The 56,416-nt window shown below is 68.5% G+C and carries 52 protein-coding genes and 1 tRNA gene (2 of these 53 running past the window's edge); 36 read left to right on the top strand and 17 right to left on the bottom strand.

Annotation, left to right across the window (positions count from 1 at the left end):
- A protein-coding gene (locus ASF30_RS01645; RefSeq protein WP_235480229.1) for a low temperature requirement protein A crosses the window boundary here: on the top strand, positions 1-458 show its 3' portion. Its footprint begins 823 nt before the window's first position; only the last 458 of its 1,281 coding nucleotides appear in the window; its start codon lies off the left edge, out of view; its stop codon occupies positions 456-458.
- A gap of 34 nt (positions 459-492) precedes the next feature.
- Entirely contained in the window at positions 493-1,173 is a 681-nt protein-coding gene (locus ASF30_RS01640) for an SDR family NAD(P)-dependent oxidoreductase (RefSeq protein WP_055900587.1), read from the top strand.
- Between the two features lie 23 nt (positions 1,174-1,196).
- Here the strand turns inward: ASF30_RS01640 and ASF30_RS01635 are convergent, their stop codons facing one another.
- The 8 genes from ASF30_RS01635 to ASF30_RS01600 form a co-directional block, all read right to left on the bottom strand.
- On the bottom strand, positions 1,197-1,808 hold the full coding sequence (locus ASF30_RS01635) for a dienelactone hydrolase family protein (protein WP_055900585.1): 612 nt from the start codon (positions 1,806-1,808) through the stop codon (positions 1,197-1,199).
- A gap of 148 nt (positions 1,809-1,956) precedes the next feature.
- On the bottom strand, positions 1,957-2,835 hold the full coding sequence (locus tag ASF30_RS01630; protein ID WP_055900582.1) for an aldo/keto reductase: 879 nt from the start codon (positions 2,833-2,835) through the stop codon (positions 1,957-1,959).
- Between the two features lie 14 nt (positions 2,836-2,849).
- Positions 2,850-3,215 carry a DUF2255 family protein gene (locus ASF30_RS01625; protein ID WP_055900579.1) on the bottom strand — a complete coding sequence of 122 codons (366 nt, stop codon included), beginning with the start codon at positions 3,213-3,215 and terminating at the stop codon, positions 2,850-2,852.
- Complete coding sequence (locus ASF30_RS01620; RefSeq protein WP_055900576.1) at positions 3,212-3,610, bottom strand: (R)-mandelonitrile lyase; 399 nt, start codon at positions 3,608-3,610, stop codon at positions 3,212-3,214. The genes ASF30_RS01625 and ASF30_RS01620 overlap by 4 nt, the downstream gene beginning before the upstream one ends.
- 31 nt (positions 3,611-3,641) lie before the next feature.
- Entirely contained in the window at positions 3,642-4,547 is a 906-nt protein-coding gene (locus tag ASF30_RS01615; protein WP_055900573.1) for a helix-turn-helix transcriptional regulator, read from the bottom strand.
- Positions 4,548-4,666: 119 nt separating this feature from the next.
- Positions 4,667-5,713 carry a glutaminase A gene (gene glsA / locus ASF30_RS01610; protein ID WP_082467376.1) on the bottom strand — a complete coding sequence of 349 codons (1,047 nt, stop codon included), beginning with the start codon at positions 5,711-5,713 and terminating at the stop codon, positions 4,667-4,669.
- Between the two features lie 5 nt (positions 5,714-5,718).
- Positions 5,719-7,239, bottom strand: coding sequence for a leucyl aminopeptidase (locus tag ASF30_RS01605; RefSeq protein ID WP_055900570.1), 1,521 nt, complete (start codon positions 7,237-7,239; stop codon positions 5,719-5,721).
- Positions 7,236-8,954 carry an MFS transporter gene (locus ASF30_RS01600; protein WP_082467375.1) on the bottom strand — a complete coding sequence of 573 codons (1,719 nt, stop codon included), beginning with the start codon at positions 8,952-8,954 and terminating at the stop codon, positions 7,236-7,238. The genes ASF30_RS01605 and ASF30_RS01600 overlap by 4 nt, the downstream gene beginning before the upstream one ends.
- A 36-nt stretch (positions 8,955-8,990) precedes the next feature.
- Between ASF30_RS01600 and ASF30_RS01595 the strand changes: the two genes are divergently transcribed.
- Entirely contained in the window at positions 8,991-10,658 is a 1,668-nt protein-coding gene (locus ASF30_RS01595) for an SLC13 family permease (protein WP_082467374.1), read from the top strand.
- Positions 10,659-10,734: 76 nt separating this feature from the next.
- Here ASF30_RS01595 and ASF30_RS01590 read toward each other — a convergent pair whose 3' ends face one another.
- The gene (locus ASF30_RS01590) at positions 10,735-13,206 is read right to left on the bottom strand and encodes an ATP-dependent DNA ligase (RefSeq protein WP_055900563.1); all 2,472 of its coding nucleotides are present in this window, start codon (positions 13,204-13,206) and stop codon (positions 10,735-10,737) included.
- 76 nt (positions 13,207-13,282) lie between these two features.
- On the opposite strand from ASF30_RS01590, the gene ku reads away from it, so the two are divergent.
- Both ku and ASF30_RS01580 read left to right on the top strand, forming a co-directional pair.
- Positions 13,283-14,233, top strand: a complete 951-nt coding sequence (gene ku / locus ASF30_RS01585; protein WP_055900561.1) for a non-homologous end joining protein Ku — start codon at positions 13,283-13,285, stop codon at positions 14,231-14,233.
- A 22-nt stretch (positions 14,234-14,255) separates the two neighbouring features.
- Complete coding sequence (locus tag ASF30_RS01580) at positions 14,256-15,221, top strand: DNA topoisomerase IB (RefSeq protein WP_055900559.1); 966 nt, start codon at positions 14,256-14,258, stop codon at positions 15,219-15,221.
- A gap of 58 nt (positions 15,222-15,279) precedes the next feature.
- Here the strand turns inward: ASF30_RS01580 and ASF30_RS01575 are convergent, their stop codons facing one another.
- Positions 15,280-15,606 carry a hypothetical protein gene (locus tag ASF30_RS01575; protein WP_055900556.1) on the bottom strand — a complete coding sequence of 109 codons (327 nt, stop codon included), beginning with the start codon at positions 15,604-15,606 and terminating at the stop codon, positions 15,280-15,282.
- Between the two features lie 361 nt (positions 15,607-15,967).
- The gene (locus ASF30_RS01570) at positions 15,968-16,606 is read right to left on the bottom strand and encodes an MBL fold metallo-hydrolase (RefSeq protein ID WP_055900553.1); all 639 of its coding nucleotides are present in this window, start codon (positions 16,604-16,606) and stop codon (positions 15,968-15,970) included.
- Positions 16,607-16,694: 88 nt separating this feature from the next.
- Here ASF30_RS01570 and ASF30_RS01565 point away from each other — a divergent pair, with 88 nt between their 5' ends.
- The 3 genes from ASF30_RS01565 to ASF30_RS01555 all read left to right on the top strand — a co-directional run bounded on the left by ASF30_RS01565 (position 16,695) and on the right by ASF30_RS01555 (position 18,983).
- Positions 16,695-17,603, top strand: a complete 909-nt coding sequence (locus ASF30_RS01565) for a diacylglycerol/lipid kinase family protein (protein WP_055900550.1) — start codon at positions 16,695-16,697, stop codon at positions 17,601-17,603.
- Between the two features lie 62 nt (positions 17,604-17,665).
- Positions 17,666-17,741: transfer RNA gene (locus ASF30_RS01560), tRNA-Glu, on the top strand.
- A gap of 417 nt (positions 17,742-18,158) precedes the next feature.
- Positions 18,159-18,983 (top strand): hypothetical protein, encoded by an 825-nt coding sequence (locus ASF30_RS01555; protein ID WP_157496856.1) that lies wholly within the window; start codon positions 18,159-18,161, stop codon positions 18,981-18,983.
- A 4-nt stretch (positions 18,984-18,987) separates the two neighbouring features.
- On the opposite strand, the gene ASF30_RS01550 is transcribed toward ASF30_RS01555, so the two are convergent.
- Positions 18,988-19,704, bottom strand: a complete 717-nt coding sequence (locus tag ASF30_RS01550; protein WP_082467464.1) for a TIGR00645 family protein — start codon at positions 19,702-19,704, stop codon at positions 18,988-18,990.
- A gap of 266 nt (positions 19,705-19,970) precedes the next feature.
- Between ASF30_RS01550 and ASF30_RS01545 the strand changes: the two genes are divergently transcribed.
- From ASF30_RS01545 to ASF30_RS01515, 7 genes are all read left to right on the top strand, one after another.
- The gene (locus ASF30_RS01545) at positions 19,971-20,993 is read left to right on the top strand and encodes a TerC/Alx family metal homeostasis membrane protein (RefSeq protein ID WP_055900542.1); all 1,023 of its coding nucleotides are present in this window, start codon (positions 19,971-19,973) and stop codon (positions 20,991-20,993) included.
- A gap of 143 nt (positions 20,994-21,136) precedes the next feature.
- Entirely contained in the window at positions 21,137-22,585 is a 1,449-nt protein-coding gene (gene leuC, locus ASF30_RS01540; RefSeq protein WP_055900539.1) for a 3-isopropylmalate dehydratase large subunit, read from the top strand.
- Positions 22,585-23,187, top strand: a complete 603-nt coding sequence (leuD, locus tag ASF30_RS01535; RefSeq protein ID WP_055900536.1) for a 3-isopropylmalate dehydratase small subunit — start codon at positions 22,585-22,587, stop codon at positions 23,185-23,187. Before leuC ends, leuD begins: the two co-directional genes overlap by 1 nt.
- A gap of 17 nt (positions 23,188-23,204) precedes the next feature.
- On the top strand, positions 23,205-24,575 hold the full coding sequence (gene murA / locus ASF30_RS01530; RefSeq protein WP_082467373.1) for a UDP-N-acetylglucosamine 1-carboxyvinyltransferase: 1,371 nt from the start codon (positions 23,205-23,207) through the stop codon (positions 24,573-24,575).
- Between the two features lie 7 nt (positions 24,576-24,582).
- Positions 24,583-25,350, top strand: coding sequence for a lysophospholipid acyltransferase family protein (locus ASF30_RS01525; RefSeq protein ID WP_055900529.1), 768 nt, complete (start codon positions 24,583-24,585; stop codon positions 25,348-25,350).
- Positions 25,343-26,476 (top strand): NAD(P)H-dependent glycerol-3-phosphate dehydrogenase, encoded by a 1,134-nt coding sequence (locus tag ASF30_RS01520; RefSeq protein ID WP_055900526.1) that lies wholly within the window; start codon positions 25,343-25,345, stop codon positions 26,474-26,476. The genes ASF30_RS01525 and ASF30_RS01520 overlap by 8 nt, the downstream gene beginning before the upstream one ends.
- Positions 26,373-27,476 (top strand): D-alanine--D-alanine ligase family protein, encoded by a 1,104-nt coding sequence (locus ASF30_RS01515; RefSeq protein WP_055900523.1) that lies wholly within the window; start codon positions 26,373-26,375, stop codon positions 27,474-27,476. The genes ASF30_RS01520 and ASF30_RS01515 overlap by 104 nt, the downstream gene beginning before the upstream one ends.
- Positions 27,477-27,538: 62 nt before the next feature.
- Here ASF30_RS01515 and ASF30_RS01510 read toward each other — a convergent pair whose 3' ends face one another.
- Positions 27,539-28,048, bottom strand: coding sequence for a DUF3515 domain-containing protein (locus ASF30_RS01510; RefSeq protein ID WP_055900520.1), 510 nt, complete (start codon positions 28,046-28,048; stop codon positions 27,539-27,541).
- Positions 28,049-28,072: 24 nt separating this feature from the next.
- Between ASF30_RS01510 and thiL the strand changes: the two genes are divergently transcribed.
- Positions 28,073-29,062 (top strand): thiamine-phosphate kinase, encoded by a 990-nt coding sequence (gene thiL / locus ASF30_RS01505; RefSeq protein WP_055900517.1) that lies wholly within the window; start codon positions 28,073-28,075, stop codon positions 29,060-29,062.
- A 64-nt stretch (positions 29,063-29,126) separates the two neighbouring features.
- On the opposite strand, the gene rsmD is transcribed toward thiL, so the two are convergent.
- Entirely contained in the window at positions 29,127-29,717 is a 591-nt protein-coding gene (rsmD, locus tag ASF30_RS01500) for a 16S rRNA (guanine(966)-N(2))-methyltransferase RsmD (protein WP_055900514.1), read from the bottom strand.
- A 49-nt stretch (positions 29,718-29,766) separates the two neighbouring features.
- On the opposite strand from rsmD, the gene ASF30_RS01495 reads away from it, so the two are divergent.
- The 11 genes from ASF30_RS01495 to ASF30_RS01445 all read left to right on the top strand — a co-directional run bounded on the left by ASF30_RS01495 (position 29,767) and on the right by ASF30_RS01445 (position 41,447).
- The gene (locus ASF30_RS01495) at positions 29,767-30,525 is read left to right on the top strand and encodes a tetratricopeptide repeat protein (RefSeq protein ID WP_055900512.1); all 759 of its coding nucleotides are present in this window, start codon (positions 29,767-29,769) and stop codon (positions 30,523-30,525) included.
- Positions 30,522-32,729, top strand: a complete 2,208-nt coding sequence (locus ASF30_RS01490) for an ATP-dependent DNA helicase RecG (RefSeq protein WP_055900510.1) — start codon at positions 30,522-30,524, stop codon at positions 32,727-32,729. Before ASF30_RS01495 ends, ASF30_RS01490 begins: the two co-directional genes overlap by 4 nt.
- A gap of 88 nt (positions 32,730-32,817) precedes the next feature.
- Positions 32,818-33,306, top strand: coding sequence for a pantetheine-phosphate adenylyltransferase (gene coaD, locus ASF30_RS01485; protein WP_055900507.1), 489 nt, complete (start codon positions 32,818-32,820; stop codon positions 33,304-33,306).
- Positions 33,303-34,343 (top strand): AAA family ATPase, encoded by a 1,041-nt coding sequence (locus tag ASF30_RS01480; protein ID WP_055900504.1) that lies wholly within the window; start codon positions 33,303-33,305, stop codon positions 34,341-34,343. The genes coaD and ASF30_RS01480 overlap by 4 nt, the downstream gene beginning before the upstream one ends.
- Before the next feature lie 8 nt (positions 34,344-34,351).
- The gene (locus ASF30_RS01475; RefSeq protein ID WP_055900502.1) at positions 34,352-35,695 is read left to right on the top strand and encodes a DUF58 domain-containing protein; all 1,344 of its coding nucleotides are present in this window, start codon (positions 34,352-34,354) and stop codon (positions 35,693-35,695) included.
- On the top strand, positions 35,682-38,012 hold the full coding sequence (locus tag ASF30_RS01470; RefSeq protein WP_055900499.1) for a transglutaminase family protein: 2,331 nt from the start codon (positions 35,682-35,684) through the stop codon (positions 38,010-38,012). The genes ASF30_RS01475 and ASF30_RS01470 overlap by 14 nt, the downstream gene beginning before the upstream one ends.
- An 11-nt stretch (positions 38,013-38,023) precedes the next feature.
- A complete protein-coding gene (locus ASF30_RS01465) occupies positions 38,024-38,593 on the top strand; it encodes a YceD family protein (protein WP_442914943.1) in 570 nt (189 codons plus the stop codon).
- 3 nt (positions 38,594-38,596) lie between these two features.
- On the top strand, positions 38,597-38,800 hold the full coding sequence (rpmF, locus tag ASF30_RS01460; RefSeq protein ID WP_055900496.1) for a 50S ribosomal protein L32: 204 nt from the start codon (positions 38,597-38,599) through the stop codon (positions 38,798-38,800).
- 104 nt (positions 38,801-38,904) lie between these two features.
- Positions 38,905-39,591: a ribonuclease III gene (gene rnc / locus ASF30_RS01455; RefSeq protein WP_442914946.1), complete on the top strand. Its 687-nt coding sequence runs from the start codon at positions 38,905-38,907 to the stop codon at positions 39,589-39,591.
- A 7-nt stretch (positions 39,592-39,598) separates the two neighbouring features.
- Positions 39,599-40,558: a bifunctional DNA-formamidopyrimidine glycosylase/DNA-(apurinic or apyrimidinic site) lyase gene (mutM, locus tag ASF30_RS01450; protein ID WP_055900490.1), complete on the top strand. Its 960-nt coding sequence runs from the start codon at positions 39,599-39,601 to the stop codon at positions 40,556-40,558.
- Between the two features lie 10 nt (positions 40,559-40,568).
- Positions 40,569-41,447, top strand: a complete 879-nt coding sequence (locus ASF30_RS01445) for a hypothetical protein (RefSeq protein WP_157496854.1) — start codon at positions 40,569-40,571, stop codon at positions 41,445-41,447.
- A gap of 65 nt (positions 41,448-41,512) precedes the next feature.
- Here ASF30_RS01445 and ASF30_RS01440 read toward each other — a convergent pair whose 3' ends face one another.
- Positions 41,513-42,589, bottom strand: coding sequence for a GNAT family N-acetyltransferase (locus ASF30_RS01440; RefSeq protein ID WP_055900485.1), 1,077 nt, complete (start codon positions 42,587-42,589; stop codon positions 41,513-41,515).
- A 118-nt stretch (positions 42,590-42,707) separates the two neighbouring features.
- Here ASF30_RS01440 and smc point away from each other — a divergent pair, with 118 nt between their 5' ends.
- On the top strand, positions 42,708-46,223 hold the full coding sequence (gene smc / locus ASF30_RS01435) for a chromosome segregation protein SMC (protein WP_055900480.1): 3,516 nt from the start codon (positions 42,708-42,710) through the stop codon (positions 46,221-46,223).
- Between the two features lie 41 nt (positions 46,224-46,264).
- Here the strand turns inward: smc and ASF30_RS22465 are convergent, their stop codons facing one another.
- Positions 46,265-47,632 (bottom strand): FAD-binding oxidoreductase, encoded by a 1,368-nt coding sequence (locus ASF30_RS22465; RefSeq protein WP_055900477.1) that lies wholly within the window; start codon positions 47,630-47,632, stop codon positions 46,265-46,267.
- 102 nt (positions 47,633-47,734) lie between these two features.
- Here ASF30_RS22465 and ftsY point away from each other — a divergent pair, with 102 nt between their 5' ends.
- From ftsY to ppk2, 6 genes are all read left to right on the top strand, one after another.
- Positions 47,735-48,610, top strand: a complete 876-nt coding sequence (gene ftsY, locus ASF30_RS22460) for a signal recognition particle-docking protein FtsY (protein ID WP_055900473.1) — start codon at positions 47,735-47,737, stop codon at positions 48,608-48,610.
- A 56-nt stretch (positions 48,611-48,666) separates the two neighbouring features.
- The gene (locus ASF30_RS01420; RefSeq protein WP_055900470.1) at positions 48,667-49,167 is read left to right on the top strand and encodes a DUF2004 domain-containing protein; all 501 of its coding nucleotides are present in this window, start codon (positions 48,667-48,669) and stop codon (positions 49,165-49,167) included.
- A 39-nt stretch (positions 49,168-49,206) separates the two neighbouring features.
- Positions 49,207-50,778 (top strand): signal recognition particle protein, encoded by a 1,572-nt coding sequence (ffh, locus tag ASF30_RS01415; protein ID WP_055900467.1) that lies wholly within the window; start codon positions 49,207-49,209, stop codon positions 50,776-50,778.
- A gap of 65 nt (positions 50,779-50,843) precedes the next feature.
- The gene (locus ASF30_RS01410) at positions 50,844-51,635 is read left to right on the top strand and encodes an LLM class F420-dependent oxidoreductase (RefSeq protein ID WP_055900465.1); all 792 of its coding nucleotides are present in this window, start codon (positions 50,844-50,846) and stop codon (positions 51,633-51,635) included.
- Between the two features lie 107 nt (positions 51,636-51,742).
- Positions 51,743-53,191 (top strand): GH1 family beta-glucosidase, encoded by a 1,449-nt coding sequence (locus ASF30_RS01405; protein ID WP_055900462.1) that lies wholly within the window; start codon positions 51,743-51,745, stop codon positions 53,189-53,191.
- A gap of 25 nt (positions 53,192-53,216) precedes the next feature.
- The gene (gene ppk2, locus ASF30_RS01400) at positions 53,217-54,098 is read left to right on the top strand and encodes a polyphosphate kinase 2 (RefSeq protein ID WP_082467370.1); all 882 of its coding nucleotides are present in this window, start codon (positions 53,217-53,219) and stop codon (positions 54,096-54,098) included.
- A 6-nt stretch (positions 54,099-54,104) separates the two neighbouring features.
- Here ppk2 and ASF30_RS01395 read toward each other — a convergent pair whose 3' ends face one another.
- Positions 54,105-55,247, bottom strand: a complete 1,143-nt coding sequence (locus ASF30_RS01395; RefSeq protein WP_055900459.1) for a glutamate--cysteine ligase — start codon at positions 55,245-55,247, stop codon at positions 54,105-54,107.
- A gap of 131 nt (positions 55,248-55,378) precedes the next feature.
- Between ASF30_RS01395 and ASF30_RS01390 the strand changes: the two genes are divergently transcribed.
- Both ASF30_RS01390 and ASF30_RS01385 read left to right on the top strand, forming a co-directional pair.
- The gene (locus ASF30_RS01390; protein WP_055900456.1) at positions 55,379-56,296 is read left to right on the top strand and encodes a DMT family transporter; all 918 of its coding nucleotides are present in this window, start codon (positions 55,379-55,381) and stop codon (positions 56,294-56,296) included.
- Positions 56,293-56,416, top strand: partial view of an ArsR/SmtB family transcription factor gene (locus tag ASF30_RS01385; RefSeq protein ID WP_055900453.1) — the start only. It continues 575 nt past the right edge of the window; only the first 124 of its 699 coding nucleotides appear in the window; it begins with the start codon at positions 56,293-56,295; its stop codon lies beyond the right edge, outside the window. The genes ASF30_RS01390 and ASF30_RS01385 overlap by 4 nt, the downstream gene beginning before the upstream one ends.

The raw sequence follows: 56,416 nt of genomic DNA, 5'->3' as shown, positions 1-56,416 counted from the left end.
TCACGGTCGGACTGTGGTGGACCTACTTCATCCTCCCGTCGGCCCCCGTGCTCGCCCGCCACCGGGAGCGGAAATGGGCGTGGGGGTACGGCCATATCGCCATCTTCGGGTCGCTCGCTGCGGTGGGTGCCGGCCTGCACGTCGCCGCCTACGCCGCAGAGGACGAGACGACCATCGGCACCGTCGGTGTGGTGCTGTCGGTGGCGATCCCCGTGCTCACGTTCTGCGTGGCCTACTTCGTGCTGTGGTCGATCTTGTTCCGCGCCGTCGACTCGTTCCACGTCATGCTGGCGAGCGGGATGGTGCTGTTCCTCGCCGTCGGTGTCGGGCTGGCCGCCGCCGGCGTGCCCCTCGGGTGGTGCCTCCTCGTCGTGATGCTCTCGCCATTCGTCGTCGCGGTCGGCTACGAGACGGCGGGCTACCGCCATGTCGAGGCCGACATCCGCCGTGAGAGCTGACAATGCGAGCGGATGCGGGCAATACGGTTGAACCATGGATCTGCAGCTCGAAGGACGCGTGGTACTCGTCGTCGGTGGGACCGGCCTGATCGGGAGCGCCGTCGTCGAACGGCTCGAGGCCGAAGGTGCCGTGGTCGTCTCGGCGTCGCGTGGCGGCGAGGGCGGGCTCGTGCTCGATGCACGGGATGACGCATCCGTCGCGGCAGGGATGGCGAAGGTGCTCGAGATGCACGGGCGAATCGACGGCGTCGTCGTGACGGCTGCCCCCAGCGCTCAGACTCTCGACCCCGCCCGCAGCGCCGACCCCGCGCAGGTGCTCGAAGGAGTGGACGCCAAGGCGCTCACGTTCCTGCGGGTGGCGAATGCGGTGCTTCCCGTGATGACGGATGCTGGCTCCGGCCGCATCGTCGGAGTCAGTGGGCAGAACGCCCATCTCACCGGCAGCATCACCGGTTCCATCAGGAACGCGGCCCTCATCATCGCGGCGAAGAACCTCGCGGACTCCGTGGCCGGCACGGGCGTCACGGTGAACGTCGTCAATCCGGGCCCGGTGACCACGGAGCCGGCATCCGTCGTCGCCCCTGGCAAGCCCGGCGAATCGAGCCCGGTCGACGTGGCCAGCCTCATCGCCTTCCTCGTCTCACCGGTCGCCGGGGCGATATCGGGGGAGTCGATCGCCGTGGGGCACCGGGTGCGAGGCGTCGGTTCGATGTGAGCGAGCACCCCGCGGATGCGGTGCTACTCGGACGTGCCGGGGGTGGCGCCGCTCTCCTCGTCGCGTTCGCGCAGGAAGTCGAGCACGCGGCGCGTCAAGAGGGCGGCCGCAGTCGGTTCGAAGTCGGGCAGTGACGAATCCACGAAGAGGTGGGTGTCGCCCGGATACAGGAAGAGCTCGGCCTCGGGCGTGGAGGCGACGAGCTCTCGGGCCGCGTCCTGATCGCCGTCATCGACGAAGAGGGTGTCGGCATCCATGGCGTGCACCTGGACGGGAACGCCCTCGGGCCAGCTCTCGCTGAATTCGGAGACGGGGATGAAGGAGTGGAAGAGCAGCGCGCCGCGAGCTCCGGCGACGGTCTGCGCCAGCTTCTGCGCCGGAAGCACCCCGAGCGAGAATCCCGCGTAGACGAGACCGTCGCCGAGGGCTTCTCCAGCGGCGACGCCCTGGTCGAGGATCTCCTCGAAGTCGATCTGCCGGGCGTAGGCCATTCCCTCCTCGAGGGTGGCGAAGGTGTGCCCGGAGTAGAGGTCGGGGACGTGCACAGTGTGCCCGGCATCCCTCAGTTCAGAGGCGAAGGCTTTCACACCGTCGGTGAGACCCTGGGCGTGGTGGAAGAGGACGACATCGGCCATGACTGCTCGCTTTCGATCGCTCGTGAACTGAACATCTCCTGTGCTCGGGATGCTAGCGCGCCCCTCCCACACTCCGCGCCTGGGCCCGGTGGCGCTCCCGAACCCCGGCGGCGCCGGCCGGATCGCGGTGCCGAACCGCTCAGGGCGATCAGTCTTCGGGAATCGGCCTACCAAACGCCTCGAGCGTGACGACCTCGGGTTCCGGGCCGCCCCGGTGCCCGGTGTCGAGGGAATCGAGCGCGGAGAGCTCGTCCTGGGACAGCTCGAAGTCGAACACGTCGATGTTCTCCACGATGCGTGCGCGCTTGGTGGACTTCGGGATGACCGAGCGGCCCTCCTGGATGTGCCAGCGGAGCATGACCTGTGCCGGGGACTTCCCATGCCGGTCGGCGATGCCACGGATCGTCGTGTCCTCGAGAGTGCTCCCGTGGCCGCTGTCGCGGTAGAACGTGATGCCGCCGATCGGGGACCACGCCTGCGTGAGGATGCCGAGCTCGGCATCCGCGGCCTGCACGGCGGGCTGCTGGAAGTACGGGTGCACCTCGAGCTGGTTGATCGCCGGAACGACCGTGGCGGAGTCCATGAGGAGCTTCAGGTGGTCGACCATGAAGTTGCTGACTCCGATCGCCCGGACAACGCCGTCTGCGAGCAGCTTCTCCAGAGCACGGTACGCCTCACGGGTCCTCTCGAACGTGCCCGGCAGCGCCTGGTGCAGGATCAGCAGGTCGATCTGGTCGACGCCCAGTTTGCGTGCGCTCTTCTCGAAGGCGTGGAGGGTCTCCTCGTAGCCGTAGTCGCTGATCCAGACCTTCGTCTCGATGAAGACCTCGGCCCTGTCGAGACCGGATGCGGCGACGGCCTCACCGACCTGGCGCTCGTTTCCATAGGCCGCAGCCGTGTCGATGTGCCTGTAGCCGACCTCGAGCGCGGTGTTAACGGCATCCCGCGTCTCGTCGGGAGGGGTCTGGAAGACGCCGAACCCGAGCTGGGGGATGACGACGCCGTTGTTGAGAGTGAATGTGTCCATGGGTGGATGCTCCGTCAGAGGGGGTTGATGCGAAGAGTGGTGCTCGTTGCTGTGGACGAAGTGATGGACCGGACGGGGCCGCCGGTTCCGTACTTGGTCCTGTACGCGGAATCGATCTCCGCGTCCCGGGAATCGTCCCTCGTGAAGCTGACGTCCTTCGAGATGCCGCCCGACTCGATGCGTCCTTCGCCCTGATCCAGGGCGCCGCGATACCAGCCTGCGGTGGGACCGTTGACGGAACGCACGTAGATGTCGTCACCGACGCGCACCTGCCAGATGATCACGAGCCTGCGCAGAGTCCCGTCATCGCGCCGTCCGGCGATCCTCAGCTCTCCTGCTCCGGCGATCCTGGCGAGCTCGTCGTCCGTCCAGGCGCTCATGCCGACGGATACTCGTCGGGGGTGAGGTGCTCGCCCCAGGTCGTCTCGGTACCGTCCGCGACCCCCTCCCACATCGCGAGGTGCGACATGAAGTGGTCGGGGGCTGCTCCGTGCCAGTGCTCCTCGCCCGGCGGTGTGTGGATCGTCTGCCCCGGGAGAATCTTCACGAGCTCGCCTCCGCGGGACTGGACGTAGCCGACGCCCTCGGTGACGTGCAGGGTCTGCCCGAGAGCATGCGAATGCCAGGCGGTGTGAGCGCCCGGGGCGAAGCGCACGATGTTGACCTTCATGCGCGACGGTTCGGCCTGGGGCGGTGCCACCACGTCGAACCAGACGTCGCCCACGAACATGGCCGGCGGTCCCTTCGTGGTGGCGGGCAGGGTGATGATCTCCATGCGGAGTCCTCCTTCAGATCGGGATTGATGCTCAGCCGTCGGCGGGGGCGGATGCAGCGCCGCGAGCTGGTGCCGCGGCGAGTGCGGTGGCGTCGAGGGTGGCGGCCCAACTCGCGAGCAGCCGCAGCCCGTCTGCCGACGGCGTGTTCGGCTCGGCCGTGTAGGCGAGGAAGGTGAGACCCGGTTCGCTCGTCAGTTCCAGCGCTTCGTAGGAGAGCTCCAGGTCGCCGACCTCGGGATGGTGCAGTCGCTTGATCCCGGTGCGATGGAACCTGACGTGGTGGGCGGCCCAGCGGGTTCGGAAGGTCTCGCTGCGCGTTGACAGCTCGCCGATGAGGTCAGACAAGTCGCGATCGTAGGGATTGACCCCGGCCTCGGACCGGAGCATCGCCACGATGTCATCCGCCGTCCGTTCCCAATCGGGGAAGAACTCCTTCGAGCGTTCATCGAGGAACACGAACCTCGCGCTGTTCGCCGGCCGCACGGGATCGGCGAACATCTCGCTGTACAGCGCAAAGCCGAGGCGGTTACCGGCGAGGAAGTCGTGGCGGGCGTTGCGCACCCAGGCTGGAGCGTCGGTCATCGCATCGAGCATCCGCTGGATGCTCGGTCGCACTCCACGCGGACTGGACCGGCGTCGTTTCGTCGGTGCGGTGTTCGCCGCTCGCGCGAGGTCGAAGAGGTGCGATGTCTCGGCCTCGTCGAGGTGGAGCGCGCGTGCGATGGAGCCGAGGACGGCGTCGGAGACGCCGCGGAGGTTTCCGCGCTCGAGGCGGTTGTAGTAGTCGACGCTCATGCCGGCGAGCATGGCCACCTCCTCGCGGCGAAGCCCAGCCACCCGACGATTGCCGCCATAGGCGGGCAGCCCGGCCTGATCCGGGGTGATCCGCGCGCGTCGGCTGGAGAGGAACTCCTTGACGTCGTCCTGATTGGTCATGACTACGACGTTATGCCGCCGGCACCGGCAATGGGAGGTACTGGCGTTACCTGTAACGGCGGACCCTGCCATCGGATCCGCCGTGCAGGTGGCTGCCGCTCACGACCGGGATCGCCACCTCAGGCGACGGGACGTGACGCGAACAGGTTGAGGCCGAGCGCCTTCGAGAGGAAGCGGGTCGCGCTCTGCCCGCGCACGCTGTTCCCGGCACCGTCCAGGCGCGGGGAGAACGTCGCGAGACCTCCCTTGCCCGGGGCGATCGTGATGATGCCGCCGGAGACCCCGCTCTTGCCCGGCATCCCGACCTCGAACAGCCACTCGCCCGACATCTCGTAGAGTCCCGTCGTCGCCATGACCGCGAGGGTGTCCGCGCAGACCTCCTCGCTGACCACCCGTCGACCGGTGACAGGGTTCACTCCGCCGTTCGCCAGAGTCGCAGCCATCACGGCGAGGTCGTCTGCCGAGACCAGCAGTGAGCACTGCATCGTGTAGACGTCGGTGACCTCGAGCGGATCGCCGGTCAGGTGTCCGTAGCTCTGCAGCAGCCGCGCTATGGCCTGGTTGCGCTGATTGGCAGCGGACTCCGATGCGTAGACCTCCGGATCCATCTCCAGTGTCCTCCCGGCGAAGGCGGAGAGGCCGTCGCGGACGAAGGCCCACCGGGTGGAGGGGGAGTCTCCGGGTACGAGCGCGGTCGTGGCGAGGGCACCGGCGTTCACCATCGGATTCATGGGCCTGCCGCCGTTCAATTCCACGGCGATCACCGAGTTGAACGGCAGCCCGGTGTTGTTGACACCGATCGTGCGCCAGACGCTGTCGTGCCCGAGCGCCTCGCAGACCAGCGCGAAGACGAAGGCCTTCGAGATGGACTGGATCGAGAACAGGTGATCGCTGTCGCCGACGGCATGGGCATCACCGGTCACGGCGACGATCGCGAGACCGAAGAGCGCGGGATCGGCAGTGCCCAACGACGGGATGTAATCGGCGACCGCGCCGTCGTCGAGAGTCCTGTATCGATCGAGCGCATCCTGCATGAGACCCGCGACCCGCTCCGTGTTCGGCAGGGAACCCGTCGACACGGCCTGCGCGAGTGCCGGCGGGCTGTCCTCGTCACGCCCGCTGACGTGGAGCCTGGGCCTGGTGGTGTCCGGCGGCGTCGTGTCCATCGGTCTCAGTCCGTTCCGTAAGCGACGGCGAAGTCGGCGAGGAGGCGCGCCCCGAAACCCGTCGCGCCCTTCGAGCGCCACGACTCGTCGGTCGTGGACTGCATGGTGCCGGCGATGTCGAGATGGGCCCACGGGATGCCGTCGACGAACTCCGCGAGGAACAGGGCGGCCGTCGTGGCGCCGGCGTGCGGGCCGCCGAGGTTGGAGATGTCGGCGATGTCGGAGTCGAGCTGTTTGCGGTAGCTCTTCTCCAGCGGGAGCTGCCACACGGATTCGCCGGATGCCGCCCCGGCCGCCTTCACGGCCTCGATGACTGCATCGTCATTGCCCAGCAGGGCCGCCGTAGCCCCGCCCAGTGCCATGAGCGCAGCGCCGGTGAGGGTGGCGATGTCGACGATCGCGTCGGGCTCGCCCTCTGCGGCGAGCACGAGCGCATCCGACATGACGAGGCGGCCCTCGGCATCGGTGTTCTTGACCTCGATCGTGGTTCCGTTGCGCGCTGTGAGCACGTCACCGAGCTTGTAGGCGGAGCCCGACGGCATGTTGTCGGTGCAGGAGAGGAACGCCGTCACAGCGGTGGGGCAGTTAAGGTCGCGGAGTGCCGTGACAGCCCCGAGCACGGCTGCAGCGCCGCCCATGTCCATCTTCATGAGCAGGTGCATGGGATCCGAGGGCTTCAGGCTGATGCCGCCGGAGTCGTACATGATGCCCTTGCCGACGAAGGCGACGTGGCGACCGTTGGCCGCCCCGGTGGCTGGCGTGTAGCTCAGCTTGATCATGCGCGGTTCCTCGGCGCTGCCGGCGTTGACGCCCAGCAGGCCGCCGCAACCCATCTCGATCAGCTGAGCCTTGTCGTACGACTCGACGGCGAAGCCGAACTCCGCCCCCAGCTGCACGGCGATGTCCGCCAGGTCCGTTGCCGTCAGGTGGCTGGGCGGGGCATTGGCCAGATCACGAGCGAGCGCGGCGCTCCGGGAGGTCACGATGCCGCGCCTGATGCCGTCGCGCTGGGCGTCGACGTCGGCCGCGGCGACGGCGAGCTCGACCGCCGCGAGGGGCGTCTCCTTCGGCTTCGATTTCAGGGCGGAGAACGTGTACCGGGCGAGCAGGATGCCCTCGGTGATGACGGCCCCGGCGTCGGCGTCCGAGATGCCGGGGAGCTCGGGCAGGACGAGTCCGATGCGGGCCGATCGCTTCGCGGCCCGGGCGAAGGCTGCCGCGACGTCGCGGAGCGACGACGTGGTGAGAGCGCTGTCGCCGATTCCCACGGCGACGAGCTCGGCGCCGTCGTTGCTCGGCACGAGCAGAGTCTCGCCGGTCGTGCCGCCGAACCCGGCGCGGTCGAGCGCCGCGCGGTCCAGGCCGAGCGCTTCAGGCACGTCACCGGCGGTGCCGACCAGATGTCCGATCGCCTCGAGGCCCGCATCCGGAGTCTCCACAGCCGTCACGGTGACGGCTCGACCAACCTCGAGGGACGGGATCGCCGTGAAGGTCGGCGGGATGATCTTGTACGGGCTGGAGGTCATGCGCTGTCCTTCCGGGGGGTGAACGCCACGGCCGCAGCGTCTTCGTCGGCGTCGGAGATGGTGTCGTCGACGATCGCATCGGGATCGTCGGGCTCGAGCTTCTCGGGCAGCTCGCTGCGCATCCGTCCGGGCATGCGACCCGCGGGGACGATCGCCAGCAGGGCGAGGAAGGCGAGGGCGAGCAGCGAGATCTGCAGGGCGCGCAGTCGTGCGTCGGCGTTGACGGCGAGCGCGGCCACGACCTGGAGTGGGGAGGCCGAGGTCTGCGCCAGCACGTCGGCGAGCTGTTCGTTCGTGATGAAGTTCGTGTTGTCGAGGTTGACCTGGGAGATGAGCGCGGGCGGCAGCTCCGGATGCTCCTCGGCACTGGTCGCCACGATGCCGCTCAGCACGCCGACGGCGAAGACGCTGATGACGGCGATGCCGACGCTCCCCGAGAGGTTGTGCACCAGGCCGCGCCAGGCGCCCACGTCGCCGGCGAGCTCCTTCGGGGCTGCGGAGAGGAGGGTGTTGAAGACCAGGGCGACGATGGCGCCCTGTCCGAGGCCGAGCAGCACCAGCCCGACCACCACGAGGAACTGACCCCAGTCGTTGCGGATGGTGAAGGCCAGCAGGGTGAGGGCCAGGGCCACCACGATGAAGCCGGCCCTGGCGAGCTGGCGTGGCGGGAAGCGCGAGTAGAGGGTGGCCACGAAGGTGCTGGCCACGAAGATCGAGAGGGTGTACGGGATGATCGAGAACGACGTCTGGATGCTCGAACGACCCTGCACGACCTGGATGTAGAGCGGGATGAGGAAGTTCGCGGCCGTGCCGACGAAGAGCATGATCGCCATGCACGCCGTGACCGCGCGCTCCGAGCCGGTGGCGAGCACGCGGAGATCGAAGATGCGCGGCAGCTTCGCCGCCTGGCGGCGCCGGATCCAGAGGAAGAACACCTGGCCCATGATCAGGCCGAGCACCACGAGGATGGGCGCGGGGGAGATGCCGAGGATGTCGAACGGCGCCTGTTCCGTGGCCAGCACCACGCCCCAGCTGTTGAGGCCGCTGAACCCGAAGCTCAGCAGGATGATCGCTATCGCGGCGATGATGGCGCCGGTCCAGTCGATGGCGAGAAGGGGCTGCGCATCCACCTTCTTGAGCCTGAAGCTGAGCAGCAGGTTGACGGCGCCGAGCAGGGCGACGAGCGCGAACGAGTACCGCCAGCCGATGGTGGAGGCGAAGGTGCCGGCGATGAGCAGGGCGAGGACTCCCGCCGCGGGGATCGCGGCCGCGAGGAGGCCGATGGCCTGAGCCTGCTGCTTCCCGTTGTAGTTGCTGGCGATGAAGACGACCAGGGCCGGAGCGATGAGCGCGATGACGGCACCCGACGATGCCTGCGCGACGAACAGCATCGCCGGGCTCACGCTCAGGGCGACGGCCAGCATGGCGACGGCATGGATGACGACGGCTATCTGGAACACCCGTCGGCTGCCGAAACGCGCTCCGACCTTCGCGCCCAGCAGGATGAACGCGGCCATCGCGAAGGTGCCGGCGGTGATGGCCGTGCCGACCGAGGTGGCCGGGGTGTCCAGATCCGTCGTGATGCCCTGCATCGACACAGTCAGCGCGTTGACCGCGAACGACGCCTGGATCTGGGTGAGGACGACGACGATGAGGGGCAGCCAGCTCGTCGCTCGCGGGGCTGTGACTTGCGTCGGGCTCGCGGGAACGCTCATGGGGACCTCCGTCTGCAGGGCGTGGGTGCGCCCGTTATGGCATCAGTCTGGCCCACTTCATGGCACGCGCGCCATCGACGCGTCCGGCGAGCTGAGTTTCCGTCGACTGCCTCCGCTACAGTCGGCCCTGTGACGGATTCCGCACTGACGCTCATCATTCTGGCGCTGGCCGTCATCGCCTTCGTCAGCGGGCGAATCCCCACCGGGCTCGTCGCGATCGGCGTGTCGCTCGCCCTGCTCGCCACCGGGGTGCTCGACCTGCAGCAGGCCTTCGCCGGCTTCGCCGATCCCGCTGTGGTGCTGATCGCGGCGCTTTTCGTCGTCGCCGAGGGTCTCGACGGCTCCGGGCTCACGTCGTGGGCCGGTCAGCAGTTGGTCCGCCGTGGTGGTGGCGAGCTGCGCAGGCTCACGGTGCTCGTCATGGTCGTCGTGGCAGTGCTCTCCGCGCTCATCAGCGTGAACGGCGCCGTCGCGGCACTGCTGCCTGTCGTGGTCGTCATAGCGTCGCGCATCCTCGTGGCGCCGTCGAAGCTGTTGCTGCCGCTGGCATTCGGAGCTCACGCCGGTTCCCTCCTCACCCTCACGGGCAGCCCGGTGAACGTGCTCGCCTCCGAGTACGCCGCCACGGCGACGGGGCATCCGTTCGGCTTCTTCGACTTCGCCGTCGCCGGCGCGCCGATCATCATCGGGTCGGTGCTGCTCGTGCTGCTGCTGCAGCGCTTCGTCATCCCCGACCGCACGCCGGCGACGATGCCGCGCGACCTCAGCGACCAGGCCCGCGTTCTGCTGCGCGACTACCCCGGACTGCTGACGGATGCCGCAGAGCCGACCCTGCTCGACGCCGGCACTGGCGTGGCCGAGGTGCTCGTACCGCCGCGGTCGGCCTTCGTCGGGGCGACGGTGTTCCCGGGCATGGTGACGGAGAGCGGCGACCTGGTGATCCTGGCCGTGCAGCGCGCGGGTGAACACCTGGAGCACGGCGAGATCGTGCTCGAGGTCGGAGACGTGCTGCTGCTGCAGGGGGACTGGGATGCCCTCGACGCCAATCTCGCCGACCCCGAGATCGTGGTGGTGGATGCGCCGGATGCCGTACGTCGTCAGGCCGCACCGCTCGGGCGTCGCGCCTGGACGGCGGCGGGCATCCTCGTGTTCATGGTCGTCGCCCTGGCGACAGGGGTCTTCCCGCCTGCAGTCACCGGCCTGCTCGCGGCGGGAGCGATGGTGCTCACACGCACGGTCTCGGTCGAGAGGGCGCATCGCTCGATCTCCTGGACGACGCTGCTGCTCGTCGCCGGCATGATCCCGATGTCGACGGCGATCACGCAGACCGGTACGGCCGAGATGATCGCCAACGGGCTCATCGGCATCGTGGGGGACTCCGGCCCGATCGTGGTGCTCGGCGCCCTGTGCCTCGTGGCCCTGGTGTTCGGCCAGCTCATCAGCAACACCGCCACGGCGCTCATCATCCTGCCGATCGCCATCTCGGTGGCGGCGGAGCTTCAGGTGTCGCCGCTGCCGTTCCTCATGGCCGTCGCCGTGGTGTCGGCCGCAGCGCTCCTCACTCCCGTCGCCACGCCGGCGAACCTGATGATCCAGGGCCCGGCCGGATTGAGGTTCGGCGACTACTGGAAGCTCGGCCTTCCCGTCATGGCGGTGTTCCTGGCAGTGGCCGTCGGCATCGTGCCGCTGGTCTGGCGCTTCTGAGCCACTGAGCCACTGAGCCACTGAGCCCCAGGGCCCTCGAGCGTCCGCCGCCGGTGTTCCGAGCCGCTCGCCTCCGCTACTCCTGCACCACGTCGCCGGGCTTCTTGTCCGAACGGATGCCGCGCCACGTCGGATGCCGCAGGCTCCCGGTGCGCGTCCACCCGGCGAACTCCACCTCGCCCACGAGCACTGGCGTCACCCAGTGGGCGTCGCGGGCGTCCTCGCGAGGGACGGCCATGAACGGGCTCTCGTCCTGTGCGAGAGGTTCCAGTCGCGCGACGATGCGCTCGAGGTCTTGGTCGCGCAGGCCGCTCCCGACGCGCCCGATATAGCGCAATCCCTCAGGAGTAGGCAGCCCCACGAGCAGCGACCCGAAGGTTCCGGCGCGGTTGCCCTTGCCCGTGCGCCAGCCGCCGATCACCACCTCCTGGGTGGCGAGGTGCTTGATCTTGATCCAGACGCCCGACCGCCGACCCTCCTCGTAGTGTGAACCGGTCTCCTTGGCGACGATGCCCTCGAGCCCGAGGTTCCTGCTGAACTCGATCGCGCTCTCGGCGTCGCCGTCGAAGGCGTCGGGAACGGCGATCGGCGATCCGCGCGGGGCGTCGATCACCTTCGCGAGCTGCGTGCGCCGGGTCGAGTAGGAGTGCGCCGTGAGGTCCTCGCCATCGAGTTCGAGCGCATCGAAGAGGAACAGGTGCACGGGCCGGCGTTTCCTGGCCGCCTCGATCTCGCCGGGCTTCACGAGGTTCATGCGCTCTTGCAGCAGTCCGAAGTCGGGCCGGCCCGCGGCATCCGTCGCCACGATCTCGCCGTCGAAGACGCCAGACCTGACGTGAGCCGCATCGGCCAGCGCGGCGAGTTCGGGATAGGCCGCCGTGACGTCGTTGCCGTTGCGGGTCATCAGTCGCACGGAGTCGCCCTCGACGGTTGCGATGGCACGGATGCCGTCCCACTTCATCTCGATGGCCCACTCCGGCCCGTTCCCCAGGTCGGCGAGCGTGCCGGCCCGCGCGAGCATGGCCTGGTGTCCCTTCGGGGGAACCGGTTCGTAGCGGCGTCGGGCCGCGGGGGAGTAGTGCGGCGTCGACGACTTCATGCGGTGCAGCAGCCAGTTCGACTTCGCCCCGCCCTCGGGTGCGGTGCGGATGAGCGCTATGCGCACGGGCTCGCCGAGGCCCCCCGCCGCTGAACCCGTCAGGGTCACGATCACCTCGTCGTCGCGCCACTTCTCGAGTTCGTAGGTACCGGAGTCCCAGATGCGCATGCTCCCGGCGCCGTACTCGCCGGCCGGGATGCTGCCCTCGAAGGTGCCGTACTCGAGTGGATGGTCCTCGGTCTGCACGGCGAGGTGGTTGCGACCCGGATCAGCCGGCACGCCCTTGGGCACGGCCCAGCTCACCAGCACGCCCTCGCGCTCCAGCCGGAGGTCGTAGTGCAGCCGGCGGGCGTGATGCTCCTGGATCACGAAGCTGCGGCCGTCGGCGTCGCGGTCCACGGCGTCGGGAACCGGCTCCGGCGTCTTCGCCGCATCGCGTTTCGCCCTGTACTCGCTGAGTCGGTCGCCGCCGGATGCCGCTGCCGCCGTCGCGCGCTGCCCCGGCGATCGGGCGCCCGTCGCGGCGTCCGTCGCGGCATCCGGAACAGGGCCGACGGCTGCGTCGATGGCGCCCAGGGCGTCTCCGCGCTTCGCCACCCGGGCGAGCACCTCGTCGTACTCGAGGTGGGCGAGCGTCGGTGACGCCAGTTCCTTCCAGGTGCGAGGGGCTGCGACGGTGGGTCGGAACCGGCCGCGCAGCGAGTACGGGGCGATGGTCGTCTTGTTGCCGTTGTTCTGGCTCCAGTCGACGAGCACCCTGCCCGTGCGCAGGGTCTTCTTCATGTCGCTCACGACGAGGTCGGGGTGGTCGGCCTCCAGGGCGCGGGCGAGCTCACGGGCGACCGCGGAGACCTGGTCGGAGGTCTGCCGTTCGTCGAGCTGGGCGTAGAGGTGGATGCCCTTGCTCCCGCTGGTGACAGGCAGCGGATCGAGGCCCATGCCCGTGAGGATGACCCGGGCGAGCCGGGCGACCTCGGCGCACTCCTGAAGTCCGACGCCGTCGCCCGGGTCGAGGTCGAGCACGATGCGGTCGGGATTGCGCCTGGCGCCGTCGGCGGTGAAGCGCCACTGCGGCACGTGGATCTCGAGGGCGGCGCTCTGGGCGAGCCAGGCGAGCACTGCCGCGTTGTTCACCAGCGGATAGGTGTTGTCGTGATCCGAATGCGGGATGTCGGCGCGCGGAACCCAGTCCGGCGTGCCGGCGGGGAGGTCCTTCTGGAAGAACGTCTCGCCGGGGGCATCCGGAGTCCCGACACCGTGCACCCACCGCTTGCGCGTCGCCGGACGGAAGATGACGTGAGGGAGCATGACGGGGGCGATGGCCGCGTAGTACCCGAGGACATCGGCCTTCGTGGTGCCCGACTCTGGATAGAGCACCTTGTCGAGGTTGGAGATCTTCAACCTGTGGCCGGCGACGCTCACGAGCTGCGATCCCGACGCCTGCGCCATCACACCCTCCAGCCGAGCCTGTCAACCCACGCGGCAAACCTAGCCGATACGGGTGTTGCGGGTGTGTACTGGTCGGATGAGGTCCATCTGGAAGGGCGCGCTCTCGTTCGGGCTCGTCAACGTGCCGGTGAAGCTGTACAGCGCCACGGAGGACCACGACGTGGGGCTGCATCAGGTGCACGACGCCGACGGCGGTCGCATCCACTACGAGCGGCGATGCGACGTGTGCGGCAAGATCGTGCCGTACGCCCACATCGACAAGGCCTATGACGACGGCGAGCGCACCGTCGTTCTCACGGCCGACGACCTGGCCGCGATGCCCGCCGAGCGCTCGCGCGAGATCGAGGTCGTCGAGTTCGTGCCGAACGAGCAGATCGATCCGATCATGTTCGACAAGAGCTACTTCCTGGAGCCCGACGGCGCATCGCCGAAGGCCTACGTGCTGCTGCGCCGCACCCTGGAATCGACCGATCGCACCGCCATCGTGCGATTCGCCCTGCGGCAGAAGACGCGGCTCGCCGCCCTCAGGGTGCGCGGCGACGTGCTCGTGCTGCAGACGCTGCTGTGGAGCGACGAGGTGCGCGAGGCGGCGTTCCCGGCGCTCGACGAGACCGTACGCATCTCGAGCAAGGAGCTGGAGCTCTCGTCGAGCCTCGTCGACTCCTACGCCAGCGACTTCACTCCTGACGAGTTCGTCGACGAGTACCAGAAGGAACTGCGCCTGCTCATCGAGCGCAAGCTCGAGCAGGGCGACGCCATCGACACCGAGGCCACCTTCGGCGAGGTGCCCGAGAAGGAGGAGGGCGGTGGCGAGGTCATCGACCTGATGGACGCGCTCCGGCGCAGCGTCGAGAGCGCGCGCGGATCGAAGACCGGCGAGTCCAAGAAGTCGAGCGGTACCGCGGCCTCGAAGAAGAGCACGCCGAAGAAGGCAGCGCCGAAGAAGTCGGCGGCGGCCGGGAAGACATCCGCCAAGGCGAGTGCAGACTCGGCGTCGGATGCAGCCCCGAAGCGGAAGGCGCAGTGAACCCGCGAGGCGAGGCTGCACCGTGGTGCGCCTGAGGCACGTCGAGCCCTACACCAGCACCGGCTACACCCGTCGCCGTTCGGGGAAGGGCTTCAGCTACCTCGACGGCAGCGGTCGGGCCCTCGAGTCCGAGGAGCGTGCGCGTGCCGAGGCTCTGGTCATCCCGCCGGCCTGGACCGACGTGTGGATCGCCGATCGCCCCAACGCCCACATCCTCGCGGTCGGCGTCGACGATGCCGGACGCCGACAGTACATCTACCACCCCGACTGGACCGCGGCCCGCGACGCCGTGAAGTTCGACCGCATGCGTGAACTGGCGGCCTCCCTGCCCGTGGCGCGGGGGCGCGTGACCCGGGACCTCGCCGTCGAAGGACTCTCTCGAGAGCGCATCCTCGCCACCTCGTTCCGGCTGCTCGACCTCGTCGCCGTCAGGGTGGGTGCTGAGGCGTACTTCGAGGCGAACGGCAGCTTCGGCCTGTCAACGCTGCTGGTGCGACATGTGAAGCTCGACGGTGAGATCATGCGCCTCGCGTTCCCGGCGAAGAGCGGTCAGAGGATGAGGGCCGAGGTGACGGATGCCGCCCTCGCCACGGTCTCCGCCGAACTTCTGGAACGCACCCCGCGTTCCCGTTACCTGGCGTGGCAGGACGAGAACCGCTTCCGGGCGCTCGGCGGCGCGCAGATCAACGAGTACGTGCGAGCGGCCACCGGGGGAGACTTCACCGCGAAGGACTTCCGCACGCTGCGCGGGACCATCGCGGCGGCGACGGCGCTCGCCGAGGCCGGTCCGCCGGCGAGCGACCGGGAGGCGAAGCAGGCTGTGCGCGCGGCCGTGGTCGCCGCATCCGAAGTCCTCGGGAACACGCCGACGGTGGCCAAGGGCAGCTACATCGACCCGGTGGTCATCGACCGCTACCTGGCGGGGGAGACCATCGCGTTGACGGGGTCGCCCGAGAACGCGCTGCTGGCGCTCTACGAGCGGGACTGAAAACGCAGGGACTGTGACCGCACCGGTGCGTCGGAGAGACTGACGCTCGCGCTACCGGTCAGGCGCTCAGGGGGTGCGGCATCCGCACGTCCTCGTAGCCGCCGAGGGTGCCGAGGTAAGCCGCCTGACCGGGGTTGTACGGCAGGCCGGGGAACGCGGGCGCCCCGGGATAGGCGGGATAGCCGCGGGAGGTGTGACCGTAGGCGCGCACCAGCCTGTCGTCGATGACAGTGCCGAGGTAGTCGCCGTCCGGAGTGATGGCCTCGCCGTCGTTCCACGGGAACCAGCCGATCCATTCGCCGTTCGGATCGAAGAGGTAAGTGCTCCCGGTGGTCGCCCGGAAGGCGATCCATTCGCCGGAGAGGTCGTACAGGTACTCGGTCATTCGGGTTCGCCTTCGTTACGCGTTCGGGTCGCAGGAGGTGAATGAAGTAGGGGGTTCAATCAGGAGAATCATGCCGCCCGAACGGGGGCGGCGCAAGCATATCCGGCGTATTTCTTGCCCGGATCTCACGAATTCGTCGATTCCCGCGTTCGAGGGGCGCGAAATGAGCTCTTTCAGGCGAGCGGATGCCGTTTTCCGTCGTCTCCGCAGGCATCTCCGTCGTCGAGAGCAGTCTCGATCGCGGGCCATCGTCGGGCTCCTTGGCCGGATGCAGGCCACTCGACACCCGCACACACGTGAGGCCCTCGCTCCGACCGGAGCGAGGGCTTCTCGAAGGAATGACCGGTCAGGTCATTGGGACTCACAGATCCAGAGAATCGCCTGGCTCGAGTGCGTGGAACTCACCACCGCCCTGCTCGACCGCCCAGGTCAGGCGGGCGTTCGACATGTCCTTGCCGGCGCGCGAGAGCACCATCTCGTGCGTGGGGAAGGCGTGCTTCGGTGCCACGGCGAGGACGTAGTCGATGACTTCCGCGACCTTCATCCACGGTGCGCCCGCTGGCGCGGCGAGGGTGTCGACGGCCACGCCCTCCGGGATCGTGAAGGAGTCACCGGCGTAGTAGAGGGTGTCGTTGACGAGCACGCCGACGTTGTCGACCACGGGGATCGACGAGTGGATGACGGCGTGTCGCCCACCGAAGAACCGCAGGGTGAACGCCCCGACCTCAACAGTCTCACCGGCCGTCACCAGCTCCACTGGGAAGTCGGCGGCCGCTGCCACGACTCCAGCCGGTCCGAAGATCCGCACGCCGGGATTGGCGTCGACGATGCGCTTCAGCTGCTCCGGTGTCCAGTGGTCGGCGTGCTCGTGAGTGATGACGATGGCCACAGTTCCGGCCGACTCGGTGATCGCGGTGGTGAACGATCCCGGGTCGATGTAGAGCCTGTCGCCGTTCTGCTCGAGGATGAGGGCGGCGTGTTCCAGCTTGGTCAGTCTCATGTGTCGAGCCAACACCCCGAAAGGCCTCGGTGCAACACGCACCGCCGGTGATTCGGCCGGAAGCACCACGGCACACCATAATCGCGGTATGAGTGCTGCCCCGGCGTCGCGGATCACCGTGGCGATCAACCCGAACGCGTCCTTCGGTCACAACCGCGAGGTCGGTCCGCGTGTGGTCGAGGCGCTCATCCAGGCCGGGTACGACGTCGCGATGCTGCGCGAGCCCAATTACGAACTCCTCCGCCGTGAGACGGCACATGCCGTCGACGCCGGAACCGACGCCCTCGTCGTCGTCGGCGGCGATGGCATGGTGTCACTCGGAACCAACCTCGTGGCCGGCACGTCCATCCCGCTCGGCATCATCGCCGCCGGCACGGGTAACGACATGGCGCGCGGCCTGGGGCTCCCGATCGGTGACACCGACGCCGCCATCCGCACCCTCCTCGAGTCGCTTCACCGCGAGCCGCGCGTCATCGATGCGGCCAGCGTCAGGCATGGCGACCTCACGACGTGGTACGTCGGGGTGCTCTCCGCCGGCTTCGACGCCGTCGTCAACGAGCGCGCGAACACCATGACGCGGCCACGCGGGTCGAGCCGGTACATCCTCGCCCTGCTGCGTGAACTCATCACGCTCAAACCCGTGAGCTACACGCTCACGATCGATGGCGTCGCACGTTCGGTCGACGGCATGCTGGTGTCCGTCGCGAACAACGTCTCCCTTGGTGGCGGGATGAAGGTGGCCCCCGGCGCCCTCCTCGATGACGGGCTGCTCGACGTCTTCATCGTCAAGAAGCTCTCCCGCTTCGAGTTCCTCCGCGTGTTCCCGAGGGTGTTCTCGGGCACCCACACGACGCATCCGGCTGTCGAGTTCGTCCACGCCCGCAGCGTGCGACTGGAGACCGATGCCGCCATCGTGGCCTACGCCGATGGTGAGCGGGTGGGACCGCTGCCCGTCGACATCCAGGTCGCTCCCGGCGTGCTCCGCGTGCTCGTGTGACGGCGTGCGCCTCGATTTGGAATGGCGCAATCCCTGTGGCATACTTTTCAAGTTGCAAAAACGGCCCCATCGTTTAGCGGCCTAGGACACCGCCCTCTCACGGCGGCAGCACCGGTTCAAATCCGGTTGGGGTCACCAGCACGAAAGAACCCCCGGCTCAGCCCGGGGGTTCTCGTCGTTTAACCCATGATGTGACGTCGAAATATTCCAGTTCGGCGATGTACTCGACGCCTGCATCCGCCGTATTCGAATCGACACATATGGCGGTGCACGGAGGCCGTCTCGCTCCAGTAGATTCAGCGTCAGACGACCGGAGCCGTGCCCTGGTCCTGACCTGGGGGAGTCGCAATGAGGGCACTCAGCATCACTTCATCGATCGCAGCAGTCATCCTGCTCGCCGGATGCGCCGCGACGACATCGGAGCCTGAGGCGCAGGCCCCGACCTCCGCCTCGGTCGAAACACCGGCACCGACTCCACCACCGACACCGACAGCGCCGACGAGGCCGGTCCCGACATACGACGTCCCGTGCGAGACCCTCGTACCCACCAACCTCGTGACCGACATCGACTCTGCGCTGGCACCAGAACCCCAGGCCGTCACCTGGGACGTCAGTGTCTCGGTCGCACAGAGCGGCGTGCTGGTGTGCCAGTGGACCGACGACACGAAGGACGTCTCGCCCGAGTTCTTCGTGACGGTGATCCCTGACGCGGGCGCCTCCCTGAGGACTGACCAGATCGCGGCCTATGCCTGCGCCGACGATGCCTGCTTCAGGGCGTCTCGTTACACCGATAGTGCACTCGTCACCTATTTCAGTGAGGTGCCGGCCACCACAGCCGAGGTCGATGCCATCCTGACGTCTGCGTCGGCGGCGGTCGATGCGACGACCCCAACCCCTCGCGAACCGGCCAACGACACTTGGCAGTGGGGCAGCCTCGCCGATTGCGCAGTTGTCGAGGATGCAGCCCAGATCTCTGCGGCCTTTCACTCACCGGAATTCACGGTCGGGCGATCCGACAGTGGTCTCGACGTGCCTCCGTTGATCGTGGCCCGCGACCGCGGCGGCATCCTGCGATGCACGTGGGCCAACGCCGAGCCGGTTCCGGCCGGGCAGCTCTCGATGGTCACGGGCAATATCGTGCCGGGCGGTGCATGGGCTTGGGACGACCTGACGAACCGGGCCGCCACTGAAGACGATCCGCGGATCTCCGAGCCCGTCACCGTTCCGGGCGCCGACGCAGCCGTCTATCGCTGCAGCGACGATTCCTGCGAGATAGACGTCTCTTCAGGTGGGAGTGTCGCCTCGCTCTATCTGTCGAAGTCCGTCGACATGCGAGAGCTCCTTCTGGCGGCGGCCACAGCGCTCGTCGCCGTGCCCTGACGCGTCAGTCGCGCGAGCTGAGCAGCGCGTCGTACTGGTCGTCGGAGGGGCGGATGCCGCTGCCCGAGTCGCTCGCCCGTGACGGAAGCACCGGTGGCAGTGGAACGACCACGCCGTCGTGCGTCTCACCCGGCGCGACGCGGTGGTACGACATCCGGTCGATCCAGGCCAGGGCGAGAGCCGAGAGGATGAAGACCACGTGGATGATGACCTGCCACATGACACCGGTGGGGGTGTACTTCTCGCCGTTCTCGGTGGTGCCGGACTCGGTCATGCCGCCGACCTCGATGAAGGTCTTCAGCAGGTGGATCGACGAGATGCCGATGATGGCCATCGCCAGCTTGACCTTGAGCACGTTGGCGTTCACGTGCGAGAGCCACTCGGGCTGGTCTGGGTGGCCGTCGACCTTGATCTTCGAGACGAAGGTCTCGTAGCCGCCGATGATCACCATGATGAGCAGGTTCGCGATCATCACGACGTCGATGAGGCCGAGCACCATCAGCATGATGTTCGCCTCGGTGATGTCGGCCGTGTGGAGGAACACCTCCTGGGCGAGGTGCCAGAGCTCGATCATGAACACGACCACGTAGATGGCCTGGGCCACGATGAGTCCGAGATAGAGCGGGGCCTGCAGCCAACGGCTGAAGAAGATGAGGTAGCCGATGCCGTTCGTCCAGGTGGACGTCGGGTAGGGGCGGGCGGTGCGGGGCTGCGGGGGCATGGCGTTCACGTCTTGTCTCCTGGAAGGTCCTCGTTACGGCAATGCTATCGAGCGCCTCCATGCGGAAGGGCTGTGAGCGAGCGGCTCGACGCTGCGCGGCAGCACCGTCGCCGTCCACTACGCTGAGAGGGCGAAGGGGAGTATCCCACCTCGTCGGATCCGTCATCACGGGTGGCATCGTCGCAGCCCCGGATCCGATGGCATCGTCTACGATGCGGGAGAGACTTTCAGCGGTTTGCCGTCCCCTCTTCGCGAAAGGCCCCCCTATGGAGTCCGCCCTTCCCCTCTGGTTCGAGATCACGTCGCTCGTCGTCCTCACGCTCATCCTCGTGGCCGACCTGCTGCTGGTGATCAAGCGGCCGCATGTGCCGTCGTTCAAGGAGGCGACGCTCTGGGTCGTGTTCTACGTCACGCTCGCGCTCATCTTCGCGGGCCTGATCTTCCTGCTCGGTGACTCCCAACATGCCGGCGAGTTCCTCGCCGGCTGGCTCACCGAGTACAGCCTCTCGATCGACAACCTCTTCGTGTTCGTCGTGATCATGGCCCGCTTCGCCGTGCCGAGGAAGATCCAGCAGGAGGTGCTCATGGTGGGCATCATCATCGCCCTGATCCTGCGCCTGATCTTCATCCTCCTGGGCGCCGCCCTCATCGAGAACTTCAGCTGGATCTTCTACATCTTCGGCGCCTTCCTGCTCTACACCGCGTTCAACCAGGCCTTCGGCAATCACGAGAGCGACGGCGAGGAGAGCGGCCTCATCAAGATGCTGCGTCGGCGCCTCTCGATCGCCCCCGACTTCCACGGCATCAAGCTGCGCACCGTCGTCGACGGCAAGCGGATGTTCACGCCCGTGCTCATCGTGTTCATCGCCATCGGCACGACCGACCTGATCTTCGCGCTCGACTCGATCCCCGCGATCTTCGGCATCACCCAGAGTCCGTTCATCGTGTTCACGGCGAACGTCTTCGCGCTGATGGGCCTGCGCCAGCTCTACTTCCTCCTCGGCGGACTGCTCGAGCGCCTCGAGTACCTCAAGTACGGCATCGCGTTCATCCTGTTCTTCATCGGGGTGAAGCTCGTCTTCCACGCCCTGCACACCAACGAACTGCCGTTCATCAACGGCGGCGAGCACGTGGAGTGGGTGCCGGAGATCGACACCTGGACGTCGCTCATCGTGATCATCGCGTCCATGGCCGTCGCCACAGTCGCGAGCCTCATCAAGGCCAGGATCGACGCCCGCAAGCGTGGTCACAAGCTCATGGACGAGGTGCCGCACTTCACCGACGAGTAACGTCCGGTTGCTCGGTGTACGCTGTGATGGTGCAGTGCCCTCAGCTTCTTCTCGGGTGCCGCGACGAGACCTCGTTCTGACAGGCCTTCCTCGTCGCGGCGTTTCCCGTTGGCTGAATACCGATCATGGAAAGTGCATCAGCAATGAACGCGAACACCTCTGGAATCATGCCGCCGCGCACCCTGGCCGAGAAGGTCTGGGATGACCACCTCGTGGCCAAGGGCGAGAACGGCGAGCCCGACCTCATCTACATCGACCTGCACCTGGTGCACGAGGTCACCAGCCCGCAGGCCTTCGACGGCCTGAGGATGGCCGGCCGCCCCGTGCGCCGACCCGACCTGACCATCGCCACCGAGGACCACAACACCCCGACGATCGGCATCGACAGGCCGATCGCCGACCTCACCAGCCGCACGCAGATCGAGACGCTGCGCCGCAACTGCGACGAGTTCGGAGTGCGCCTGCACTCGCTCGGTGACATCGAGCAGGGCATCGTGCACGTGGTCGGACCGCAGCTCGGCCTCACCCAGCCGGGCATCACCGTGGTGTGCGGCGATTCGCACACGTCCACGCACGGAGCCTTCGGTGCCATGGCCTTCGGCATCGGCACCAGCGAGGTCGAGCACGTGCTCGCCACCCAGACGCTGCCCCTGAAGCCGTTCAAGACCATGGCCATCACAGTGGAGGGGACCCTCCGCCCCGGCGTCACGGCGAAGGACATCATCCTCGCCGTGATCGCCAAGATCGGCACCGGCGGCGGACAGGGCTATGTGCTCGAGTACCGCGGCAGCGCCATCCGTACCCTCTCCATGGAGGGTCGGATGACGATCTGCAACATGTCGATCGAAGCCGGCGCCCGCGCCGGCATGGTCGCCCCCGACGACACGACCTTCGACTACGTGAAGGGCCGCGCCCACGCACCGGAAGGGCAGGACTGGGACGATGCCGTCGCCTACTGGCGCACCCTCGGCACCGATGACGGCGCCGTCTTCGACGCCGAGGTGTTCATCGACGCCGACGCCCTGGAGCCGTTCGTCACCTGGGGCACGAACCCGGGTCAGGGCGTCTCGCTGAGCGACACGGTTCCGAACCCGTCCGAGATCGCCGACCCGCACGAGCGTGCCGCCGCCGAGCGCGCCCTCGAGTACATGGACCTCGCCGCCGGCACCCCGCTCAAGGACATCGCGATCGACGCGGTCTTCATGGGCTCCTGCACGAACAGTCGCATCGAAGACCTGCGGGCGTTCGCATCCGTCATCCAGGGCAAGAAGAAGGCCGACGGCGTGCGCGTCATGGTCGTTCCCGGCTCTGCCCGCGTGCGCATCGAGGCCGAGGCCGAGGGCTTGGACAAGATCATCACCGATTTCGGTGCCGAATGGCGCTTCGCCGGATGCTCGATGTGCCTCGGTATGAACCCCGACCAGCTGGCTCCGGGGGAGCGCTGCGCGTCGACCTCGAATCGCAACTTCGAGGGCCGACAGGGCAAGGGCGGTCGGACGCACCTCGTGTCGCCGCTCGTCGCTGCGGCCACGGCCATCCGGGGCACCCTGTCGAGTCCCTGGGATCTGCAGACCGAAGGGGAGGCCCGCTGATGCAGAAGTTCGAGAAGGTCACCGGGATCGCGGTTCCGTTCCGTCGGTCGAACGTCGACACCGACCAGATCATCCCGGCCGTCTACCTCAAGCGCGTCACCAAGACAGGCTTCGAGGACGCGCTCTTCGCCGGCTGGCGTCAGGACCCGGAATTCGTGCTGAATCGCCCGGAGTACCAGGACGCCAGAATTCTCATCACCGGCCCAGACTTCGGCACAGGTTCGTCTCGTGAGCACGCCGTCTGGGCGCTGCGCGACTTCGGTTTCGACGTCGTGCTGAGTCCGCGTTTCGGTGACATCTTCCGCGGAAACTCCGGCAAGCAGGGCCTCCTGGCCGGGGAGGTCGCCGAGCCGGACATCGAGGCCCTGTGGGCGGTCATCGAGGAGCAGCCGGGAATAGAGCTCACCGTCGATCTGGTTGAGCGAAAGGTCACCGCCGGGTCGCTCAGCGTTCCGTTCGAGATTGACGATTACACTAGGTGGCGGCTCATCGAGGGCCTCGATGACATCGGACTGACCCTGCGAGATGCGGATCGGATCGATCGATTCGAGCAGACCCGCGAGAGCTGGCGACCGCGAACACTGCCGGTCAAGCAGTCATAGAGCTGGAGAAGCATTACTTGAACACACTCGGCGAAGATGCACGCAATCATGGGACGGCTGTGGGGCTCAGCGTCGACCGGATCACGATCAACGGCGGGAAGCCGTTGTTGGGTCGGATCGAACTGAAGGGGGCGAAGAACCTCGTCACCAAGGCGATGGTCGCCTCCGTCCTCGGCGAGACGCCCAGCGTCCTGAAGGACGTTCCGAACATCAGCGACGTGCGCATCGTGCGCGGCCTGCTCGAGGTGCACGGAGTGCGCGTCGTCGAGGGTGTCGAAGAGGGCGAGCTCATCTTCGACCCGTCGAACGTGGAGAGTGCGCACTTCGCCGATATCGACGCCCACGCGGGCTCAAGCCGCATCCCGATCCTGTTCTGCGGACCCCTGCTGCACCGACTCGGTGAGGCCTTCATCCCCGATCTCGGCGGATGCCGCATCGGCGACAGGCCGATCGACTTCCACCTCGAGGTGCTGCGCAAGTTCGGCGCCGTCGTGGAGAAGCTTCCCAGCGGCATCCGGATGTCGGCCCCGAACGGCCTCAGGGGCGCCAAGGTGGAGCTGCCGTACCCGAGCGTCGGAGCGACCGAGCAGGTGCTCCTGACAGCCGTGCGCGCCGAGGGCATCACCGAGCTCAAGGGTGCCGCCATCGAGCCGGAGATCATGGATCTCATCAACATCCTGCAGAAGATGGGTGCGATCATCACGGTCGACACCGACCGCGTCATCCGCATCGAGGGCGTCGAGCGTCTCGAGGGCTACACGCACCGTGCGCTCTTCGACCGCAACGAGGCCGCGAGCTGGGCCTCGGCGGCCCTCGCGACCGACGGCGACATCTTCGTCGGCGGCGCGCGCCAGTCGGAGATGCTCACCTTCCTCAACGTCTTCCGCAAGGTCGGCGGCCAGTTCGAGATCCACGACGACGGCATCCGTTTCTGGCACCCCGGAACCCCGCTGAACCCCGTGTTCATCGAGACAGACGTGCACCCCGGCTTCATGACCGACTGGCAGCAGCCTCTCGTCGTCGCCCTCACCCAGGCCCAGGGCGTGTCGATCGTGCACGAGACCGTCTACGAGCAGCGCTTCGGCTTCGTCGACGCGCTCATCGACATGGGAGCCGAGATCCAGGTCCACAAGGACTGCCTCGGCGGACAGGCCTGCCGCTTCGGGCAGCGCAACTTCAACCACTCGGCCGTCATCGTCGGCCCGCGCAAGCTGCACGGTGCCGACATCGAGGTTCCCGACCTGCGCGGCGGTTTCAGCCACCTGATCGCGGCGCTCTCCGCCGAGGGCCCGTCGACGGTCTCCAACGTCGGGATCATCGCGCGCGGCTACGAGAACTTCATCGGGAAGCTGCAGCAGCTCGGAGCCGACTTCGTTCTCGAAGGATAATAGGGGGATGCCCAGCACCACCTCGCCGCAGAGCCGCGCGCCCCGGGAGTCCAGGAAGCCGTCGATCTTCTGGCTGTTGGCCGCCATAGCGCTGCCGACGATGAACGCGTCGATCAAGTTCACCTTCCACAACGCCCAGAAGCTGCCGGCCGAGGGTGCCGTCGTGCTCGCGCCGAATCACTACAGCGAGATCGACCCGCTCGTGATCGGCGTCGCCGTATACAAGCAGGGCCGGCTGCCCCGATTCCTGGCCAAGGCGTCCCTGTTCTCGGTTCCCGGCATCGGAGCGCTGCTGCGCTGGTCGGGGCAGATCCCGGTCGAGCGCGCCGGCGGCAGCGGACACCAGGCCCTGCGCTCCGCCGAGGCTCTCGCAGCGAGCGGACGTCTCGTCGTCGTGTATCCGGAGGGCTCCCTCACCCGCGATCCCGACCTGTGGCCGATGCGCGGCAAGACGGGCGCCGTGCGCATAGCGCTCGAGCAGCAGATCCCGATCATCCCGGTCGCCCACTGGGGCACGCAGGCGTTGATGCCGCGCTACGGCAAGAAGCTCGTGCTGTTCCGCCGCAAGCCCATCCACGTGGCGTTCGGCGACCCCGTCGACCTCAGCGAGTTCGTCGGCAAGCCCCTCGAGACCGCCGTGCTCGCGGAGGCGACCAGCCGGGTGATGGATTCCATCAGCGTGCTGCTCGGCGAGCTCCGTGACGAGCCGGTTCCCGCCGAGCGCTGGGACCCCGCCACCCACAAGCAGAGCGAGACCGGGCGCTTCGATGGCTAAGCCCGTGAAGCGCGGCACCCGCGTGGCCGTGCTCGGCGCCGGCAGCTGGGGCACCACCTTCGCGAAGATCCTCGCCGACGGCGGCGCCGACGTCATGGTCTGGGCGCGCCGACCCGAGCTCGCACGAGAGATCCAGGAGGCCAAGCGCAACAGCGACTACCTCCCAGGCATCAACCTCCCGGTGTCGTTGCGTGCGACCTCCCGCCTCGACCTCGCACTCGCCGGAGCGGAGCAGGTCTTCCTCGCAGTTCCGAGCCAGTCCCTCCGCGACACCCTCGCCGCCGCCCACCCTCATCTCGGAGCAACGACGATCGTCGTCTCGCTCATGAAGGGCGTCGAGAAGGGCACAGACCTGCGCATGAGCGAGGTGATCGCCCAGGCGCTTCCGATCCCGCCCGAGCAGATCGCCGTCGTGTCCGGCCCCAACCTCGCCCTCGAGATCGCGAAGGAGCAGCCGACGGCCGCCGTCGTCTCCTCCACCAGCCTCGAGACAGCCCAGGCCGTCGCCAAGCTGGCGAGCACGACTTACTTCCGCACCTTCGTGAACACCGACGTCATCGGCACCGAGTTCGGCGGCGTGTTGAAGAACCTGATCGCCGTCGCCATCGGCATCGTCGACGGAGTGGGCTACGGCGAGAACACCAAGGCGTCGATCATCACGCGCGGTCTCGTCGAGATGACGGACTTCGCCGTGGCGCACGGCGCCCAGGTCGAGACCCTGTCGGGGCTCGCGGGGCTCGGCGACCTGATCGCGACCTGCCAGTCGCCGCTCTCGCGCAACAACACGGCCGGGCGGTTGCTCGGCCAGGGGCTCTCGATGGCGGACGTCACCAAGCAGATGAAGCAGACCACCGAGGGATTCGCATCCGTCGGCCCGGTTCTGGAACTGGCCAAGGCGAAGGGCGTCGACATGCCCATCGTCGAGCAGGTGCGACAGGTGCTGGCGGGAACCCTCAAGCCGGCCGACATCGCACCCCACCTCACAACCGACTCGGACGAGCCGCAGGGCGAAAGGAATCTCGATGACGCACAAGCTCACGGTGGTGCTGCTGTTTGGCGGTCGGTCAAGCGAGCATTCCATCAGCTGCGCAACGGCGGGGGGAGTTCTCTCGGCGATCGACCGTGAGAAGTACGACGTCATCCCCGTCGGCATCACCAGGGACGGGGCCTTCGTGCTCGAGTCCGATGACGCCCATCGCTTCGCCCTGGATGCCTCGGCTCTGCCCGAGGTCGCCGACAACGGCACCCGCATCCTCTGGCCCGAGAGTGCGGCCACTCGTGAACTTCGGGTGACGGATGCCGCGGGTGCAGTGCGCTCGCTCGGCGACGTCGACCTCGTCTTCCCCATCCTGCACGGCCCGTTCGGCGAGGACGGCACCCTCCAGGGCATGCTCGAGCTCATCGGCCTTCCGTACGTCGGGTCGGGAGTGCTCGCGAGCGCCCTCGGCATGGACAAGCACTTCACCAAGCTCGTGCTCCAGCACGCCGGCATCGACGTCGCGCCGTGGCGCACCATCACGGCGAACGAATGGGCGAGTGATCCGGCCGGCGTGCGCACCTCGATCGAGGCGCTCGGCCTGCCCGTCTTCGTCAAGCCGGCGCGTGCAGGATCGAGCGTAGGGGTGAGCAAGGTGTCGGAGCCCGGGGAGTTCGAGGCCGCCTTCGCGACGGCGTTCGCCGAAGACGACAAGGTGCTCGTGGAGACCGGCGTCGTCGGACGCGAACTCGAGATCGCCATCCTCGGGGGAGCGCAGGGCGAACCCGCCCGGGCCTCCGTCGCGGGCGAGGTCATCATGACGGGCCGAGAGTTCTACGACTTCGACGCGAAGTACCTCGATGCGCCCGGCGTGCAGCTCAGCTGCCCGGCCGACCTCGGCGAGGAGCAGCTGAGCGAGATGAGTTCCATCGCGATCGCGGCGTTCGAGGCCATCGGAGCCGAGGGGCTGTCGCGGGTCGACTTCTTCCTGACCGACGAGGGCTTCGTCGTCAACGAGATCAACACGATGCCGGGCTTCACGCCGATCTCGATGTTCCCCACCTGCTGGTTGAACTCCGGACTCAGCTACCCGCAGCTGATCGACGAGCTCATCAGGGTCGCCGTGGCTCGCGGCGTCCGCGTCGGCTGAGGGACGGTTCGCCCGCTGACGGTCTGTTCGCGGCGAGTCCGTCGCGAGCTCGTCGGACGGATTCAGCCGGCTGGGGTCGGCGTGCTCGTGGGCTCGGGTACATCCGTCACGTCGGTGCACTGGCTCGTCGGCTCGATGACCGAGACCGCTGACGCGAGGTCGGCCAGCGTGGTCGATCCGCTCACCTCGTCGTAATCGAGGATTACCTCGACGGCAGGCGTGCGGCCGAAGGTCGTGAACCTGTAGCGCGGGGCGTCGGAGTCGTCCTGGATCCAGTCGACTCCGTTCACGCTGACGCATTCCTCCGTCGTCGGGCCCGGAGTCGGAACACCGCAGCGCAGCAGCACCGCGGCGGGGTCGCCCCAGGCCCCGGTGCCCTGGGCACCGGTCTCGCGCGACGCCTGGTCGGCGACGGTGGCGGGAAGGCGCACGACGACGTCGGCGCAGGCCGTGGACTTCGCGTCGGCGGCCGGCTCGAGCGAGACCGCTGATGCGCAGCCGGTGAGGGCGACGGCGGCGAGGAGGAGGGTGACGGTGAGCGTCGCTGAGCGCAGCGTGGAACTGTGAGACATCGCTTTCAGGCTACCGTGTGAGGAATGAGCGAAGCTTCGAGCCCGACAGTCGGCGAGCTGAACGAGCTGGCAGTCCTCGCCAGGATCTTCCCCCGACTCCCCGAGGCCGACGCCGCCATCGTCGGACCCGGCGACGATGCCGCCGTGCTCTCGGCGCCCGATGCGCGCTACGTCGTCACGACGGACATGATGGTGCACGGGCCCGACTTCAGGCTCGCCTGGTCGACGCCGTTCGAGCTCGGCTGGAAGGCCGCCGCGACCAACCTGTCCGACGTCGCAGCGATGGGCGCCGTCCCCACGGCGATCGTGGTCGCCCTCGCGGTGCCGCCGACGTTGTCCGTCTCCGTCGTCGAGGGCTTCGCCGACGGCCTGCGTGCGGCGTGCTCGGCTCTCGCCCCCGGCTGCGGCGTCGTGGGAGGCGACCTCTCGGCATCCGACACTCTCACCATCGCGGTCACGGCCTTCGGGGACCTGCAAGGGCGGCCGCCGGTGCTGCGGTCCGGCGCGCGGGTCGGCGACCTCGTGGCGATCGCCGGGGAGCTCGGCCTCGCCGCCGAGGGCCTCGGCCTGCTGTTCCGTGAGGCCGTCGACGATGACGGGCGGCCCGATGCCGGCCTGGCCGACGAGCTTCGGATGCGGCATCCGGCGGCCATGCGTGCGCAGTTGGCGCCGACCCCGCCGATCGCCGCCGGCCCCGTCGCCGCGATCGCCGGTGCCACCGCCATGCTCGACGTCTCCGACGGGCTCTCCCTCGACTCCGCCCGCATCGCGCGCTCGAGCGGCGTGGGGATCGACTTCGACGTCGCAGCCCTCGGCGACGACCCGGAGCGGGCTCTCGGCGGCGGCGAGGACCACGGGTTGCTCGCGACGTTCCCGGCCGGCGGCGAGGTGCCGGCTCCGTTCCGGATCATCGGGCGGGTGACGGATGCCGCCGGCACCGTGAGCGTCGACGGCACGCCGCACGCCGTCGTGGGGTGGGACCCGTACAGCGGCTGGGACGGCGCGGCGGGCTGAGCGCGCGGGCCGAGCCGCACAGAGTCGCTCCAGCGACGGCAGAGCGGCCGTTCGGGTCCTGCGCTTACTCGGCGGCGCGGTGCGTCACGGTCACGGCCGTGGCCCACCAGAGGGTGGTCTCGCCGTACTTCTTCTCGCGGTCGAGCTCCAGGCCGTGGGGGAGCGTCGGCGCGCTCGACCGGGTGCTGCGCTCGATCATGACCGTCGCACCGGGCGAGAGGCGGTGCACGAGAGCCGCGAGAACTCGATCGAGCTCATCGGTCGACAGGTCGTAGGGAGGGTCGATGAAGACGAGGTCGAAGGCGCCGACGGCCGCCTCGACATAGTGCTGCACGGCCTGGGCCGCGACACTCACGCGAGGCTTGGCCCCGGCGGGCGCCGTCCGCAGCACGGCCTCGGTGTTCTTCCGGCAGATCGCGGCCGCCGGCGCGTTCCGTTCGACGAGCACGACGGATGCCGCTCCACGACTGGCTGCCTCGAGGCCGAGCGACCCCGAACCCGCGTAGAGGTCGAGCACGTGCGAGCCGCGGATCTCGTCGCGGGCGTCGAGGGCGGAGAAGATGGCCTCGCGCACCCTGTCGCTGGTGGGTCGAGTTCCGCTGCGGGGCACTGCAAGGGTGAGGGAACCGGCGAACCCGGAGACGATGCGCGTCATAACGAAGTGAGCCTACCCGCGCGCGCGGCCGGAGTGTGATGATGGACGCGTGGGGGAAACGACGAGTCAGCTCCGGACCATCGACCAGACGATCCTGGACACGCTGTGGGATTTCGCAGATCCCGCGGCGTCGGCGGAGCGCTTCCAGGCTGCGGCGGACGACCTCGCCTATGACGAGGAGGCCCGCGAGGAGATCGCCACGCAACTGGCTCGCGCGCTGGGCCTGATGGAGCAGTTCGACGACGCTGAGGCCGTGCTCGATGCCATCGCGCCGTCGTCGCCGATCGTCGAGGCCAGGGTCGCCCTCGAGCGCGGGCGCCTGCGTGTTGCGTTGGGCGAGCCAGAGGTCGCCGTACCCCTGTTCACGAAGGCCGCACGGCGCGCGGCGTCGGGGCGCGTGACCTTCCTCATCCTCGATGCCCTGCACATGCTCGCCATCTCCGATGTCGGACACGAGGAGGAGTGGGCGGAGGTCGGCTTCGCCGTCCTCGAGCGCGCCGGACAGCCCCGCACCAGGCGCTGGGGTGTCGCGCTGCACAACAACCTCGGCTGGTACCTGCACGACGGCGGCCGGGCGCAGGATGCGCTTCCGCATTTCGAACGCGCCCTCGAATACGCCCGCGACGTCGGCACGGCCGATCAGCGCTTCCTGGGCCGCTGGGCCGTCGCGCGCTGCCTGCGCACCCTGGGGCGCAACGACGAGGCGCTCGCGCTGCAGCGCTCGCTCGCCGAGAAGCGGCCCGACGACCCCTACGTCGCCGCCGAGATCCAGGCTCTGACGGCGGATCCCTCTACGATCGAGGAATGACCTCGACCGACGCCTCGCCAGGCGCCGACTCACTGTCGACGAGCCCGCTCGACGCGCCTCTGGCCACAGTACTGGCGCCGCGCACGGCGACGCCGCTCGCCAAGGCCTTCGGCATCCGTACAGTCGGCGATCTGCTCAGCCACTATCCGCGTCGGTACGCGCGACGCGGTGAGCTGACGGCTCTCGACCGCCTGCCTCTCGACGAGAACGTCACCATCGTCGCCGAGGTGCGCGAGGTGCGGGGGCGCTCGATGAAGAACCGCCGCGGCCACATCCTCGAGGTGTCGATCTCCGACGGCGCCGGCATCCTCACGCTCACCTACTTCAACCAGGGCTGGCGCGAGAAGGAGCTGCGACCGGGGGTCCGCGGTGTGTTCGCCGGCAAGGTGACGGCCTATCGCAGCGCACTGCAGCTGGCGCATCCCGACTACGAACTCTTCGACGACGATTCCGTGGCGCTCAGTGGGGCGGCCGACCCCGACGCCGGCAAGCGGTGGTCGGAGATGCCCATCCCGATCTATCCCGCGACGGGGAGCCTGTCGAGCTGGAACATCGCCAAGGCGATCGCGACCACTCTCGACGGCCTGCGCGGAGTGGGGGATGCCGTTCCCGCAGCCGTCCGCGAGGAGCAGGGACTGCTCGCCCATGCCCGAGCGCTCGAGCTCGTGCACCGCCCGCAGACGGATTCCGACTGGAGGCGTGCTCGCGACAGCCTGCGCTTCGCCGAGGCGTTCGTGCTCCAGGCCGCCCTGCTGCAGGAACGGGCCATCCACCGGGCGTCGGCGACGACGGCGAGGGTGCCGCGCCCCGGAGGCTACCTCGAGCGCTTCGACGGCATCCTGCCGTTCATCCTCACGGCCGATCAGGAGGAGGTCGGCGACGAGATCGCCGGAGACATCGCCGCGACGGCTCCTATGAACCGACTGGTGCAGGGCGAGGTCGGCTCGGGGAAGACTCTCGTCGCCCTGCGGGCCATGCTGGCTGTGGCCGAGACCGGTGGCCAGTCCGCCCTGCTCGCCCCGACCGAGGTGCTGGCCGCGCAGCACCTGCGCTCGATCGCCCGCACCCTCGGACCCGACCTGTCGGCCGAGCTCATGCCCACCCTCATCACAGGTCAGCTCTCCGCAGCCGAGCGGCGGAAGGCCCTGCTGCGCGCGGTCTCCGGCCAAGCACGCATCGTCGTCGGCACCCATGCGCTGCTGGGGGAGACCGTGTCGTTCTACGACCTCGGCCTCGTCGTGATCGACGAGCAGCACCGATTCGGCGTCGACCAGCGCGAGGCCCTCCGGCTGAAGGGCGCGACCCCGCCGCACGTCCTCGTGCTCACGGCCACCCCCATTCCACGCACCGTGGCGATGACGGTGTTCGGCGACCTCGACGTCAGCGTCATCCGGGAACTCCCGGCAGGACGCTCGGGCATCGAGTCCTTCGTCGTGCCGTTGGCCGAGAAGCCCGGCTGGTGGAACCGGGTCTGGACCCGCATGGCGGAGGAGCTCGCCCTCGGACGCCAGGGGTTCGTGGTCTGTCCCGCCATCGATGCCAAGCAGCCCGAGGAGGGCGAGGAGCTCGGCGACGACGAGACTCCGGCCCCGCTCGCCTCCGTCGGCACGACGCTCGAGGCACTGCGCGCGCATCCCGACCTCGCCGGTCGTCGCATCGAGGCGTTGCACGGGCGCATGTCGAGCGAGGAGAAGGATGCCGTCATGCAGGCCTTCGCCGCCGGCCGCATCGACGTGCTCGTCGCCACCACCGTCATCGAGGTGGGAGTCGACGTTCCGAACGCTTCGACGATGGTCGTCCTCGACGCCGAGAGGTTCGGCGTCTCGCAGCTGCACCAGCTGCGCGGCCGGGTCGGTCGCGGCTCGGTACCCGGCCTGTGCCTGCTCGTCACCAACGCCGCCGAGGAGTCGCTCGGTCGACAGCGGGTGGATGCCGTCGCGGCGACGCTCGACGGCTTCGAGCTCGCGCAGGCCGACCTCGAGCTCCGACGTGAGGGCGACGTTCTCGGCGGCCTGCAGTCCGGAGGCCGCTCGTCACTGCGACTGCTCCGGGTGGCCAAGGACGGCGACATCATCGCCGACGCCCGCCGGGCCGTGCAGGGGATCCTCGACGTCGATCCGGCCTTCGCGGATCACCCCGACCTGCGCGAGGCAGTCGCCCGCCGGCTCGACGAATCCGAGCGTGAATACCTCAACAAGGCGTGATGGCTCAACAAGGCGTGATGGCCCCCGTTCGGGGATTCACACCGGCTCTCCAGCAGCGGACGGATGCCGTCAGGCTAGGGTGAAAGCCATGCGCAGGATCGCCGTCGTTCCCGGTTCCTTCGACCCAGCGACGCTGGGTCACCTCGACGTGATCGAGCGCGCTGCAGGCCTGTTCGACGAACTGCACGTCCTCGTCGTGCACAACCCCGACAAGAATGCCCTGCTCCCGATCGCCCAGCGGGTGAGCCTGCTCGAACGAGCCGTCGCCGAGAGTGGAGCCGGCGGCAACGTCGTCGTCGCCTCCTGGAGTGTCGGGCTCCTCGTCGACTACTGCACCGATGTCGGGGCATCGGTTCTCGTCAAGGGCATCCGCTCGCAGGTGGATGTCGCCTACGAGACCCCGATGGCGATAGTCAATCGCAACCTGGCCGGAGTGGAGACCATCTTCATGCTCCCCGATCCGGCTCACGCGCACGTGTCCAGTTCCCTCGTCCGACAGGTCGCGGCTCTCGGGGGCGACGTGGCCCCCTACGTGCCGCGTGCCGTCGCCGAATTCCTCCAGGGGTCACTCCGATGAACAGCTCAGCCACCCGAATCCCGACAGACTCCTCCGTCGCGACGGCCGACGACACAGTCGCCATGCCGCTCGACGAGGTGCTGCGGCACGCCAACGCGATCATCGCCAACGTCGAGTCCGTCATCGCGGGCAAGCACGCCGCGGTGCGCACGGCGCTCACGGTGCTCCTCGCCGAGGGCCACCTGCTCATCGAGGACGTCCCCGGCGTGGGTAAGACCATGCTCGCCAAAGCGCTGGCGAAGTCGGTCGACAGCACAGTGAGCCGCATCCAGTTCACTCCCGATCTCCTGCCGAGCGACGTCACCGGCGTGTCGATGTACAACCAGGCCGAGCGCCGGTTCGAGTTCAAGCCCGGGGCCGTGTTCGCGAACATCGTCATCGGCGACGAGATCAACCGCGCCTCGCCGAAGACCCAGTCGGCCCTGCTCGAGTGCATGGAGGAGCGCCAGGTCACCGTCGACGGCACGACCTACCTGCTGTCGACGCCGTTCACCGTCGTCGCGACCCAGAACCCGATCGAGATGGAGGGCACCTACGCCCTTCCCGAGGCCCAGCGCGACCGTTTCATGGCACGCATCTCGATGGGGTACCCCGACACCGAGAACGAGGTGGAGATGCTGAACACGCGCGACGTGACCAGCCCACTCGAGCAGATCGGCGCCGTGGTGGATCTCGAGCAGCTGCGGGCGATGATGTCCTCGGCGCGCGGGGTGTTCGCCGCCCCCGGAGTCAAGGAGTATGCGGTCGCCCTGGTGCGTGCCACTCGAGACGATCGCGATCTGCGCCTCGGCGGCAGCCCGCGCGCCACCCTGCAGCTGATCCGGGCCGCGAAGGCGCATGCAGCCCTCCAGGGCCGCGACTTCGTGCTGCCGGACGACATCGACGACCTCGCCGTCGCCGTGCTCGGCCACAGGCTCGTCCCCACCAGCCGTGCCCTTGGCCATCACCACCAGGACAGCTCGGCCCTCATCGAGGAGATCGTGCTGCGGATAGTGTCGGAGACCCCGGTGCCGCTCGGAAACCAGAAGCGGTCCTGATTCGCACGATGGCCGACGACGTCCGTTCCCAGAAGCTGTGGTGGCCCCGTCCCACGTTGCGTGGCTGGGCGTTCCTCGCCGCCGGCATCGCCATGTTCCTCTACGGGCTGTTCCTGGAACGCCGTGACGCCCTCTTCGTGGCCTGCTTCCTCATCGCCATCCCGCTCGTCGCCATGGGGTATGTCCTGGTGCGACGGATGCGGGTCCACGTCACGCGCTCGTTCTCACCCGTCATCGTGCCGGCCGGATCCGAGGCCGTCGTCTCCCTGATCGTGCAGAACCTCTCGATGCGCCCCAGCTACGGGGCGCGCTGGCGCGACCAGGCCGAGGCCGGCATCTCGGTGCCGGAGAGCGCCCTTATGCCGAGCCTCGGGCGCCACGGACGCGTCGACGAGGGGGACACGGCCCGCCTGGAGTACACCCTGACGCCGCGCCGCCGCGGGGTGTTCGGCATCGGGCCCCTCATCCTCGATCGCGCCGATCCCTTCGGACTCGCCTCCGGCGAGCAGTCGGTGGGCGTTCCCCACGATCTCGTCGTGACTCCGCGGGTGAGTCCACTGCCCGGCAACGCCCTCTCGCTCACCAACGGCGACGGCAGCATGCACGAGCTGCTGCGGCACTCGAACCCGAACTCCGACGAGCTCATCGCCCGGGAGTACCGTCCCGGCGATCCGCTGCGCCGCATGAACTGGCCCGCCACCGCTCGCCACGGGGAGCTCATGGTGCGCCAGGAGGAGCAGCGCAGCAACCCCGAGGCGCGTCTCATCATCGACACCACGCACTCGGTCGGGATGCGCGGTGGGTCGAACATCACGCGGCCCCGCCTCGACGGGGCGTTCGAGCTCTCCCTCGAGATGGCGGCGTCGATCGGCATCCACCTGCTCGATGCCGGCTTCCGCCTCGACGTGATCGAGACCGGCTCCAGCCAACTGTCTCCGGCTGCCGACCGCATTCGGGGCGGGCTGCGCGGCGACACCCCCACGCCGTATCGCCTGCCCGCCGGTGACCGCGACCTGCTCGAGGGCCTGGCCAACCTGCAGCTGCCCGCGGCCGGCAGCGACAGGGACACGCGGGCGGACTCGCCCGGCAGCGCCATCAGGAATCCGGGTTCGCGACTGCCGACGTTCGCTGTTCTGATCGATGTCGACGTGCGCGAGGCCCAGGAACTCGCGGCCCTGCGCCCCTACTGCGAGCCGGCCGTGGCCTTCGTCATCGACACCGTGGCCGCTGTCGTCGTCGAGCAGCTCGAGGACGCCGGGTGGCGCTGCGTGCCCCTGCGGAACACCCGCGGCATCGCCGAGGCATGGGAGCAGACGGGACGCGATCGGAGGGCCGTCGGTGAGCCGGTCTGAGACTCTTCCCCGCTTCGCCGAGCGGGGGCGCAACTACTGGCCGCTGACCGGTTGCCTCGTGGTGCTCCTGCTCGTCGCCTCGATGGCCCTCGGCCCCGTCTTGCGCGGATCCGGCTGGTGGTGGGTGATGGCCGCCGTCTCGGTCATCACCCTCGTGTCGGCAGCCGCATTCCGTCAACTGGGGTGGGGCCGCTCCATCGTGCCATTGGCGTCGGGCGGGGTGCTGATCCTGACGCTCACGCTGTTCTTCGGCGAGGGCTCAGGGTTGCTCTGGCTGGTACCGACGCCGGGCACGATCGACCAGTGGGGTGCCCTGACCGAGGCGGGCATGCTGTCCATCCAGCAGCAGGCCGTGCCGGCCGTCGTCTACCCCGGTGTCATGTTCCTCCTGACCGTCGGCGCCGGGCTGCTCGCCATAGCGCTCGACGTCGTCGCGATCACGCTGCGACTTCCGGCCGTCGCCGGAGCCCTCGTCCTCATCCCGGTCTCGGTTCCCGCCCTCATCACCAAGTCGGGAACGGATGTCGCAGCCCTCGTGCTCACGGCCTGCGCCTACCTGCTGTTGCTGCGCGTCGACGTGCGCATCCGTCGCCGGAGCGAGGCGGCGACCCGCGACAGGGGCCGTGCGGCGCCGCGCAGCACCGGACCGGAACGCCGGGGCCCAGGTCCGATCTGGGGCTCGCTGGGCGTCGGAGCCATCGCCATAGTCTCGGCTCTCGTGCTGTCCGCCGCGACCCCGGCGCTCTCAGACTCCTCGGTCATCTCGAACAAGCAGACCGGCGTGCTCTTCGGTTCGGGGGTCAGCCCGCTGATCGACCTCGGACAGGACCTCCGCCGTCCCGAGGCGTCGCTCGCCATGCACTACGGCACGACCGCCGACGACCAGCCGTACTTCAAGCTCCTCACCCTCGACAGCTTCTCCGACGACCTCGAATGGGTCGCCGGGCGTGGTGCGACGGATCTCACCAACACCGTCGACGACTTCGGTCCTCCCGAGGGGCTGACGGATGCCGTCAAGCGCGACGACATCCGCACCATCGTGCAGATCGACACCGTCGTGAGTTCCTGGCTCCCGGTCCCGTACCCCGCGACGAGCATCGAGGGCCTCGACGGGGACTGGCAGTGGGACGACGGCGCGCTCACGGTGTCGAGCGAGAAGTCGACCACGCGCGGCCAGGACTACAAGGTGGACGGGCTCGAGCTGAAGCCGACGGCCGAGCAGTTGCGCGCCAGCGGGACGGACTACCCGACGGCGGTCCAGCAGTACCTCGAGCTTCCCGAGAACGCGCCGGGCATCATCGGCGAGCTCGCCGCCGAGGAGACCGCGAATGTGCAGAATCCCTACGACGCGGCGGTAGCGCTTCAGCGCTACTTCCGCAGCAGCGCCTTCGCGTACTCGACGGAGGCGCCTGTCGACGAGGGTTACGACGGTGGCAGCCTCGACGTCATCGCCAAGTTCCTCGATGTCAAGAAGGGGTACTGCATCCACTTCGCCTCAGCGATGGCGATCATGGCGAGGACCCTCGGCATCCCCTCCCGCATCGCGCTCGGCTACCTCCCCGGTGAGAGCTCCCGGGACACGATGGAGGGCCTGCCCCGCTGGAACGTGACCACTCACGATCTGCACACCTGGCCCGAACTGTACTTCCCCGGCGTCGGCTGGGTTCCGTTCGAGCCGACGACGGGTCGAGGCTCGATCCCCGACTACGCACGCGGCGTCGGACAGAGCTCGGCGGCCCCCGTCGCGCCCTCGACGAACGACCAGGCGAACCGCGACCAGGCCCTTCAGGGTCGCAACGAGAACATGGCCGGCGCGGCGACTGCTGCTCAGGCATCGCTGGTCTGGGTGCAGATCACAGCGGTCGTGCTCGCTGCTCTGCTCGTCCTCCTGCTGCCATTCCTCATCCGCACAGCCGGACGACTGCAGCGTCGACGGCGAGTGGCCTCAGGTCGTGCGTCACCGTCGTTGCTGTGGCGTGAACTCGTGGACACGTCGGTCGATCTGGGTCTCGGCGTGCCGGACACCGAGACCGCGCGGCATCTTGCCAGCAGGCTGTCAGCTTCCGGGGGCCTGACCGAGGCCGCGTCCGCCTCCCTGGGGCGCTTGCGCGACGCGGTCGAGCACGAGCGTTACGCACGTCTTGAGGCGCAGAACCGGCATCGGGCGCAGGCCCTCGTCGACGATCTCGATGCCGTCCTGGCCGCACTCCGGTCCGGTGTGGATCTCCGGTCGCGGGTGCGTGCGGCGCTGTTGCCGCGATCGCTCAGGCCCGAGGCATTCGGTCCCGGCCGCGGAAGACGCGCCGCCGCCGCGTAGAATCGATCCTCGTGAGCAAGTTCGAGAAGACGCCGTACGTCGTGAACGTCCGTGACCTCCTGCACCGCCCGGGCGAGATGCGTGAGCACGACCTGTCCATCCCGCTGACGGAGGACATGGGGGAGGGCCTCGTCGCCGTGCGCGCCGGGGAGTCCATCGACGTCGACGTGCGCCTGGAGTCCGTGCACGAGGGCGTTCTGGTCTCCGCCGAGGTGTCCGCGACCGCCGATGGCGAGTGCGGACGATGCCTCACAGACATCTCCCTGCCTGTCGAAGTCGAGTTTCAGGAGCTTTTCGCGTATTCTTCTGGAGAAGCTTTCGAGTATGAGGTTCAAGACGACCACGTGGATCTTGAATCACTCATCAGGGATGCGGTAGTGCTAGCACTTCCGTTCCAGCCGGTGTGTCGGCCTGATTGCCCCGGTCTCGATCCCGAGACAGGGCTGCGGATCGAAGAACACCCGGAACTCGGTGAACGAGTGCAGCATGACCCGCGATGGGCCGCGCTTGCAGGCCTGGGAGCTTCCTCAGACATCAGCGACAGCTCTCACGAGCGCGCTGAACAGCAGAAAGAGAGTTGAATCATGGCTGTTCCCAAGCGGAAGAAGTCTCGCAGCAACACCCACTCGCGTCGTTCGCAGTGGAAGGCCGAGGTCCCCACGCTCGTCAAGACCGTCGAGAACGGCAAGGTCACCTACAGCCTTCCGCACCGCGCCAAGGTCGTCGAGGACTCCGCAGGCACCCCCCTGTTCCTCGAGTACAAGGGCCGCAAGGTCGCCGACGTCTGAATCGATCGTGAGGATCGCGGGCTGACGGCAACGTCGGCCCGCGCCTTTCGTTTCGGACTGCGGACTTCGCACTCGTGAGTACCTCGGAGAAAGCTCCGCAGGGCCTGCTCGCTCAGCTCGGCATCGAACTCGATGCCGAGCTCTTCGAGCTCGCCCTGACGCACCGCTCGTATGCCTATGAGCACGGCGGCATCCCGACGAACGAGCGACTCGAGTTCCTCGGCGACTCGATCCTCGGGCAGGCCGTGACGGTCATGCTCTATCGCGAGTACCCGTCGCTCGAAGAGGGTGAGCTGGCCAAGCGCCGAGCGAGCCTCGTGAGCAGTGCCGCCCTCGCCGAGGTCGCGCGCCAGAACGACATCGGCAGTTACGTGCGCCTCGGCCGCGGGGAGACCCAGACCGGCGGACGCGACAAGGCGTCGATCCTCGCCGACACCGTCGAGGCCATCATCGGCGCGGTCTACCTCGATCGCGGTGGCGACGTCGCGACGGCGTTCGTGCTGCGCATCATCGACCCGCTCCTCACCGACCCCGACAGGTTCGGTGCATCGATGGATCCCAAGACGAGCCTGCAGGAGAGTGCCGCGCGCCACGGCAAGCCGGCGCCCGTCTACGCCATCAGCGAGAGCGGGCCCGACCACTCGAAGGTGTTCGTCGCAACGGTCACGGTCGGCGACGTCTCCGCCACAGGCGAGGGCACCAGCAAGAAGCACGCCGAGATGGCCGCGGCCCTCCAGGCATGGTCGCTGCTCGACGGGGCTGCCGCGAAGTCCTCGAGCTCCGCGAAGTAGCGCACGGATGCCGGAGCTGCCCGAGGTCGAAGTCGTAAGGGCCGGCCTCGAACCGGCTGTCACGGGCTCGGTCATCGCCGGCGTCGAGGTGTTCGAGCCGCGATCGCTCAAGCGGCACGCCGTGGCCCGTGGCACCTTCGTCGACCTCATCGAGGGTCGACGGATGCTGGCGGCCGTGCGCCGCGGCAAGTTCCTGTGGCTGCCCCTCGACTCCGGCGACGCCCTCGTCACGCACCTCGGCATGAGCGGGCAGGTGCTTCTGCGCGCGCCGGGATTCGAAGAGGCCGGGCTCCTGCGCATCCGTCTGCATCTGGATCATCCGACCCACGGCGAACTCTGGGTCAACTTCGTCGACCAGCGCATCTTCGGATCGATGGCGGTCGACGCCATGGTTCCGACCGCTGACGGCGCTGTCGCGGGGTACGGGGGAGCGGCATCCGGAGACTGGGACCGGTCGATCCCGAGCCAGGTCGCCCACATCGCCCGCGACCCGCTCGATCCCGCGTTCTCCGACTCTGCATTTTTCGCGGCGCTCGCTCGCACGCGGACGGGTATCAAGCGTTCACTGCTCAATCAGAACGTGGTGAGCGGAATCGGCAACATCTACGCCGACGAGGCCCTGTGGGCGGCGAAGGTGCACTACGACACCCCGTCGGCGTCGCTGTCGAAGCCGAAGGCCCGTCTGCTTCTCGCCGAGGTGCGGCACGTGCTTCAGAAGGCCCTCGCCGAGGGAGGCACCAGCTTCGACGCGCAGTACGTCAACGTGAACGGCGCCTCGGGCTACTTCTCGCACTCCTTGAACGTGTACGGGCAGCAGGGGAAGCCGTGCCCGCGCTGCGGCACGCCGATCGTGCGCGAGTCCTTCATGAACCGTGGCTCGCACCTCTGCCCGCGCTGCCAACGGCGGGCGGCGGGAGTTCCTGCAGACCGGCTCGTGCGTGAGAGCGGCCACGCCCGCAGCCTATAGGCTCACGTGGGTGTACAGAGCGCTCGTCATCGATGTCGACCGCGACAGCGTCGCGATGGGCGACGACGGGCGATCCCATGCTCACCAGGTCACGGTGGCCCGCGGCACACGATTGAGTGCGCTGCTGGATCGAGCCGCGCCTGAGATCCGCGCTCGTGGTTGGTCCTGGGTCGCCGTTGCCGATGGTCGCGTCGTTGCGGTCTGGTCCTCCGATCACGGAGTTCAACTGCTCGTCCCCGACGCTCGCGTGACGTCGAAGCGCGGGCCGCGCCGCGTCGATTTCCGGTACTACCTCCAGATCGACCCCGCGTGGCTGCATCGCCGGCTCGCCGAGGGTGCCGATCCGGATCGGGAGGCCCTCGAACTCGAGTACCGGCCACAGGCGCAGGCTGCATGGGAGCTGGAGGCACGCCGGCGCGAACGAGACGACCCCGCACGGCTGTTGTCACCCGAGTGCATCGCAGCAGTGCAGTCCTTCGGCGCGCAGATCGACCTTCACAACGACCGGCAGATGAGGCTCGACATCCTCGGCACGCGGTGGACGGTGATCCGCTCCGACACCATGACCCAGATCCATCGAGGCGAGGATGCCCTGGCGGCCTCGATCCGTCCGGCGGCGTTCGCCGAATGTTGGCTCGTTGCCGCAATCGGTGCCGAGGCGAGGCTCTCTATTGGACTCCCTCGCCTCCCCGACTTCCAGCCGCTCCCGGCACCCGAGTTGACGCCGATGGCTGCGAGCTGGCCTCAGGGTGTGAAGCGCTGGACGACCACCGGGGATCTGATCGCTCAGCTCGCCGGCGAGGATGCCGTCTCCTGCTATCGCCTGGCCAGTGGGCGCTCCATCGCCGAGATCGCCCAGCTTCTCGCGAAGGACGCGCCTGCGAGCTGAGGCGAATCCAACGGCGTCCATCGTCGTCGGGCTCCGCAGGATGTGTCGCGAGTGAGCTGTCAGGACTATGCGTCGCGGCGCCACGCGCCCTCGTAGCCGATGGGTGCGAACCCCATGGCCTCGTTCACGTCGAGCATGGGCCGATTCTCCTCGGCGTTGAAGGTGATGATCGACGGATGCCCCGGATAGGCGTGTTCGACGGCGCGCAGGTTCGCGAGCTTGACGAGGGTGCCCAGCCTGTGTCCGCGATGCTCTCGCAACACCAGCGTGTCGTCCTGGGTGATCGCGCGTCGCGCCTCGGACGGCACGAACATCGTCGAGAACGCGACGAGGGCACCCGTGGCCGCCTGCACCACGGCGGCGGTGACCGGGACCAGGTCGGCTGAGGCGCGAGACGCGTCTTCGGCGTCGATGCGCTCGACGGTCCAGACGTCCTCCGGCTCCTCGAGGCCGGCGGTCGGGGCATCGGTGCTCATCCGTGTGTGCAGGTGGGCGAGGTCGGAACGGTACTGCTCCGGCGTCGTCCCGATCCAGGTGAGGGTGCTGTAGTCGGGTGCGGCATGGGAGAGGGCATCGGCCTCGAGTCGTCGCAGTGCGCCGGGGTTCGCGGGCAGTGCCAGCCTGCTGCCGCGGTTCAGCTGCTCGAGCCTGTAGCCCCGGGCGAGCAGGAACCGCACCTCGGGGTTCTCGAGTGGAACGGAGCCGAAGCCCGTCGGGGCGTCGAGCCGAGGGCCGGGCGCTTCGGGGGAGGCCGCGTAGACGATGTAAGTGGTTCTCCCGTCATCGAGGGCGAGCTGTTCGATGGCGTCGCTGAGAGCGGCACCGATGCCCAGCCCTCGGGCCTCAGGCCGCACGAGCACCTCGAGCCACGCGTGACTCGACGCCGGATCGGCGAGGGTGTCGCAGACAGCGCGCCCGACGACCGTGCCGTCGAGACGCGCGATGAGGCCGTGCTTCGGATCGAAGTCGGTGTTCGTCCACAGCGGCAGCAACTCGTCGGCCCTGTAGCCGAGGTCGTCTGTGCCGTAGGCCGCGGCCTCGCAGACGTTGCGCACGGCGTTGGCCGCCTCGAAGTCCGCCCAGCCAGGGGCGCCCGGCGCCTCGGGGACGACGAGCGGCTCGATGGTGAATCGCGCGGTCATCGGGACCCTCCTTCTGGGCGGGAAACGGGCAGCCGACCAGCCTAGCCGCCTGCCGGGCGCGAGGCCATGTGTCCGGTACCGTTGTGGCAAGCATCCGCCGGCGAGAAAGAGGCACGCGTTGTACCTGAAGAGCCTGACCCTGAAGGGGTTCAAGTCCTTCGCGCAGCCGACCACCTTCGCCTTCGAGCCCGGTGTGACCTGCGTGGTCGGACCCAACGGCTCCGGCAAGTCGAACGTCGTCGACGCCCTCGCCTGGGTCATGGGCGAGCAGGGCGCCAAGACCCTCCGCGGCGGCAAGATGGAGGACGTCATCTTCGCGGGCACGTCGACCCGTGGCCCGCTCGGTCGGGCCGAGGTCACCCTCACCATCGACAACTCCGACGGCGCCCTGCCGATCGAGTACACCGAGGTCACGATCAGCCGCACCCTGTTCCGCAACGGATCGAGCGAGTACGCGATCAATGGCCAGGGCTGCCGTCTCCTCGACGTGCAGGAGCTCCTCAGCGACTCCGGCCTGGGGCGTGAGATGCACGTGATCGTCGGCCAGGGCCAGCTCGACGCCGTGCTGCGCGCGAGCCCCGAGGAACGTCGCGGCTTCATCGAGGAGGCGGCGGGAATCCTCAAGCACCGGCGCCGCAAGGAGAAGACCGTACGCAAGCTCGAGGCGATGCAGACCAACCTGACGCGACTCTCCGACCTCGCCGGCGAGATCCGCCGCCAGTTGAAGCCACTCGGTCGCCAGGCCGAGATCGCCCGTGAGGCGCAGTCCATCGCCGCCATCGTCCGCGACGCCAGGGCCCGCATCCTGGCGGATGAGGTCGTCGGCCTGCGCACTGCACTCGCCGGGCACACCCGCAACGAGCACGAGCGGCACAGCGAGCGGATCGTGCTGCAGGAGCAGCTCGAGCAGAAGCAGCTGCGCATCCAGCGCATCGAGCAGGAGCAGGTGGGCGACGCCGTCGACGGCGCGCGCCGCACGGCCTTCGGCCTGGAGTCCGTGCAGGAGCGCCTGCGCGGCCTGTACACCCTGGCCAACCAGCGCATCGCCCTGCTCGGTGGCGAGTCAGAGGCTCCGGATGCCGGCCCCACCGTCAGCTCGCAGATGCTCGACGACGCCGCGGCCGAGATCGTGCGACTCCAGGAGGTCGTCGTGCTCGCCGAGGCCGCGCTGCAGCAGGCCCAGTTCGTGACGGCGTCGGCACGCCACTCCCTCGATGGCGTTGACGAGGAGATCGCGGCGCAGAGCGCGTTGGTCTCGCGCCACGACCTCGAGATCACCAAGCTCACCGGTCAGTCCGATGCTGCAGCATCCCGTCTCGCCGCCGTGCGCGGTGAGGTGCTGCGGCAGGAGAACGCCCTCGAGGCCGCGCGCGAGCGCCACGCCGTCGTGCGGGCCGAGTTCGCCAGGCTCGAGGCGGAGGCTGCGACAGCCGATGTCGGCGAGACCGACCTCGACGAGACCTACGAGCTCGCCCAGGGCGCCCTGTTCGAGGCCGAGGCCGAGATCGAGCGCATCCGCGAGGAGCTGCACGGCCACGAACGCGAGCGCGACGCCCTCGCCGCGAAGACCGGAGCCCTGTCGTCGGCCCTCGATCAGAAGGACGGCTCGGCCGCGCTGGTCGCGGCCGGCCTCTCCGGCGTTCTCGGGCTCGTCGCCGAGCACGTGCAGATTCATCCCGGCTACGAGGCCGCGATCGCGGCCGCTCTCGGAACTCTCGCCGACGCCGTTCTCGCCGACGACCTCGACGCCGCGACGGCCGCCGTCGAGTACGCGATCGCCGAGGAGCTCGGCAGGGTCGAGGTCGTCGTGGCCCGTCCCGACCGCGCTGTGACGGCCGCCCTGTCCGGTGACGGCTACGTCGCCGCATCCGGTGTCGTCAACGCGCCCGACGGCGTGCTCAGCCTGTTGGCCAACACGGTGATCGTCGACGACCTCGCCGCCGCTCGGTCCGCCTGGCGAGGCGGGCTGGCGGATGCCGCGACTCCGGTGACCGTCATCACCCGGGCCGGTGACGTGCTCACCACCTTCGTTCTGCGTGGCGGCAGCGGCGCCAAGAGATCCCGACTCGAACTCGTGGCCGAACGCGACGCCGCTGCCGAGCGCCTGAACGAGGTCACCTCGGTCATCGAACGGTCGCGTTTCGCGCTGGCCGAGCAGCGCGGCATCCTGCAGGTGTCGAAGGAGCAGTCAGCAGCGGCCCTCGCGGCTCTCCGGGAGTTCGATTCGCAGTTGGCCGCCGCAGCCGAGAGGCTCAACAGGGCCCGCGTGCAGTCCGAGGCCGCCGGCGCCGAGCAGGCCCGTCTCGACGGGGCGCTGCAGCTCGCTGCGGAACGGGTCGCCGAGGCCGAGAACGCGGCGACGACGGCGCGCACTGCTCTCGACGCCGCCAGGTCGAAGCCGCGCCCGATCCTCGACGTCTCGGCGCGCGACAGCCTGCTTGTCGAGCTGGAGTCGGCCCGTGAGCGCGAGGTCGAGGGCCGACTCTCGCTCGAGACCGCCCGGGAGCGGGTGCGTGCCGAGCAGGCCCGCTCCGCTGCCCTGGTGCGCCAGCGCGAGTCGGAGCGCGCGGCAGCGGAGGAGGCGGCCCGACGTGCCGTCATCCGTCGTCGTCAGGTGGAATCGGCGACGGCCGTGACCGAGGCCCTTCCGGCCGTGCTCACCTCGGTCGACGCATCCGTCGCTCAGGCCCGCCTCGAGCTCGCCACGGCCGAGGCCCAGCGAGCCAGCCAGAACGAGGAGCTCGTGGCCCTGCGCCGCGACGAGGCGGCGACCCGCGAGCGACTGAATGCCATCACCGAGAACGTGCACGGCCTGGAGCTGCAGATCTACGAGAAAAAGCTGCACCTGTCGAGCCTGCTCGAGCGTGCCGGCTCGGAACTCGGCCTCGTCGAGGACGTGCTGATCGCGGAGTACGGTCCGGACGAGCCCGTGCCCGCGGAGGTCGAGGGCGGCGAGCCGTCGGTCTTCGACCGCGCAGAGCAGAAGAAGCGCCTCGAGAAGGCCGAGCGCACCTTCGCGCAGCTCGGACGGGTGAACCCGCTCGCGCTCGAGGAGTTCGCGGCGCTGGAGCAGCGGCACAAGTTCCTCACCGAACAGCTCACCGACCTCACGAACACCCGCAAGGACCTGATCACGATCATCGAGGAGATCGACGAGAAGATGCAGGTCATCTTCGCGGCGGCGTTCGACGACACCCAGGCGGCGTTCGGCCAGGTGTTCCCGATCCTGTTCCCGGGCGGCGTCGGCAGCATCACCCTGACCGATCCCGAGAACATGCTCACCACGGGCATCGAGGTCGCGGTGAAGCCCGCGGGCAAGAAGATCGAGCGGCTCTCCTTGCTCTCCGGCGGCGAGCGTTCCCTGGCGGCCGTCGCGCTGCTCATCGCCATCTTCAAGGCGCGGCCCAGCCCGTTCTACATCATGGACGAGGTCGAGGCGGCGCTCGACGACGCCAACCTCGGCCGCCTGCTCACGATCTTCCAGGACCTGCGCGAGTCGAGCCAGCTCATCGTCATCACGCACCAGAAGCGCACGATGGAGATCGCCGACGCGCTGTACGGCGTCTCGATGCGCCAGGACGGCGTGTCGGCCGTGGTCGGCCAGCGGGTCGCGGAGGAGCGCGCGAGCGCGTAGCTCGACCTCAGCGAGCGCAGGTCAGGCCGGCGAGCGGAGTGTCACGGCAGCGGGCGGTTGCTGCGGATCACTCCGTTCGGGTCCACGCGTTCCTTCACCGCACGCAGGCGCGCGAGCGAGGCGTCATCGAAGGCATCGGCCAGGCCGGTGCCGCTGCCGAGGAACGAGGGCACCATCCCCGAGGTCGGGTGTGCTGCGGCGAAGTCCCGAAGCGGTTGGAGAGCAGCATCTGCTCCTGCAGCCATCTCGGGGGTGAAGGCGAGCACGCCGGAACTGATGAGCGCCGGCGCCGTGATGGCTCCGATGGCGGCGTCGTCGATGCCGGGATTCGCCGCGATGTTGCCGCCGAGCACCCGCACGCTGACCCGGCTCAGCCCGGCTTGGACCCCGGCCAGGAAGGCGCCGACCAGCTCGGTCGCCGTCACTCGATCGAAGCCGTCGACGGTGCCGCCCCAGTCGATCGTCGGCATCGGGTCGGTCGGCTCGGCGGCGACTGCGGCGAGGTCGCCGATGGTGAACTCCCGGAGCCCGTCGAGCAGGGGCGTGCCGATGGCGCGCAGGCGTTCCACGATCGGCGCTGCGGATGCGGCGTCCCCGATATGCAGGAAGGACACTGAGGCCACGGTCTGCCCGCGCAGCGGCTCCGGCAGCTGCGGCATGTCGGGGAAGCGTGCCAGTCCGACGTCGATGCCGAGTGCAGGGTCGGACGCCCCGAGCTCGAAGCCCGCCGTGACGACGTCGATGCCCAGGCCGATCGGGAAGATGATGCCGCCCCCGAACAACTGATCCGCCGGATACAACGTGAACTCGATGGCCGTGATCACGCCGAACAGTCCGCCCCCGCCTCGCAGGGCCCAGAACAACTCCGAGTCCGCGTCGGCGGTGACCCGGCGCAGCTCGCCACTCGCGTCGACGAGTTCGACCGCCGTCACCGATCGTGAAGCCAGCCCGTAGGCGCGGCTGAACATGGAATGGCCGCCCGCGATCGAGTAGCCGACGGCGTTGACCTCGGGGTTGCTGCCGGCCAGCGCCACGAGCCCGGTGCCGTCGAGGGCGGTGAGCACGCGTCCCCAGTTGACGCCGGCGCCGACGCGTGCCGTACGGGCATCCGTGTCGATGACGAGCTCGTCGAAGGCCGTCGGCCGCACCAGCACCACCCCATCGAGGGAACCGTTGGCGCCGTGCCCGTTCGGCTGCACCGTGACCCCGAGCCCTGAGGCTGCCGCCGCGGCGATGACTGTACGCACCTCGGCGACGTCGGCCGGGGTCACGACGGCAGTCGGGCGCTGATCGACGGTGAGGTTCCATGCCTCGCGGGCGTCGTCGTAGCCGGAGTCATCCGGGAGGACGACGGCGCCGGAGATGGTGTGCTGAAGTTCGGTGATGGCGGGCGGGGTCGACGATGACACAGGGCTACTCCAGACGACGATGGGGTGGAATCTGAGGATGCCTCGAACGATAGCGCCGCCGACCGACACGGGGAAGACCCTGCACGCCAGTACGCTTGAGCCATGGCAGAACGCAGTTCCTGGTCGCTCTCCGGCGCCCTCCGCGGCATGTTCGCGAAGAAGACGATCGACGACGAGACCTGGGACGACCTCGAGGACGCCCTCATCACGGCCGACTTCGGTCCAGACCTCACCGAGGCCATCGTCGCCGATCTCCGTGCGAAGGTCGCCCGCTACAACACGACAGACCCGAAGGACCTGCAGCGGATGCTCCGCGAGGGCATCGAGGAGCGGCTGGCGCGTTTCGACACCACGTTGAAGCTCAGCGACAGGCCGGCTGTGGTGCTCGTCGTCGGCGTCAACGGCGTCGGCAAGACCACGACCATCGGCAAGTTCGCCAAGTTCCTCGGCAACTACGGTCGCAGCGTGCTCGTGGGTGCGGCCGACACCTTCCGTGCCGCAGCAGTCGACCAGCTCGCCACCTGGGCCGAGCGGGCCGGCGCATCGATCGTGCGGCCGCAGCAGCAGGGCCAGGATCCGGCATCCGTCGCCTTCCAGACCATCGAGCGCGCCAAGCGCGAGGGGTTCGAGATCGTGCTCATCGACACCGCCGGTCGCCTGCAGACCAAGGGCGGACTCATGGACGAGCTCACCAAGATCCGCAGGGTCATCGAGAAGCAGGCCCCGATCGCCGAGGTGTTGCTCGTGCTCGACGCCACGACGGGCCAGAACGGGCTCGCGCAGGCCGAGGCCTTCGTCGAGCACGCCGGCGTCACCGGACTCGTGCTCACCAAGCTCGACGGCTCCGCCAAGGGCGGCTTCGTGCTCAGTGTGCAGGACAGGACCGGCATCCCGATCAAGCTCGTCGGCCAGGGTGAGGGCATCGGCGACCTCACCGGCTTCACGCCGCACGTCTTCGCCCAGCAGCTCGTCGGCTGACTCCAGCCGCCTCGAGCGGCGGAACCCAGGACAGCGCCCAACGAAAGGATCGCCTGATGTCGATCGAACACGACTTCTTCGGACTCCTCGACGGCGACGACGGCGAGCTGCACTGGTCGGAGGGCGTCGACGCCGGAGACCAGTACGTCGATGTCGACCTGCGGGCGCCGAGCGAGCAGTCGGTGACGGATGAGGCCCTCGACGTGGCCGCCGCCATGGTCAACTCGCTCGAACAACTGGACTCCCGCGCCCGCGAGGCGTTCGTCGCCGAGATCGGCCAGGAGGGCTCCAACGCGATGCTCTACCTGACCTCGCAGTTCGCTGAGCTCGACCCCGAGATCCTCGCGGAGTCGCTCGACTACGACTCCGGCGACCGTGACATCGACGTGCTGCGTTCACTCAAGCTGCTGCGCGTGGGCTTCCACCCGCACCACTCCGGCTCCGAGGAGCAGTTCGCCGTCTTCGAGTACGCCCTCGCTCCTGACGAGTCCGACAGCATCCTGAGCGCCTCCTTCGACATGCAGGGCGATGTGGTCTCTACGGACGTCGACGCCTGACCCCGAGCACCCACGGCGCACCGGTAAACTGGATGCACCATGGCTACATTCGGAACCCTCTCTGATCGGCTCGCCGATACCTTCAAGAACCTCCGCACGAAGGGCAAGCTCTCGGCGGCTGACGTCGACGGCACAGTGCGCGAGATCCGGCGCGCCCTGCTCGACGCCGACGTCGCGCTCGACGTCGTCAAGGAGTTCACCGGCAGGGTGCGCGAGCGGGCCCTCGGCGACGAGGTCAACAAGGCGCTGAACCCGGCCCAGCAGGTCGTGCAGATCGTCAACGAGGAGCTCGTGCAGATCCTCGGTGGCCAGCAGCGCCGCCTCGAGTTCGCGAAGAAGCCGCCGACGGTCATCATGCTCGCCGGCCTCCAGGGTGCCGGTAAGACGACCCTGGCCGGCAAGCTCGCCAAGTGGCTCGTCAAGGACGGCCACACGCCGCTGCTCGTCGCGAGCGACCTCCAGCGCCCCAACGCCGTCACCCAGCTGCAGGTCGTCGGCGAACAGGCCGGGGTCCCGGTCTTCGCGCCCGAGCCGGGCAACGGCGTCGGCAACCCGGTCAAGGTGGCCAAGGACGGCGTCAAGTTCGCCGTGCAGAAGCAGTACGACACCGTCATCGTCGACACCGCCGGTCGCCTCGGCGTGGATGCCGAGCTGATGAAGCAGGCCGGCGACATCCGCAAGGCCATCGATCCCGACGAGGTCCTCTTCGTCATCGACGCCATGATCGGTCAGGATGCCGTCGCCACGGCGAAGGCCTTCCAGGACGGCGTCGACTTCACCGGTGTCGTGCTCTCCAAGCTCGACGGCGATGCGCGCGGTGGAGCTGCGCTCTCGGTCGCCTCGGTCACCGGACGACCCATCATCTTCGCGTCAACGGGTGAGGGCCTCGACGACTTCGAGCCGTTCCACCCCGATCGCATGGCGAGCCGCATCCTCGACCTCGGTGACATCCTCACGCTCATCGAGCAGGCGCAGGGCGCCTTCGACGAGGAGGAGGCCCGCAAGGTCGCCGAGAAGTTCGCGACCGACACCTTCACGCTCGACGACTTCCTCGGCCAGATGCAGCAGCTGCGCAACATGGGCTCCATCAAGAAGATGATGGGCATGCTGCCCGGCGCCGGCGCCATGAAGCAGCAGCTCGACAACTTCGATGAGAAGGAGATCGTGCGCACCGAGGCGATCATCCAGTCGATGACCAAGAAGGAGCGGGTGAACCCCAAGCTCCTGAACGGCTCGCGGCGTCTGCGCATCGCCAAGGGATCCGGAATGACGGTGACCGACGTCAACCAGCTCGTCTCGCGGTTCGAGCAGGCGGCCAAGATGATGAAGACCGTGGCCAAGGGTGGCGTTCCGAACGTTCCCGGCATGGGTCCGATCCCCGGCGCCGGGTTCACGGGAGGCCGCGGCAAGCAGCAGCCCAAGAAGAAGGGCTCGAAGTCGGGCAACCCGGCCAAGCGCGCCGCTGAGAACGCCGCACTCGCTTCGGGAACGAAGCCGGCGACGGATGCCGCGGCATCCGGTGGCAGCGGCTTCGGCCTCGGCGGTGGCACGAAGCCCGCGGCGGCCCCGACGGCCGAGGAGATGGCAGCGCTCACCAAGTTCCTGCGCTGATCGCGCAGGGCCGGGCCCCTTCGCCCGGACCTCATCGTGCGCGCACCGCCCCATAGGCTGGTGTCATGACGACAGATGCCAGAGACCGCTCCGTGCGCATCGGGGTACAGGTGCAGCCACAGCACGCCCACTACGCGAAGATCCGTGACACCGTCTCGGAGCTGGAAGACCTCGGGGTCGACATCCTGTTCAACTGGGATCACTTCTACCCGTTGAACGGCCCGGCCGATGGCGAGCACTACGAGTCGTGGACCATGCTCGCAGCCTGGGCGGAGCAGACCAGTCGCGTCGAGATCGGCGCTCTGGTCAACTGCAACAGCTATCGCAATGCCGACCTGCAGGCCGACATGGCCCGCACCATCGACAACATCAGCGACGGCCGTTTCATCTTCGGCACCGGCGCCGGGTGGTTCGAGCGCGACTACGACGAGTACGGCTACGAGTTCGGCACTCCGGGTACCCGCATCCGTGCCCTGGGCGAGGCGCTTCCGCGCATCGAGGAGCGTTGGACCAAGCTCAACCCGCCTCCGGTCCGCGACATCCCGGTCCTCATCGGCGGCGGGGGAGAGAGGAAGACCCTCCGTATCGTCGCGAAGCACGCCGACATCTGGCACAGCTTCTCCGATCCGGCGACCCTCGAGCACAAGCTCGGCGTCCTCGACGAGCACTGCGCCGCCGTGGGTCGGGACCCGAAGGAGATCGAGGTCTCCATCGAACTTCGCCGCCAGAGCGACGCCGACGTCGAGGCCCTCTACGGCCTGGGAGCACGACTCTTCACTCACGGCATCAGCGGACCCGACTACGACATCGAGCCCGTGCGCCGCTGGCTCGCCTGGCGTGACGCGAAGAACGCCTGACGCGCGATCCCCGAAACCCGAACAACATTCGCTTACAGCTCTGTAAGCTTTCGTAGAGTGTGTAGACATCACGGCGTCGTGCGTCGTGCGAGAAGAAAGTGACAGCCATGACCACGGGCAATGCGGACTACCGCGACTCCGGCCTCGACTTCCCAGCCGACTTCCTGTTCGGCTCCGCGACGGCCTCGTACCAGATCGAGGGCGCTGCGACCGAGGACGGCCGAGGCCCGTCGATCTGGGACGCCTTCAGCCACACCCCGGGCAAGGTCTGGAACGGCGACACCGGAGACGTGGCCGATGACCACTACCACCGCCTCGACGAGGATCTCGACCTCATGAGGGACCTCGGGCTGGAGGCGTACCGCTTCTCGATCGCGTGGCCGCGCATCCAGCCGACAGGGCGCGGCGAGGCGAACGAGGCCGGCCTGGCGTTCTACGAGCGTCTCGTCGACGGCCTGATCAGCCGCGGCATCCGTCCCATCGCGACTCTCTATCACTGGGACCTGCCGCAGGCCCTCGAGGACGAGGGGGGCTGGACGAACCGCGCCACCGCCTACGCCTTCGCCGACTACGCCCGCATCATGGGCGAGCGTCTCGGCGACCGCGTCGAGGTGTGGACGACGCTGAACGAGCCGTGGTGCTCGGCCTACCTCGGGTATGGGTCCGGAGCACACGCTCCCGGCGTCATGGACGGCGCCGCGGCCCTCGCTGCTGTCCACCACCTGAACCTGGCCCACGGCCTCGCCATCAGTGCACTGCAGGAGGTCGTGACCAACGACCCCGGCTTCTCGGTCACGCTGAACCTGCACGTCATCCGTCCTGTCGGCGAGACCGGAGCCGAGGCAGCCCGCCGGATCGACGGCCTCGCCAACAGGGTCTTCCTCGGTCCGATGCTGCACGGTGAGTACCCGGCCGACGTCATCGAGGACACCACGGACGTCACCGACTGGTCCTTTGTGCAGGACGGCGACGCCGCCATCATCAAGCAGCCGATCTCGGTGCTGGGCGTCAACTACTACTCCACCGTGACGGTGCAGATGTGGGACGGCGTGAGCGAGCGGGTGAACGCCGACGGCCACAAGGACATGGGCGGTTCGCCCTGGCCCGGATCGCGCGACGTCGAGTTCCTCGCCCAGCCCGGCCCGTACACCGAGATGGGGTGGAACATCGACCCGTCGGGACTCGAGGAGCTGCTGGTCTCGCTGCACGACGAGTTCCCCGCCCTGCCGCTCATGGTCACCGAGAACGGTGCCGCCTTCGACGACGTCGTGACCCAGGAGGCCGACGGCCCCGCGGTCCACGACATCGACCGCACCGATTATCTGCGCCGGCACTTCACGGCGGCGCACCGCGCCATGCAGCGCGGCGTCGACCTGCGCGGCTACCAGGTGTGGTCGCTCATGGACAACTTCGAATGGGGCTACGGCTACTCCAAGCGTTTCGGCATCGTGCGCGTCGACTACGACACTCTCGAGCGCCTGCCGAAGGACTCCGCGAAGTGGTACTCGGAGCTCATCCGCACCCGCAGCCTGCCCGAGACACCGGCGGCCTACTGAGGTACCGCCTCTGTAGCATGAGCTGATGACGACGAGCGAGACCGCCCGGGGCATCGCGGGAACGACGGATGCCGCTGCCGACGGCGTGACCGACGCCGCGTGGCAGCACGGCTACCCGTACACCGAGAAGATGACGCGGAAGGCCTACGAGAAGCAGAAGAGACACCTGCAGATCGAGCTGCTCAAGCTGCAGGCCTGGGTCAAGGACTCCGAGCAGAAGATCGTCATCGTCTTCGAGGGGCGGGACGCGGCCGGCAAGGGCGGTGCGATCAAGCGGTTCACCGAGCATCTGAACCCGCGCGGAGCCCGCGTCGTCGCCTTGGCGGTGCCGACGGAACGCGAGCGTCGCCAATGGTACTTCCAGCGCTACGTCGAGCACCTCCCGACAGGGGGCGAGATCGTGCTGTTCGACCGCTCCTGGTACAACCGCGCCGGCGTCGAGCACGTGATGGGCTACTGCACGCCCGCCGAATACGACGAGTTCATCCGCTCGGCTCCCGAGCTCGAGCAGATGCTCGTGCGCAGCGGAGTCGTCATCGTGAAGTTCTGGTTCTCGGTCGGCCGCGCCGAACAGCGCGTGCGCTTCGCCTCGCGCGGAGATGACGCCGTCAAGCAGTGGAAGCTCTCGCCGACCGACCTCGCGAGCCTCGACAAGTGGGACGACTACTCGGCGGCGAAGGAGGCCATGTTCGCGGCGACGGACACCCCGCACGCGCCGTGGATCGTCGTGAAGTCCAATGACAAGAAGCGTGCCCGCATCGAGGCCATGCGCTGGGTGCTCTCGCGCTTCGAGTATCCGGGCAAGGACCGCACTGTCGTCGGAGTGCCCGATCCGCTCGTCATCGGCAGTCCGTCGGTCGTCTACGACGAAGGGGAGACCCCGATCTCCCCGCCCGAGGCCGGCTGACGCCGCTCAGACCGGAAGCGGTCGACCGGCGCGCATCTCGCGCACCAGGTGCTCGACGACCTTGGTGAGGTCGCCGTCGGACGCCTTGGCGACGGCCAACTGGCGTTGGTAGCTGCCGCCGGCATCGAGGACCTCGATCACCTGCGCCAGTTCGCGCGCGCAGTCCAGACGATCGGCGATGGGCTGGAGGGCCTCGACGAGCTCGCGCAGGTCGTCCGTCACGAGGCGCTCCCGTCCCGACGCGTCGAGGATGATCTCGGCGTCGAGCCCGTAACGCGCCGCACGCCACTTGTTCTCGCGGGTGTACCAGGGCTGCAGCCAGGCCAGGGTCTCGCCGTTGTCGAGCCGCTCGCTCATCCACTCCACCAGGCACTGGATGAGCGCCGCCAGCGCACCGAGCTCGAGGGTGGTCGGCACCCCGTCGCAGGCGCGGGTCTCGAGGGTTCCCCATTTCGGAGAGGGGCGGATGTCTGTGCGCACCTCGCTGTCGTCGTCGATGACGCCGGTGACGACCATGTCGTCGACGAACCGCTCGTAGGCCGCCCAGTCCTCGAACTGCCAGGGCAGCCCGGCCGTGGGCAACTGCTGGAACATGAGCGCGCGGTTCGAGGCGTAGCCCGTGTCGACGCCGGCCCAGAACGGGCTCGACGCCGAGAGCGCCTGCAGGTGCGGGATGTAGCTGAGCAGGGCGCCGAGGATGGGGATGGCCTTGTCGCGCGATTCGATGCCGACGTGCACGTGCACGCCCCAGATCATCATGTTGCGACCCCAGTACTGCGTGCGGTCGATGAGGCGGTGGTAGCGCTCCTTGTCCGTCACCTGCTGGTCGTACCACTGGCTGAACGGATGCGATCCAGCGCACATGAGATCGGCACCGAAGGGCTCGGCGGCGGCCCGCACCTCATCGACGAGCTCGCCCATCTGGGTCACGGCACCGCCGATGGTGTCGTGCACGCCCGACACGATCTCGACGGTGTTGAGCAGCAACTCCGTCGTGATGTGCGGATGATGCTCCTCGCCCTCGGGACGCACGGCCTCCAGCACCTCGGGCGCCACGCCGGTGAGTTCGCCGCTCGTGCTGTCGACGAGAGCGAGCTCCCACTCGATGCCGACTGTCGAGCGTTCCGATCGGGCGAAACTGATGTGCACGCGTCAGCCGTTCTCTCTTCGGGCCGACCTGTGTGGTGAGCCGCCTGATGGCCATCCTCCCAGTTCCACGCGGCCGACGGGCCAGTGACACTTCGGCCGGCGCCGAACGGTCGGAGGCCTACGCTCGAATCATGTCCAGCAGCAGCCCAGCATCCGTCGGCCGGATTCCGGCGCTCATCCTCTCCGCGATCGCGGGCACGGTGCTGGCGTGGGCCTCGGCCTTCGTCGTGATCCGTGCCGTCGTTCCACACTTCTCGCCGGGCGCCCTCACCCTAGGCCGGCTGCTCATCGGGTCGGTCATCCTCGGCGCGGTCCTGCTGTTGCGACGGGCCTGGGTGCGCCCGTCGGGTCGGGACTGGCTGCTCCTCATCGGCTGCGGCGTCGCGTGGTTCGCCGTCTACAACATCGCCCTCAACGCAGCGGAACTCGAGCTCGACGCCGGCACCACCGCGATGCTGGTGAACGTGGGGCCCATCCTCATCGCCGTGCTCGCCGACACGCTCCTGCGTGAGGGGATCCCGCCGTGGCTCATCGGCGGTGCGGTCGTCTCGCTCGTCGGGGTCGTCCTCATCTCGATCGGAAGCTCCGGGGTGGCGATCGGCAGCGGCTGGGGAGTCGCGCTGTGCCTCATCGCTGCCATCAGCTACGCGATCGGAGTGATCCTGCAGAAGGTCGTGCTGCGCAGGCTCCCGGCACTGCAGGTCACCTGGATCGCCTGCACCGTCGGCGCGGTCGTCTGCCTGCCCTTCGTACGGCAGCTGATCGACGAGGTCCAGCGAGCACCGTCATCGTCCACATGGGGAGTCGTCTACCTCGGCGCCGTGCCGACGGCTCTCGCCTTCACCACGTGGGCCTACGCCCTGAGTCGGATGCCCGCCGGACGCCTCGGCGTGACGACCTACATCGTTCCGCCGCTCACGATCCTGATCGCCTGGTGGTTCCTTGGTGAGGTGCCCGCGCCGCTCCAGGTGGTCGGAGGTGTCGTCTGCCTCATCGGGGTCGCCCTCTCCAGGATCACCAGCCGACGGAAGACCGCGGTGCCCTCATGACCGCGGCCGATGATGTCGCCGCGCGTGCCGCACTCCTCGGCGATCCCACTCGTGCGGCGTTCTGTCTCGCCCTGCTCGACGGTCGCGCGTGGACCGCGGGCGAGCTGGCGCGGGCGGCCG

This window comes from Leifsonia sp. Leaf264, from assembly GCF_001422325.1.
Lineage (GTDB): Bacteria > Actinomycetota > Actinomycetes > Actinomycetales > Microbacteriaceae > Orlajensenia.
Note: the sequence above shows the minus strand (reverse complement) of the source record. Positions and strands in the feature narration are given on the sequence as shown.

What these genes read in the sequence shown, in the direction of transcription:
- ASF30_RS01640 (WP_055900587.1), top strand. Translation starts at nt 493, where the DNA reads ATGGATCTGCAGCTCGAAGGACGCGTGGTACTCGTCGTCGGTGGGACC.
- ASF30_RS01635 (WP_055900585.1), bottom strand. Translation starts at nt 1,808, where the DNA reads ATGGCCGATGTCGTCCTCTTCCACCACGCCCAGGGTCTCACCGACGGT.
- ASF30_RS01630 (WP_055900582.1), bottom strand. Translation starts at nt 2,835, where the DNA reads ATGGACACATTCACTCTCAACAACGGCGTCGTCATCCCCCAGCTCGGG.
- ASF30_RS01625 (WP_055900579.1), bottom strand. Translation starts at nt 3,215, where the DNA reads ATGAGCGCCTGGACGGACGACGAGCTCGCCAGGATCGCCGGAGCAGGA.
- ASF30_RS01620 (WP_055900576.1), bottom strand. Translation starts at nt 3,610, where the DNA reads ATGGAGATCATCACCCTGCCCGCCACCACGAAGGGACCGCCGGCCATG.
- ASF30_RS01615 (WP_055900573.1), bottom strand. Translation starts at nt 4,547, where the DNA reads ATGACCAATCAGGACGACGTCAAGGAGTTCCTCTCCAGCCGACGCGCG.
- glsA (WP_082467376.1), bottom strand. Translation starts at nt 5,713, where the DNA reads ATGGACACGACGCCGCCGGACACCACCAGGCCCAGGCTCCACGTCAGC.
- ASF30_RS01605 (WP_055900570.1), bottom strand. Translation starts at nt 7,239, where the DNA reads ATGACCTCCAGCCCGTACAAGATCATCCCGCCGACCTTCACGGCGATC.
- ASF30_RS01600 (WP_082467375.1), bottom strand. Translation starts at nt 8,954, where the DNA reads ATGAGCGTTCCCGCGAGCCCGACGCAAGTCACAGCCCCGCGAGCGACG.
- ASF30_RS01595 (WP_082467374.1), top strand. Translation starts at nt 8,991, where the DNA reads ATGGCATCAGTCTGGCCCACTTCATGGCACGCGCGCCATCGACGCGTC.
- ASF30_RS01590 (WP_055900563.1), bottom strand. Translation starts at nt 13,206, where the DNA reads ATGGCGCAGGCGTCGGGATCGCAGCTCGTGAGCGTCGCCGGCCACAGG.
- ku (WP_055900561.1), top strand. Translation starts at nt 13,283, where the DNA reads ATGAGGTCCATCTGGAAGGGCGCGCTCTCGTTCGGGCTCGTCAACGTG.
- ASF30_RS01575 (WP_055900556.1), bottom strand. Translation starts at nt 15,606, where the DNA reads ATGACCGAGTACCTGTACGACCTCTCCGGCGAATGGATCGCCTTCCGG.
- ASF30_RS01570 (WP_055900553.1), bottom strand. Translation starts at nt 16,606, where the DNA reads ATGAGACTGACCAAGCTGGAACACGCCGCCCTCATCCTCGAGCAGAAC.
- ASF30_RS01565 (WP_055900550.1), top strand. Translation starts at nt 16,695, where the DNA reads ATGAGTGCTGCCCCGGCGTCGCGGATCACCGTGGCGATCAACCCGAAC.
- ASF30_RS01550 (WP_082467464.1), bottom strand. Translation starts at nt 19,704, where the DNA reads ATGCCCCCGCAGCCCCGCACCGCCCGCCCCTACCCGACGTCCACCTGG.
- ASF30_RS01545 (WP_055900542.1), top strand. Translation starts at nt 19,971, where the DNA reads ATGGAGTCCGCCCTTCCCCTCTGGTTCGAGATCACGTCGCTCGTCGTC.
- leuC (WP_055900539.1), top strand. Translation starts at nt 21,137, where the DNA reads ATGAACGCGAACACCTCTGGAATCATGCCGCCGCGCACCCTGGCCGAG.
- leuD (WP_055900536.1), top strand. Translation starts at nt 22,585, where the DNA reads ATGCAGAAGTTCGAGAAGGTCACCGGGATCGCGGTTCCGTTCCGTCGG.
- ASF30_RS01525 (WP_055900529.1), top strand. Translation starts at nt 24,583, where the DNA reads ATGCCCAGCACCACCTCGCCGCAGAGCCGCGCGCCCCGGGAGTCCAGG.
- ASF30_RS01520 (WP_055900526.1), top strand. Translation starts at nt 25,343, where the DNA reads ATGGCTAAGCCCGTGAAGCGCGGCACCCGCGTGGCCGTGCTCGGCGCC.
- ASF30_RS01515 (WP_055900523.1), top strand. Translation starts at nt 26,373, where the DNA reads ATGACGCACAAGCTCACGGTGGTGCTGCTGTTTGGCGGTCGGTCAAGC.
- ASF30_RS01510 (WP_055900520.1), bottom strand. Translation starts at nt 28,048, where the DNA reads ATGTCTCACAGTTCCACGCTGCGCTCAGCGACGCTCACCGTCACCCTC.
- thiL (WP_055900517.1), top strand. Translation starts at nt 28,073, where the DNA reads ATGAGCGAAGCTTCGAGCCCGACAGTCGGCGAGCTGAACGAGCTGGCA.
- rsmD (WP_055900514.1), bottom strand. Translation starts at nt 29,717, where the DNA reads ATGACGCGCATCGTCTCCGGGTTCGCCGGTTCCCTCACCCTTGCAGTG.
- ASF30_RS01490 (WP_055900510.1), top strand. Translation starts at nt 30,522, where the DNA reads ATGACCTCGACCGACGCCTCGCCAGGCGCCGACTCACTGTCGACGAGC.
- coaD (WP_055900507.1), top strand. Translation starts at nt 32,818, where the DNA reads ATGCGCAGGATCGCCGTCGTTCCCGGTTCCTTCGACCCAGCGACGCTG.
- ASF30_RS01480 (WP_055900504.1), top strand. Translation starts at nt 33,303, where the DNA reads ATGAACAGCTCAGCCACCCGAATCCCGACAGACTCCTCCGTCGCGACG.
- ASF30_RS01475 (WP_055900502.1), top strand. Translation starts at nt 34,352, where the DNA reads ATGGCCGACGACGTCCGTTCCCAGAAGCTGTGGTGGCCCCGTCCCACG.
- rpmF (WP_055900496.1), top strand. Translation starts at nt 38,597, where the DNA reads ATGGCTGTTCCCAAGCGGAAGAAGTCTCGCAGCAACACCCACTCGCGT.
- mutM (WP_055900490.1), top strand. Translation starts at nt 39,599, where the DNA reads ATGCCGGAGCTGCCCGAGGTCGAAGTCGTAAGGGCCGGCCTCGAACCG.
- ASF30_RS01440 (WP_055900485.1), bottom strand. Translation starts at nt 42,589, where the DNA reads ATGACCGCGCGATTCACCATCGAGCCGCTCGTCGTCCCCGAGGCGCCG.
- ftsY (WP_055900473.1), top strand. Translation starts at nt 47,735, where the DNA reads ATGGCAGAACGCAGTTCCTGGTCGCTCTCCGGCGCCCTCCGCGGCATG.
- ASF30_RS01420 (WP_055900470.1), top strand. Translation starts at nt 48,667, where the DNA reads ATGTCGATCGAACACGACTTCTTCGGACTCCTCGACGGCGACGACGGC.
- ffh (WP_055900467.1), top strand. Translation starts at nt 49,207, where the DNA reads ATGGCTACATTCGGAACCCTCTCTGATCGGCTCGCCGATACCTTCAAG.
- ASF30_RS01410 (WP_055900465.1), top strand. Translation starts at nt 50,844, where the DNA reads ATGACGACAGATGCCAGAGACCGCTCCGTGCGCATCGGGGTACAGGTG.
- ASF30_RS01405 (WP_055900462.1), top strand. Translation starts at nt 51,743, where the DNA reads ATGACCACGGGCAATGCGGACTACCGCGACTCCGGCCTCGACTTCCCA.
- ppk2 (WP_082467370.1), top strand. Translation starts at nt 53,217, where the DNA reads ATGACGACGAGCGAGACCGCCCGGGGCATCGCGGGAACGACGGATGCC.
- ASF30_RS01390 (WP_055900456.1), top strand. Translation starts at nt 55,379, where the DNA reads ATGTCCAGCAGCAGCCCAGCATCCGTCGGCCGGATTCCGGCGCTCATC.